General features: G+C 52.9%; 45 protein-coding genes and 1 pseudogene (1 of these 46 cut by a window edge). 20 read left to right on the plus strand and 26 right to left on the minus strand.

From position 1 onward, the window contains the following. Positions 1-160, minus strand: partial view of an AraC family transcriptional regulator gene (locus K3T83_RS13695; RefSeq protein WP_220203528.1) — the 5' end (the start) only. The gene continues 602 nt to the left of window position 1, outside the view; 160 of the gene's 762 nt are visible here — the first part of the coding sequence; it begins with the start codon at positions 158-160; its stop codon lies beyond the left edge, outside the window. Between the two features lie 297 nt (positions 161-457). On the opposite strand from K3T83_RS13695, the gene K3T83_RS13700 reads away from it, so the two are divergent. Then, positions 458-1,219 carry a hypothetical protein gene (locus tag K3T83_RS13700; protein WP_220203529.1) on the plus strand — a complete coding sequence of 254 codons (762 nt, stop codon included), beginning with the start codon at positions 458-460 and terminating at the stop codon, positions 1,217-1,219. A gap of 13 nt (positions 1,220-1,232) precedes the next feature. Beyond that, positions 1,233-1,496 carry a hypothetical protein gene (locus K3T83_RS13705; protein ID WP_220203530.1) on the plus strand — a complete coding sequence of 88 codons (264 nt, stop codon included), beginning with the start codon at positions 1,233-1,235 and terminating at the stop codon, positions 1,494-1,496. A 109-nt stretch (positions 1,497-1,605) separates the two neighbouring features. Here K3T83_RS13705 and K3T83_RS13710 read toward each other — a convergent pair whose 3' ends face one another. From K3T83_RS13710 to rph, 4 genes are all read right to left on the minus strand, one after another. Next, positions 1,606-2,484 (minus strand): alpha/beta fold hydrolase, encoded by an 879-nt coding sequence (locus tag K3T83_RS13710; RefSeq protein ID WP_220203531.1) that lies wholly within the window; start codon positions 2,482-2,484, stop codon positions 1,606-1,608. Positions 2,485-2,589: 105 nt separating this feature from the next. Next, positions 2,590-3,894 carry a phosphopyruvate hydratase gene (gene eno, locus K3T83_RS13715; RefSeq protein ID WP_220208222.1) on the minus strand — a complete coding sequence of 435 codons (1,305 nt, stop codon included), beginning with the start codon at positions 3,892-3,894 and terminating at the stop codon, positions 2,590-2,592. Between the two features lie 321 nt (positions 3,895-4,215). Continuing rightward, complete coding sequence (locus tag K3T83_RS13720) at positions 4,216-5,334, minus strand: hypothetical protein (protein ID WP_220203532.1); 1,119 nt, start codon at positions 5,332-5,334, stop codon at positions 4,216-4,218. 257 nt (positions 5,335-5,591) lie between these two features. Then, positions 5,592-6,302 (minus strand): ribonuclease PH, encoded by a 711-nt coding sequence (rph, locus tag K3T83_RS13725; RefSeq protein WP_308441682.1) that lies wholly within the window; start codon positions 6,300-6,302, stop codon positions 5,592-5,594. A 287-nt stretch (positions 6,303-6,589) separates the two neighbouring features. On the opposite strand from rph, the gene K3T83_RS13730 reads away from it, so the two are divergent. Beyond that, positions 6,590-8,158 carry an alpha,alpha-trehalose-phosphate synthase (UDP-forming) gene (locus K3T83_RS13730; RefSeq protein WP_220203533.1) on the plus strand — a complete coding sequence of 523 codons (1,569 nt, stop codon included), beginning with the start codon at positions 6,590-6,592 and terminating at the stop codon, positions 8,156-8,158. Between the two features lie 168 nt (positions 8,159-8,326). Here K3T83_RS13730 and K3T83_RS13735 read toward each other — a convergent pair whose 3' ends face one another. The 3 genes from K3T83_RS13735 to K3T83_RS13745 form a co-directional block, all read right to left on the minus strand. Then, positions 8,327-10,516, minus strand: a complete 2,190-nt coding sequence (locus tag K3T83_RS13735; RefSeq protein ID WP_220203534.1) for an amylo-alpha-1,6-glucosidase — start codon at positions 10,514-10,516, stop codon at positions 8,327-8,329. Positions 10,517-11,175: 659 nt separating this feature from the next. Then, on the minus strand, positions 11,176-12,165 hold the full coding sequence (locus tag K3T83_RS13740) for an aldo/keto reductase (protein ID WP_220203535.1): 990 nt from the start codon (positions 12,163-12,165) through the stop codon (positions 11,176-11,178). Between the two features lie 149 nt (positions 12,166-12,314). After that, entirely contained in the window at positions 12,315-13,850 is a 1,536-nt protein-coding gene (locus tag K3T83_RS13745) for an ABC transporter permease (protein WP_220203536.1), read from the minus strand. 185 nt (positions 13,851-14,035) lie between these two features. On the opposite strand from K3T83_RS13745, the gene K3T83_RS13750 reads away from it, so the two are divergent. The 5 genes from K3T83_RS13750 (at position 14,036) to K3T83_RS13770 (ending at position 18,558) form a co-directional block, all read left to right on the plus strand. Next, the gene (locus K3T83_RS13750; RefSeq protein WP_220203537.1) at positions 14,036-14,818 is read left to right on the plus strand and encodes a HipA family kinase; all 783 of its coding nucleotides are present in this window, start codon (positions 14,036-14,038) and stop codon (positions 14,816-14,818) included. Next, positions 14,796-15,221, plus strand: coding sequence for a DUF3037 domain-containing protein (locus K3T83_RS13755; RefSeq protein WP_220203538.1), 426 nt, complete (start codon positions 14,796-14,798; stop codon positions 15,219-15,221). Before K3T83_RS13750 ends, K3T83_RS13755 begins: the two co-directional genes overlap by 23 nt. Positions 15,222-15,432: 211 nt before the next feature. Further along, positions 15,433-16,104 (plus strand): response regulator transcription factor, encoded by a 672-nt coding sequence (locus tag K3T83_RS13760; RefSeq protein ID WP_220203539.1) that lies wholly within the window; start codon positions 15,433-15,435, stop codon positions 16,102-16,104. A gap of 1 nt (position 16,105) precedes the next feature. Next, positions 16,106-17,611, plus strand: coding sequence for a sensor histidine kinase (locus tag K3T83_RS13765; RefSeq protein WP_220203540.1), 1,506 nt, complete (start codon positions 16,106-16,108; stop codon positions 17,609-17,611). 293 nt (positions 17,612-17,904) lie between these two features. After that, entirely contained in the window at positions 17,905-18,558 is a 654-nt protein-coding gene (locus tag K3T83_RS13770) for a DUF5666 domain-containing protein (protein ID WP_220203541.1), read from the plus strand. A gap of 3 nt (positions 18,559-18,561) precedes the next feature. Here K3T83_RS13770 and K3T83_RS13775 read toward each other — a convergent pair whose 3' ends face one another. After that, the gene (locus K3T83_RS13775; RefSeq protein WP_220203542.1) at positions 18,562-19,554 is read right to left on the minus strand and encodes a sugar kinase; all 993 of its coding nucleotides are present in this window, start codon (positions 19,552-19,554) and stop codon (positions 18,562-18,564) included. Between the two features lie 340 nt (positions 19,555-19,894). On the opposite strand from K3T83_RS13775, the gene K3T83_RS13780 reads away from it, so the two are divergent. From K3T83_RS13780 to larA, 3 genes are all read left to right on the plus strand, one after another. Beyond that, complete coding sequence (locus K3T83_RS13780; RefSeq protein WP_220203543.1) at positions 19,895-20,524, plus strand: bifunctional 4-hydroxy-2-oxoglutarate aldolase/2-dehydro-3-deoxy-phosphogluconate aldolase; 630 nt, start codon at positions 19,895-19,897, stop codon at positions 20,522-20,524. Between the two features lie 123 nt (positions 20,525-20,647). Next, on the plus strand, positions 20,648-21,523 hold the full coding sequence (locus K3T83_RS13785) for an SMP-30/gluconolactonase/LRE family protein (RefSeq protein ID WP_220203544.1): 876 nt from the start codon (positions 20,648-20,650) through the stop codon (positions 21,521-21,523). 177 nt (positions 21,524-21,700) lie between these two features. Next, on the plus strand, positions 21,701-22,975 hold the full coding sequence (gene larA / locus K3T83_RS13790) for a nickel-dependent lactate racemase (RefSeq protein WP_220203545.1): 1,275 nt from the start codon (positions 21,701-21,703) through the stop codon (positions 22,973-22,975). 89 nt (positions 22,976-23,064) lie between these two features. Here larA and K3T83_RS13795 read toward each other — a convergent pair whose 3' ends face one another. The 6 genes from K3T83_RS13795 to K3T83_RS13820 form a co-directional block, all read right to left on the minus strand. Continuing rightward, a complete protein-coding gene (locus K3T83_RS13795) occupies positions 23,065-23,874 on the minus strand; it encodes a phosphate/phosphite/phosphonate ABC transporter substrate-binding protein (protein ID WP_220203546.1) in 810 nt (269 codons plus the stop codon). 16 nt (positions 23,875-23,890) lie between these two features. After that, positions 23,891-24,925: a homocysteine S-methyltransferase family protein gene (locus tag K3T83_RS13800; protein WP_220203547.1), complete on the minus strand. Its 1,035-nt coding sequence runs from the start codon at positions 24,923-24,925 to the stop codon at positions 23,891-23,893. Between the two features lie 44 nt (positions 24,926-24,969). Then, positions 24,970-26,121, minus strand: coding sequence for an FAD-dependent oxidoreductase (locus K3T83_RS13805; RefSeq protein WP_220203548.1), 1,152 nt, complete (start codon positions 26,119-26,121; stop codon positions 24,970-24,972). An 18-nt stretch (positions 26,122-26,139) separates the two neighbouring features. Continuing rightward, on the minus strand, positions 26,140-26,784 hold the full coding sequence (locus tag K3T83_RS13810; protein ID WP_220203549.1) for a hypothetical protein: 645 nt from the start codon (positions 26,782-26,784) through the stop codon (positions 26,140-26,142). Between the two features lie 693 nt (positions 26,785-27,477). Beyond that, the gene (locus K3T83_RS13815) at positions 27,478-30,138 is read right to left on the minus strand and encodes an AAA family ATPase (RefSeq protein WP_220203550.1); all 2,661 of its coding nucleotides are present in this window, start codon (positions 30,136-30,138) and stop codon (positions 27,478-27,480) included. Further along, on the minus strand, positions 30,138-31,238 hold the full coding sequence (locus K3T83_RS13820; RefSeq protein WP_220203551.1) for a helix-turn-helix domain-containing protein: 1,101 nt from the start codon (positions 31,236-31,238) through the stop codon (positions 30,138-30,140). The genes K3T83_RS13815 and K3T83_RS13820 overlap by 1 nt, the downstream gene beginning before the upstream one ends. Before the next feature lie 317 nt (positions 31,239-31,555). On the opposite strand from K3T83_RS13820, the gene K3T83_RS13825 reads away from it, so the two are divergent. Continuing rightward, the gene (locus K3T83_RS13825) at positions 31,556-32,206 is read left to right on the plus strand and encodes a hypothetical protein (RefSeq protein ID WP_220203552.1); all 651 of its coding nucleotides are present in this window, start codon (positions 31,556-31,558) and stop codon (positions 32,204-32,206) included. A 5-nt stretch (positions 32,207-32,211) separates the two neighbouring features. On the opposite strand, the gene K3T83_RS13830 is transcribed toward K3T83_RS13825, so the two are convergent. After that, positions 32,212-33,120: an ATP-grasp domain-containing protein gene (locus K3T83_RS13830; protein WP_220203553.1), complete on the minus strand. Its 909-nt coding sequence runs from the start codon at positions 33,118-33,120 to the stop codon at positions 32,212-32,214. Positions 33,121-33,198: 78 nt separating this feature from the next. Here K3T83_RS13830 and K3T83_RS13835 point away from each other — a divergent pair, with 78 nt between their 5' ends. Together K3T83_RS13835 and K3T83_RS13840 are read left to right on the plus strand one after the other, a co-directional pair. Beyond that, positions 33,199-33,864 (plus strand): phosphoribosylanthranilate isomerase, encoded by a 666-nt coding sequence (locus K3T83_RS13835; protein ID WP_220203554.1) that lies wholly within the window; start codon positions 33,199-33,201, stop codon positions 33,862-33,864. Positions 33,865-33,885: 21 nt separating this feature from the next. Next, the gene (locus K3T83_RS13840; protein WP_220203555.1) at positions 33,886-34,530 is read left to right on the plus strand and encodes a LysE family translocator; all 645 of its coding nucleotides are present in this window, start codon (positions 33,886-33,888) and stop codon (positions 34,528-34,530) included. A 70-nt stretch (positions 34,531-34,600) separates the two neighbouring features. Here the strand turns inward: K3T83_RS13840 and K3T83_RS13845 are convergent, their stop codons facing one another. Further along, the gene (locus tag K3T83_RS13845) at positions 34,601-36,319 is read right to left on the minus strand and encodes a peptide ABC transporter substrate-binding protein (RefSeq protein WP_220203556.1); all 1,719 of its coding nucleotides are present in this window, start codon (positions 36,317-36,319) and stop codon (positions 34,601-34,603) included. Positions 36,320-36,783: 464 nt separating this feature from the next. On the opposite strand from K3T83_RS13845, the gene K3T83_RS13850 reads away from it, so the two are divergent. Next, complete coding sequence (locus K3T83_RS13850) at positions 36,784-37,554, plus strand: enoyl-CoA hydratase-related protein (RefSeq protein ID WP_236064893.1); 771 nt, start codon at positions 36,784-36,786, stop codon at positions 37,552-37,554. A gap of 3 nt (positions 37,555-37,557) precedes the next feature. After that, complete coding sequence (gene pcaF, locus K3T83_RS13855) at positions 37,558-38,754, plus strand: 3-oxoadipyl-CoA thiolase (protein WP_220203558.1); 1,197 nt, start codon at positions 37,558-37,560, stop codon at positions 38,752-38,754. Positions 38,755-38,852: 98 nt separating this feature from the next. Here pcaF and K3T83_RS13860 read toward each other — a convergent pair whose 3' ends face one another. Continuing rightward, positions 38,853-39,488 carry a DUF6789 family protein gene (locus K3T83_RS13860; RefSeq protein ID WP_220203559.1) on the minus strand — a complete coding sequence of 212 codons (636 nt, stop codon included), beginning with the start codon at positions 39,486-39,488 and terminating at the stop codon, positions 38,853-38,855. 911 nt (positions 39,489-40,399) lie between these two features. Here K3T83_RS13860 and K3T83_RS13865 point away from each other — a divergent pair. After that, positions 40,400-41,029 (plus strand): FHA domain-containing protein, encoded by a 630-nt coding sequence (locus tag K3T83_RS13865; RefSeq protein ID WP_220203560.1) that lies wholly within the window; start codon positions 40,400-40,402, stop codon positions 41,027-41,029. Between the two features lie 63 nt (positions 41,030-41,092). Then, on the plus strand, positions 41,093-41,947 hold the full coding sequence (locus tag K3T83_RS13870; protein ID WP_220203561.1) for a DUF6585 family protein: 855 nt from the start codon (positions 41,093-41,095) through the stop codon (positions 41,945-41,947). Between the two features lie 178 nt (positions 41,948-42,125). On the opposite strand, the gene K3T83_RS13875 is transcribed toward K3T83_RS13870, so the two are convergent. The 7 genes and pseudogenes from K3T83_RS13875 to K3T83_RS13910 form a co-directional block, all read right to left on the minus strand. After that, positions 42,126-42,371 (minus strand): hypothetical protein, encoded by a 246-nt coding sequence (locus K3T83_RS13875; RefSeq protein ID WP_220203562.1) that lies wholly within the window; start codon positions 42,369-42,371, stop codon positions 42,126-42,128. A gap of 11 nt (positions 42,372-42,382) precedes the next feature. Further along, the gene (locus tag K3T83_RS13880) at positions 42,383-43,396 is read right to left on the minus strand and encodes a hypothetical protein (protein ID WP_220203563.1); all 1,014 of its coding nucleotides are present in this window, start codon (positions 43,394-43,396) and stop codon (positions 42,383-42,385) included. A gap of 17 nt (positions 43,397-43,413) precedes the next feature. Continuing rightward, positions 43,414-43,722, minus strand: a complete 309-nt coding sequence (locus K3T83_RS13885) for a hypothetical protein (RefSeq protein ID WP_220203564.1) — start codon at positions 43,720-43,722, stop codon at positions 43,414-43,416. A gap of 145 nt (positions 43,723-43,867) precedes the next feature. Further along, positions 43,868-46,579 carry a Pls/PosA family non-ribosomal peptide synthetase gene (locus tag K3T83_RS13890; protein WP_220203565.1) on the minus strand — a complete coding sequence of 904 codons (2,712 nt, stop codon included), beginning with the start codon at positions 46,577-46,579 and terminating at the stop codon, positions 43,868-43,870. 127 nt (positions 46,580-46,706) lie between these two features. Beyond that, positions 46,707-47,737, minus strand: a pseudogene (gene sbnA, locus K3T83_RS57885) (2,3-diaminopropionate biosynthesis protein SbnA). 550 nt (positions 47,738-48,287) lie between these two features. Beyond that, positions 48,288-51,950: an ATP-binding protein gene (locus K3T83_RS13905; RefSeq protein WP_220203568.1), complete on the minus strand. Its 3,663-nt coding sequence runs from the start codon at positions 51,948-51,950 to the stop codon at positions 48,288-48,290. A 600-nt stretch (positions 51,951-52,550) separates the two neighbouring features. Then, entirely contained in the window at positions 52,551-53,936 is a 1,386-nt protein-coding gene (locus K3T83_RS13910) for a cytochrome P450 (protein ID WP_220203569.1), read from the minus strand. Positions 53,937-54,132: 196 nt separating this feature from the next. On the opposite strand from K3T83_RS13910, the gene K3T83_RS13915 reads away from it, so the two are divergent. Both K3T83_RS13915 and K3T83_RS13920 read left to right on the plus strand, forming a co-directional pair. Beyond that, a complete protein-coding gene (locus tag K3T83_RS13915) occupies positions 54,133-55,203 on the plus strand; it encodes an alpha/beta hydrolase (RefSeq protein ID WP_220203570.1) in 1,071 nt (356 codons plus the stop codon). Between the two features lie 309 nt (positions 55,204-55,512). Continuing rightward, on the plus strand, positions 55,513-56,382 hold the full coding sequence (locus K3T83_RS13920) for a class I SAM-dependent methyltransferase (RefSeq protein WP_220203571.1): 870 nt from the start codon (positions 55,513-55,515) through the stop codon (positions 56,380-56,382). A gap of 307 nt (positions 56,383-56,689) precedes the next feature. On the opposite strand, the gene K3T83_RS13925 is transcribed toward K3T83_RS13920, so the two are convergent. Then, positions 56,690-57,517, minus strand: coding sequence for a peptidoglycan-binding domain-containing protein (locus K3T83_RS13925; RefSeq protein ID WP_220203572.1), 828 nt, complete (start codon positions 57,515-57,517; stop codon positions 56,690-56,692). Positions 57,518-57,671: the final 154 nt, after the last annotated feature.

Consider the following 57,671-nt stretch of genomic DNA (forward strand, 5'->3'; position numbering starts at 1 on the left):
CCAGCATTTCCCCTTTACTTACTCTCCAGTTCAGTTCGGAAACAACGGCCTCCACCTGCCCCTGCAACACACCCACCACCTCGATGCCTGGATGAACATGCGCAGCCGTAAGCCAATCCAGAGAAATATCGAGGATTTGTGGACCGGAGAGCAGTTTCATACTCCAGTTTCATACTCCAGCTTCATATCTTCACAGACCTTTTTCCAGGATACATATATCATCTTATGCAGGCGCTTCCCTACCCGTTAGATAGAGTATAACTGATTCCTTAGCAGACAGGCAGATAGACATCTCAAAATATTGATGCTTCTGCAAAAAGAAAAAAGTCCTACTCCAAACTTTCCACATTTCCAATCAGCGAAAAGAATAGATCAATGTATCAACACGATTCAACTTGACAGTTTAGATAGCTTGACCTATAATATTGGAACAAATTTTCAAATCAAGGAGTAGAAGATGAGCGACCAAAGCAACGGGCAAACGCAAGACACGCAGGCGACCCGTATCTTTAATCCCAACGAACATCTTGTACAATTGAAGAGCAAAGCAGGCTCTCAGGACTATCTGCCGGTGCAGTGGAGGCTCGTCTGGTTCCGGTCGGTCTGTCCGCAGGGCACGATTGATACAGAAGAAGTCGTCGTAGAGCTTGATCGTGAGGTAGAGGCTGAAGCATTTGTGTGGAACGCAGAGAAGCGGCGCAGCGAAAAAATCATCAAGCAGGCAAAGGGCTACGCTCGCTTCAGGGCTGTAGTCACCGACGGCAAAGGCGGCCGCGCAACTGCAACCGGCTCAGAAGCTGCGGTCGATTTTCCAGATTACATCGAAAAAGCTGAAACCAAGGCGGTAGGAAGGGCATTAGCGGCACTTGGTTACGGCACCCAGTTTGCGCCCGAATTTGGAGAAAACCACAGAATCGTTGATGCTCCGGTCGATTTTGGCCGTAACGGAACCAACAACGGGAACGGCAATGGTCATACGCCAGCTGCCTCCTATCGTTCAGAGGCTCCCTCTAACAATGGTGCGCGCCCCACTCCAGAGAACGAGGCTGAAACCAACGCCACCGAGCAGCAGATCTCCAGCATTCGTAAGCTCTGCACCCATCTGGGGAAGAGTGAGCCTGAGAATGTGACCTCGATCAGCTTCCTGGCCGCGAAGAAATTGATCCAACAACTAACAGCCGAGTATAAGGAGCAGAGACAGAACAGCAAGGCATCTTGAGAAAAGAGCTACCATGACTTCAACACAGCTTGAATACGCCGAGAAGCGTATGCAGCAAAAATGGCACGACCTGATCATGGCGGAACAGAAAGGAGCTTCAAAGCCAGTTCTTGAGCGCATGTATAACGCGTATATGCTGGCCGTCGAGGAATACAACCGCTGCTCCGCCGCAGCCTCCCTTGAGCAAGAGGAACAAACCGCCGCTATCTCATCCGAACGAGTGGCCTCGCCTGCTCGTTCGCTACATACGACGAAACGTAGGAGAAAAGCTTCGTAAGTGTTGAAACGTAGGATGCGCTTTTACAGAAGATGAAGTACTCACAAGATCCGCCATCGCTTATGCTGATCTCCTGTGAGTACTCATTTTTTTTCACATCAATGTTCTTTTATATCCCGTTCACAAAATCCACTACCGCACGAGCGACGGCATCTGGCGCATCGAAGAGGATCAGATGACCGGCGTTGGGAACCGTCACCAGCGCTGAACCGGGGATCTCGCGATGCAAACGTTCCGCATAATTGATCGGCATCTGCGCGTCTTTCTCGCCCCAAATAATCAATGTTGGCTTGCCCGCTACCTTCAAATCGCTGGAGACCGAGTTGGTATAATATGGGATCAGCAGACGAATATGCTGGAAGAGCACCTCTTTCCCCAACTCGCTATTCCAGGGTTCCACATACTGTTTGAGCGCATTGGCGAAGCCCCTTGTATTAACAACAGCGTTGGGCAGGGTTGCTTGCAGGTCGCGGATCAGGTCTTCAAGCGGCGTCTGCTTGGGAGCATCGAAATCCTGCCGCTTCTCCATCTCAGGCAGCGGCCAGTTGGCATCGAACGCGTGGAGGTAGGAGATTGTATTGACCAGGACCAGGGCGGCCACACGATCACGATACAGACGGGTGGCGAGGATTTGCGCCACACCTCCACCGAGACCATGTCCAACCAGAATGATGTTCGTCAAGTTAAGATCTCGTAACAGCAGAGACAGCACATCGGCATGTCCCCACACCGAGGTATCAGCGGGCCAGGGATGATCCGACTGGCCATAGCCGAGCATATCGATAGCGTAAACAGCACGTTTCAAGCCGCTCAGTTGCGGCATGACGGCTTCCCAGGCAAAAGCGCCCGCAGGAATATCGTGCAGCAACACGATAGCACCATCCGTGCCATATTCAGCCCCCTGGACAATATAACTGATATGATAATGCACAGCACGCCCCGTACGCCGCTCGCGTGCATCGGCAACCGAAGATGATTGATTAGCCATACGTCCTCTCTCTTACAGAGTTCATTGATCTGTAGAAGCCAAATCGCATCCATTGCAGATCGATCAGGTTCCTACAGATACGTCTTATGGATATTATAAGGCGGCTTATGCCTTCGCGTACAGAGCAGGGACGTTGTAGAAGGCGCTGAACCCGGCATAGCGAGCCGACTCATCGCCCAGTTCGTCTTCAATTACCAGCAAGCGATTGTATTTCGCCACGCGCTCACTACGAGCAGGAGCGCCGGTCTTGATCTGCCCGGCATTAGTTGCCACCACCAGATCAGCAATCGTCGTATCCTCGGTCTCGCCAGAGCGATGAGAGACGACCGCCGTAAACGCGGCGCGTTTCGCCATCTCGATGGCATCGAGCGTCTCAGAGAGCGATCCGATCTGATTGAGCTTAATCAAAATCGAGTTGGCGGAGCGCTCGGAGATACCGCGCTTGAGGCGTGCGGTATTGGTCACGAAGAGATCGTCGCCGACCAGTTGGACACGGCTGCCCAGGCGTTGGCGCAGCTGAGACCAGCCCTCCCAGTCGTCTTCGGCCAGACCATCCTCAATGGTGACAATCGGATATTCGCCGATCCACTTCTCGTAGAGATCAACCATCTCGGAAGAGGTCAGGGTGCGCCCTTCGCGGGCCAGCACATATTTGCCGTTCTCATAGAATTCAGTGGCGGCAGGGTCCATGCCCAGGAAAATATCAACGCCCGGTTTGTAGCCAGCCGCCTCGATAGCGGCCACAATGACCTCCAGCGCCTCACGGTTCGAGCCGAGAGAAGGGGCGAAACCGCCCTCGTCGCCAACATTGGTGTTGAGCTTTTTGCCATGCAGCACCTTTTTGAGACCCTGATAGACCTCAGCACCCATGCGCAATGCCTCGCGGAACGAGCTGGCACCCACCGGCAAGACCATATACTCCTGCATATCGGTCGAATTATCGGCGTGCTTGCCACCATTCAAAATATTCATCATAGGCACAGGCAGTGTGCGCGCGGAAACGCCACCCAGATAGCGATACAGCGGTTGGCCCTGCGCCTGTGCAGCCGCTTTTGCCACCGCGAGGGAAACGCCGAGAATTGCATTTGCGCCCAGTTTGGCTTTGTTCGGCGTGCCATCCAGCTCGATCATCACCTCGTCAAGCAACGCCTGATCGGTGGCATCGAGGCCAACGATTGCCTCACTAATCTGCTTGTTGACATTCTCAACAGCCTTGAGTACGCCCTTGCCACCGTAGCGACTCTTATCGCCATCACGCAACTCAACGGCTTCATGCGCACCGGTAGAAGCACCAGAGGGAACTGCTGCAACGCCGCTTGCCCCGCCCATCAAGAGAACTTCCACCTGGACGGTTGGATTACCGCGAGAGTCAAGAATTTCGTGTGCGGTAACTTCTTCAATTGTTGTCAAATCACTCGTGTTATATGGCATAGCCAATAATCCTCCACAAAGGCCATAGAACCTTCTATGTATCGAATGAGCCTGTTATGTGTAGTCTGGATAAGATTATTTTTCTCTATATCCTTGCGCGGCTATTGTACATCGTTAATAGGGATATCGGCAAGGTTCGGAAAACATAGTAATGGCCTGTGTAGATGGGCGAAGCACACATCATTACACAGGCCAGAGGAAAATAACAATTGCTTCTACAAGCGCAAGAGTTATCGCGACGACAGCCGCAAGGTCACAACGACAACCGCAAGGTCACAACGACAACCGCAAGGGTTGTCGCTACTTGTCGGTATCTGCATCAACAAAAATAGGTCGCCGAATGAGGGAATTACGCGAAGACGAGCCACTCATACTGTTGCCCATACCAGCATTGCGCAATAGTCCACTGCCACCGAAGCGGCGCGTCAATGGCTCGATCACCGGCTGCATGTCCGATTCGGTCCCGGACAACGACTCTCCACCCTGCAACAAATCCAGTCCGCGTCGCAACGTCATCATATCGCGCATAAAGCAGGCCACAGCTGAAGCGGCAGAGCCTTTTTCTTTGGAAGACTCGTAGCGGCGGGATGTTGCCTCACCCGCTGATTGCGCAGCCTGAGCCATAGGGTCGGAGGTTTTGGCTGCATATGCATCCTGAAAAATATCATCCCAATTGGCCCAGCGACCACGCAGAGGCTTCCACCCCAGCTGGCTATCGCTCACTGTACGCCATTTCTCTTCGGTAAACTGAATCCAGTCGTCCATCAGCCGAGCGTACGCGGCCAACTGCTGACGGAGACGCTCCTCCTCTTCGGAGGGACGGCGCGGGAAGCTTTGCGGCAAGCTATCAGTATTTTGTGGAGCACCGAAATCGCTCTGCCCCATATTCTGGTAGCCCATCGCCGGCTGACCACCCATGCCAGGGAAAAATCCAGCAGCACCGAAATTCGACATATCGGGTGCCATCTGTCCATTTGGCATTCCAAGCATGGGCAACTCTGTACCAGCAGGAAGCTCGCCGATCACCTGAATGCCACTGGCTCCGAGAACTGGACTCATCAAAGCGGTGCCATCCTGTAGCACAACGCTATCTGATAGGCCAGCCAGGCCACCGATAATAATTTCCTCATGGCCCACCGCATCCATAATACGCCACGCCAGACGCGGATGTTTGATCGCCCACCAGATGCGGCGTGAAATAAAGGTTGAAGCAAAGGTAAAGTTTACAACCAGCCATACCACGCCACGTACAGCAAGCCAGTTCACGAGCGCAATAATGACTATCCCGTACCAGGGATCACGTTGTCCCGCTTCTTCTATGAAAGTCAGTACGGCGGCTACGGTCAGGCTGGGGTCACGTAATGGATTGATAAAATCCAAAATGCGCCAGAGCCACCTTTTGCCAGTCTTCTCTTCCAAGCTTGCGCTCCTCTCAATTTCTGCCTCTGGTCTGACAGAATCTATCTCTAATTGCCTCTTGTCGTTCCTGACTAATCGCTTCTTAACAGGGGCCATTCTAGCATGCCCCCTACCTATCTGCAAATTTTAGCCTTCAGACAAGTAATTATGGGGGATGTCCACATCCCCTCTTCGTTATAATTTAACCGCATTTTTGCTCTTACGCAGTGATGTCGGTACTATGGTACCCCCTTTTTAAAGTCTTTGAGTTTTGAGTTTTAAAGATATTCTCTTTGTAAATTCAACAACTCGGTAATTCCCTGTTCAGAGAGAGCCAGCAAGTTGTCCATCGCCGAACGACTGAAGGTGCCGCCTTCTCCGGTTCCCTGCACCTCAATAAATTCATGCTTATCCGTCATCACCACGTTGAAATCAACCTCGGCCCGCGAATCTTCGGCATAACAGAGATCCAGCAACACCTCACCATCGACGATACCAGCACTGATAGCCGCAACCGCAGTATGGACCGGATGCACAGGGATAATCCCGCGCCGCACCAATAGAGAACAGGCGCGGTGTAGAGCAATATAGGCCCCGGTAATCGAAGCGGTACGAGTTCCTCCATCGGCCTGCAACACATCACAATCCAGCGTAATCGTGCGTGGCCCCAGCGCTTTTCGATCCACGGCCGCACGTAGCGAGCGACCAATCAAGCGCTGAATTTCCTGGGTGCGTCCACTGACGCGACCATCGCGCTCGCGAGAAGTACGGGTCTGTGTGGCGCGAGGCAACATCGTATATTCGGCAGTGACCCAGCCCTGCTCTTTCCCTTCCAGGAAAGATGGAACCTTCTCCTCGACGCTGGCAGCACAGAGGACGCGGGTTTTCCCTGCTTCGATCAGAACAGATCCTTCCGCAAAATCCAGCGCATCAACAGATAGGCGAACGGGTCGTAGCTGAGTCGAAACCCTTCCGTCAATTCGTATCATACTTGAAACCTTTCTCTCATCTAAATCATTGTACTTATAGAAAGAGAGTACACAACGTTTCCAGACTTCACTTTGCCAGGCTTCTGGCAATTCCACATAAATGTATGGTAACATTACTATGGTGCCTTGCGTAACGCCAACATTCATAATCTGGTGTCAGCAAACACCAGCAAGTTTCAGGTGTGCTTGAGAAAGTGTTGCAGTCTACCCTGCGAGACGAGAAGGACAGCAGGACGTTCCACGATCACAAGGCTTAACAGTAAGCACCTGTTAGAAAGGAAAAACACATGCCCACGCGGATGACGACGGAAGTTCATCCTCCGCAGTTGATGCATGCCTGTCGCCTCATCATCGCTTCCAATCGCGGCCCCGTTGAGTTCCAACTCACCCAAGACAACACGTTGAAGGCCCGGAGAGGCGCTGGTGGTATGGTGACAGCGCTGATCGAGGCTGGAAACCGCATGGAGGTCACGTGGGTGGCGATGGCGATGACCGAAGGAGACCGTATTGCTGCTAAACAGGCCCAATCGAACGGAGGATTGCTTCAATCGCCTATACGCGGTCAGAACATGCAATTGCGCTATGTTCCCATCTCTAAGACGGCCTATCGTAAATATTACGAGAAGATCAGCAATGAAGTACTCTGGTTCCTTCAGCATTACATGTACGATCCTATCCAGAACCAGAACTCAATTCGTCAATTGCAAGATGCCTGGAACAATGGCTATCGTCTAGCAAACCAGACGCTAGCAGACGCCATCAATGCTGAAATCGAAAGCTCGGACACCATGCCGGTAGTGATGTTACACGATTATCACCTCTACCTGGTATCGTCCATGATTCGCCAACGCCATCCATCCATCATCACCCAACAGTTCATTCACATTCCCTGGCCCGATATTCGTTGCTGGCATTTCCTACCTAGTCATATTGCACAAGACATCTACAGCGGACTGGTCGGCAATGATATCATCGGCTTCCAAACAGAGCGTGACGCCCGCAACTTCTTAGATGGCGCGCGTGCCCTATTAGATGGGGCCGTCGTCGATTTTGAAGAGGGAGCAGTGTGGTGGCAGGGCCATCGCACGCAGGCGCGCTCCTATCCGATCTCCATTTCAGTCAGCGAGGAGCGTAAGGTTGTTCGTAGTGTCGCCGCGAAACGTGCCGGCGAAAAAATTTTGCCCATGCTCAGGGAGCATACAATAATGCGTGTTGATCGTCTGGACCCCACAAAAAATATCCTGCGTGGTTTCCAGGCCTACAAATACATGCTAGAAGAACACCCGGAGCTACACGGTAAGACCTCTTTCCTGGCGTTTCTTGTGCCATCGCGCCAGGCATTGCCCATCTATCGCCGCACGACCTCGGAGGTAGAATCAATTATCGAAGAGATCAATTCACAGTTTGGCACTGAAGACTGGACGCCGATTCACGCATTTTTCGACAACGACCGAACGCGTGCGCTGGCCGCCATGCAGTACTACGATGTGTTGCTGGTGAATCCTATTATTGATGGTATGAATCTGGTCGCCAAAGAAGGGGCCATCGTCAATCAACGTAATGGAGTGCTTGTACTTTCGCGCACAGCCGGAGCGTATCAACAACTCGCCAAAGGGTCAATCCCCACATCACCCATCGACGTAATAGAGACCGCTCAGGCGTTATACAAAGCCATCACCCTCTCACCGGAAGAGCGACGCACGAAAGCTGTCCTGGCACGCCAAGCGGTCGAGCGTAGCGATCTCAATATGTGGTTAACACGTCAGATTCGTGATATTAACGAACTACTCGACATCGCCGTCAACACGCCTGCGCAGCCAAAAGAGGCTGGAAACGTTGTTGCACATGTAAGTTAAGAGAATCTCTCTCAATGCAGCAAGAGGTCATGAGCATGAAGCGTCTCACGTGCATTGCCTACAGGCATAAAACAGGAGAAGGGTATGCGACCGATCTCATTTTTGAGCCAGCCACATACCCTTCTTCTTCTAGAAAGGCGTGGGATTGCGCCTCATGGCGCAGGTTCATTACATTGTGGTATCCGATGAAAGGTGAACGTGTAGTGCAACCTCATTCTCGGCTTCAGTCACCACATTGGTCTGATCGCCTGTACGCACAAGTTTCACGTGCAATTGTTTCTCTCCGAGGCGTAAACCACGTATTTCCATCGACTGCAACCAATCTGGTAACGTCGGACGGTCCAGCGTTAAACGCTGGTGTTCGGCGTCCGGTTGGAAACCCAGCAGTGCATTCACCAGCATAAGAGGCGAACCTGCCGCCCATGCCTGCGGAGAACAGGCAACTGGATAGCGCGTTGGACCAAAGCCCGGTCGCTGTGGAAAACCACAATAGAGTTCCGGCAACCGCATCCCCTCAAAGAAAAGTCCAGCCTGATAGAGACTATGCAAGAGTACAGCCGTATCTTCTTTCGCGCCAAACTGAGCAAAGCCAGTTCCTATCAACGCGTTATCGTGCGGCCAGATCGAGCCATTGTGATAGCTCATGGGATTGTAGCGTGGAGCATTAGCAGAGAGAGTGCGAATACCCCAGCCGCCATACATATCCTTCTGCATCATCCGCGCAATCACTTTATGTGCATATTCATCAGGAACGATGCCCGTCCACAAACATTGTCCAGCATTTGAGGAGACGACATCACATGGCTCTTTATCTTTGTTGAGCGCCAGGTAGAACACATCCTCTTCTTCCCACCAGAAGCGCTGCAAGAACCGGGTACGCAGAGCATCGGCATGTTGCTCCCACTCTGCAATGACCTGGTGCTGGCCCATACGTCCGGCCAGGTAGCCCATCGCCCGGTAAGCGGCAAAAGCGTAACCTTGAACTTCGCAGAGCGCAATCGGCGAAGTTGCGAGCCGACCCTCGCTATCTGATACTGAATCCCAGGCATCCTTCCAGCCTTGATTCGCCAGTCCCGTCTCCGACGCCCTGTGATACTCGATAAAGCCGTCGCCATCTTTATCGCCGTATTCGATCAGCCAGCGCGCCGCCGCCTCTGCATGAGGCCACAATCGCTGTAGCAGCGTGAGATCGTTCGTCCAGCGGATATAGGCTTCGAGCAGGATCAAGAAGAGAGGCGTGGCATCAACTGTGCCGTAATACGGGATATAAGGTATTTCGCGGCAATTCGCCATCTCGCCGGTGCGCATCTCGTGCAGGATCTTGCCCGGCTCCTCATCGGTAAAATCATCGACCTTCGTCCCCTGATGCGCCGCAAGAAAGCTCAACGTTCCGCGCACCACTTCAGGCTGCCAGGGCAAGAACTGCAAGCAAGCAATCAACCCATCGCGGCCAAAGGGACAGCTAAACCAGGGGATACCGGCATAGGGATAATATCCATGCGGCGTCATGGTGCTGAGCATCAGCAGGTCGTTCATGCCGCGCGCAAGCAGGCGATTAAAAAGGTAATCGTCGCTGCGCAATGTCGGCTGTGGCAAATCTTTCCACGAGGGCAACGTAATATTGCTGACAAAGCGTTCGGCATTGATCTCGCTGACGTTGATCGCGACGCGCATCTCAACTGGTTGCGCCCTCTCCAGTTGCAATTGCCATTGCAGGCGGTTCGGCTGAATCTGATTGGGCGCGGTTCCCTCACACTGTACCTGCGTATGACGCTCTACACCGTCCACGCCCCGATATTGCAGGGTGAGCGAGGTATCGGTCATTGCAGGTGGTTGCCTGAGGCCATGTTTTTGCCGTGTCATGCCGCGCACTTCAAAGAGATCGCAGAAATCCGCATCTACTTTGAGTGCCAGTGTCAGCGGCACCATAAGAGCTGAAAAGTTGGTGACAGTGATAGTCTGAACCAGTTGTTCGTGTTGCAATTCCAGCAGGCGGCTCACATGAATCGCGCCCTGCTCTATAGTAAATCCATTTTGCAATGAGAAAGATGCATTTGTTAAATCGATCTGGCAGGCATCGCCCATATTCGTGACATGGTGCGAAAGCATGACCAGAGGTTTGCCTTCCAGGTAGAGATTACAGTTATGGAGGAAGCGTGTTCCATGCCAGAAGAGACCCATTTCACGTTTCGACGCAATAAGATCACCGCATGTATCTGCTACGAGGAAGGCATCGCCATATTTTAAGGTGATCTGCGGAGTACCGGGACGTTCTTTGTCCTCAAGCTGATCTAATGTGTCGTTCTGCTGATTCCCTGCTGTGGGCAGCAAAAGTACTTCTGATACGTGATCCGTCATGACAGTTACTTTCTATTCATACAGGTGAAAGAGATGAACGTCATTGCTATCTATGATGTAGTTTTGCGTAGAGAAAGTTCAGCAATACAATAATCTGTATTCAACTTTTCTCAGAGAAACCGTTTCTGGTCAGGCTGATCTATATGTATTCCAGATTGAGTCACTATTTCCTTTTGTACTATAGTATCAACGTATAGCATCTCAAAACCTTTGGTACAATAAGAGAAAACGACTCTCCAATATGGGGGAGTCGTAGAGACGATCAAGCTTCTAGAATACTGCCTGTTACCATGTCGAGCTTCTTATGTATACCATAACACACTCGTCTACAACATAGTAACATTTATAAGATAAATTGGATGTAAGCAATCAGCATCTCTACTGCGATGGAGGCAAAAATTGGCTGCGAAGAAACAGCACAATTGTCATAGTACTATTGGATTATATTTGCTAGCAGGCAGTGAAACAAAACAACCTGTATCAATCAGTTTCACTGCAAACCATCAAAGAGGCACGATTGGTGCATCCATCAAATCCTCCAGGCATGCCCGAATATGGCAGGGGCGACGGCTGGTCCTCGTCCAGCTTCAACACGCCGCGATGGTGACACTAGGGCGAGGACCAGCCGTCGCCCCTGCCATATTCGCCTTCGCCAATGATTACCAGCGATCCTGCACCAACGAGCGTATATTCTGATCGTAGATGTCCCGAATACGCTGCATGGTTTCCTCGCTCAAAGGAGGTAACTGGGCCGCTTTACTGTTCTCTTCGGCCTGTTGGAGCGTTTTCGCACCGGCGATCACGGTTGTCACTTCAGGAAACATCAAGATCCAGCGCAAGGCAAATTGAGCCATTGTCACACCAGCCGGGACGAGCGGACGCAATGCTTCAACAGCCTGTAAGCCAACCTCGTAATCCACGCCGGAGAATGTCTCACCTTGATCGAAGGCTTCGCCGTGTCGATTATAGTTACGATGATCAGTGGATGCAAATTGAGAATCCGGGCGAAATTTGCCGGTGAGCAGACCGCTTGCCAGCGGGACACGCACAATGATGCCGATTTGACGCTCACGGGCAGCTGTGAAAAACTGTTCCGCAGGTTTTAAACGGAACATATTAAAAATGATTTGCACGGTGCGCACATTGGGGTAGCGAATAGCCTTCAGCGCCTCCTCCACCTTTTCGACGCTGACTCCATAAGAACGCAACTTCCCCTGCTGCACCAGATCGTCAAGAATGCCAAACACGTCCGGCATATCATAGACTTCGGAGGGTGGGCAATGCAACTGCACCAGGTCCAGCGCCTCCGTTTGCAGATTGCGCAGGTTCATCTCTACAAAATTGGTGAGGTTTTGCCGATTATTGTAGCCAGCCGCAATGTGTGGATTGAGCTTGCGCCCGATCTTCGTTGCGACAAACAACGGCTCTCGACGCTCTTTACGAACTTGCGCGATCAATTGCTCAGAATGTCCATTACCATAGACATCGGCGGTATCGATAAAATTGACGCCCAGATCAATCGCTTTATGCAATGCTGCCAATGCAGTCTTATCGTCTGTCTGCCCCCAGGCGTCACCACCAATAGCCCAGGCTCCAAAGCCTATCTCTGACGCATTCCAGCCAGTCTTCCCCAGTGACCGATACTCCATATCACGCCCCCTTCTCCTGATTTCGTGAGATGATTTTTCCCGAATATTTTTACTATAACACAGATCGGAAAGAGAGTATTCCCCTTCCGACCCGAAAAGTTTCTCACTCGACGAGAGCGGCGTCAGAACTATTGAGCGACGACTGCCGCTTATGCCGTACGCAACGTAAGGATTGGATCGAGTTTTGACGCGCGCACCGCCGGGTACAAGCCAAAGGTCACGCCGATCACGGTTGAGACGCCAAACGCAACCACGACGGGCAGCGCCGACAGGATAAACGGCACACGGAGATCCAGAGTGAGCAAGAAGCCCGCCAGCAATCCGATGAAGATACCGACCATACCACCTGCAATGGTCAGCAGAAGCGCTTCCAGCAAAAACTGATTGCGAATATCACGCTCGCGCGCTCCAATCGCTTTACAGATACCAATCTCACGCAGCCGCTCGGTGACAGAAACCAGCATAATATTCATGATGCCAATGCCGCCAACGGTCAGCGAAATGGCTGCAATACCGATAAGCAAGGTGGTCAGCACAGACGAGTTTTGCTGAGCCGTTGAAATCAATTGATTGACGTTCAACACCTGGAAATCGTTGGCTGGATTGGACGAGGCAGTTCTGGTCGTACGCGACGAACTACTGCTTGAGCTTGAAGAGGTGTTGCCACCTGTCGGTCCACCTCCGGTTGCGCCACCAGAAGGCGGAGGACCGCCACCACCCTGAAAACCACCGCCACCGCTGCGATATGCGCCATTACCGCCACCCTGAAAAGAGGTCACAGGCCGGGAGGAAGTCAGGCCATTTTGCTGTCTCAACGAGGGGTCTGGTCCGGCGAGATGGTGGCGTGATCGGAGCAGCGATGTCACGGCCAGTTGCACTGCTGTCACGTTATCTGTCGTATCGACCTGAATCTGGATCTGATCAACGTAGGAGGAGGGACGCAAACGCTGCAAGGCGGCGCTAAAGGGAACATAGATTACATCATCGGCGTTAGCCGGCCCCTGCGATCCTTTTGTCTGGAGGACTCCAACGATGCGGAATAGCTGCGAATCAACGCGAATATTTTGTCCAATCGGGCTGACCGTAGGATCAGTGAAGAGGTTTTGTGCAGTTGTAGCACCGATTACAGCAACAGCCGCGTTGCTCTGCTCATCTCCATCAGTCAACCAGTTGCCTTGAGCAATTTGTAAATTCTGAATATATTGATAATCGGGATAGACGCCGCGCACAGACGTATTTGTGTTTTGATCTGAATAGATAACCTGCCCGGACGCATTTAAAATGGGACTCCAATAGACTATATGAGAAAGTTGTGATACTGCCTCGGCATCCTTCAACGTGAGTGTCTGGCTCGATCCAGCCGTACGCACTCCACGCGAAGATGTGGAACCGGGCGAGATGGTGAGGACATTGGTTCCCAGACTGGAAAAGCTCTGATTAACGCTTTCGGTCACGCCCTGCGTCAGCGTGACTACGGCAATAACGGCAGATACGCCGATAATCAAGCCGAGCATGGTGAGGAAAGATCGCAAGCGATTGGAGCGCAGTGCATCAAAAGCTGTGCCAAAAATAGCATAGAGCATGCCTCCCCCGCTTCTCGTAACATGCCGAGAGCGCAAGGCATCCTGTCTTACAAGAACACCCAATGCCTGCTTATCAAGAATTGTACTTACTTCGTTCTTCATCGAAGCCGTCTCCTTGTACACGTAGCGTGCGGATGGCAGCAAAAGTCATAGATACAAACAGTGTAACAAGGAAGTTTGAAAAAAGTCTCAAGAAAGATTGTAATATTTGTAAAGATCGCTGCTTGCAGGAATATGGTACACTGGGGGTACTTAATAGAGAGTCTTAGTTGGCCTAGAATAACGTTATGCTGAGAACGCTTACTGCAACCCGCTATGTTACGCCTCTACGAGAAGGAGGCTCCTTGCCCGCCATTGTAGAAGCTGACGATGACGGGCTTTATGTGCTGAAGTTTCGCGGGGCAGGCCAGGGACCGAGAGCGCTGATCGCCGAACTGGTGGCAGGAGAGATCGGTCGTGCGCTGGGGCTGCCGATACCAGAAATCGTCTTTATTGAGCTAGATGCAACTCTTGGACGGGCCGAGCCAGATTTTGAGATTCAAGCGTTGATTAAAGCCAGCGCCGGCCTCAATCTTGCGCTGGATTACTTGCCGGGCGCGCTGGCCTTTGATCAACGCGAGGCGCGCACGATTGATCCCCTCCTGGCGTCTTCGATCGTCTGGTTCGACGCCTTTACAACCAACGTGGATCGCACGCCGCGCAATACAAATATGCTCTGCTGGCATCAGCGACTCATGCTGATCGATCATGGCGCAGCACTCTACTTCCATCATACCCCGACCGATTATATGGAACGGAGCCGCACGCCATTTTCACCGATTAAGGATCACGTGCTACTCCCCTTCGCCAGCGCACTGAGCGAGGCTGACGCATTATTAAAAGATCAACTGACCAGGGCGCTCCTGCGCGATATCATGAGCATGGTTCCCGATTCCTGGCTCGAAAACCATGAACGTTTTCCCGATCACGAGACCAATCGCGCCGCGTATGTCGCTTACCTGCTGGATCGTCTGGCATATTCCCATCTCTTTGTAGAGGAGGCAGTGCATGCCCGCGCCAAGCTCCTATGATTATGCAGTGATTCGCCTGGTGCCAAGCGTAGAGCGCGGCGAATGCATCAACGTTGGGGTCATTCTCTATTGCCGCACACGCCGTTTCCTGGGGGTGCTCACCCAGCTGGACTCCCAACGCGTGTTAACGCTGGCTCCCGATATCGATCTGGATGCCATCCGCGAACATCTTGACACGCTGATGCTCATCAGTTCAGGCGACCCCGCCGTTGGCTCGCTCAGCCAGCTTTCACAACCGGAACGCTTCCATTGGTTGGTCTCTCCACGCAGCACCATTATACAAATTTCGCCGGTTCATTCAGGTCTCTGCACCGACCCGGAGGCCGCGTTACAACACTTGCTGAAAACAATGGTCCCTGTCACATCAGCGCAGGCCATATCATCCAGAAGCGAATATCGTTAACCAGATCTATGAGAGAAAGCTTGTTCCAAGCTACAACTTCAGCAATAGAACATGAATAGGCGCATTTGCTCTATTCTAAGTTGAAAGCAGAGCTGAAGAGCTGTACTTCTCTCATCAATTCCTCATTTCTGTTTGATACACTGAAAGTGAGAAATAACATTTTAACAACTGTGATCACAAACTCGTCGGGAAAGGTACAGCGGGAAAGGCGATGCGTATTCTCATAGCTGAAGATCATCCATCATTGGGACCAAACCTCAAACAAGGGCTGGAACGCTCACATTATGCAGTCGATCTTGTCGTGACTGGAGATGATGCTCTGTTGCTGGGTCGAACGGTGCCGTACGATCTGGTTATTCTAGATGTCATGTTGCCTGGGATCAGTGGCTTTGATGTTTGTCGGCAATTGCGTGATTATAAGCGCACCATGCCAATTCTCTTTTTAACTGCTCTCGGCGAAATAGAGGATCGGGTGACAGGTCTCGATCTGGGGGGCGATGATTATTTGACCAAGCCGTTTGCTTTTCGCGAATTCGAGGCGCGTGTCCGCGCGCTTCTCAGACGCGAACGTCCAGCAAAGACCACCGTTCTTCAGTTTATGGATATTACCCTGGACACCATCACGCACGAGGTCAAACGTGGCAATCGGTCTATTACGCTCTCCAGCAAAGAGTATGCGCTACTTGAGTTTTTGATGTATCATCCTCATCAGGTACTCAGCCGCACAATGATCGCGGAACACGTCTGGGATGTTGATGCCGAACATCTCTCCAACGTGATCGATGTCTACATTCGCTATTTACGCAACAAATTGTCTCCTGATGGAGAACCCGATGTTATTCATACTATTCGCGGATCAGGCTATCAATTAAAGGAGCCTTAAGATGAATATTATGAACTATATTCTGCTGAAGCGCTGGCAGCCCGGCATTCGCTTGCAATTGACGCTCTGCTATACATTTGTATTTGCGGCCCTGTTTCTCATCGCTGGTGTCTTTCTCTATACCAATCTGCAATCGTCCCTGGTTGCTAGCCTGGACACCGAGCTACATCTCCGCGCGCAACAAATTGCTGACGATATCGTAGAAGAAAATGGCACATTACAGCTCCGCGCCAGTACCAGCGAGCTGCCCGGCTTTGACCCCGAAGACGCCTATCAGGTCAATGAGCCTGCCGATGTCAATTTTGGAACACTGGTGCGCGTCCTCACCGCGCAAGGTCATACCTTTCGCGTCACTCCTACATTCCATGCACTCAACGTTCCACCGGAAAGCGTCTCACAACCCATGCACGACATGCCCTGGCAAGGGACGGTCACTACCAGTCACGGGCAAGAGGTACGGCTCTACAGCCGCGCTATGACCGATGAAAATCAAATTATCGCCATCATTCAAGTTGGTGTCTCTCTGACGCAATTACACACCACACTCCAGAATATTACGCTCGAACTATTGATGATCGCCCCATTTGTGCTGCTCCTGAGCGCCGTTGGTAGCTACTGGCTCTCTGCTCGTGCCTTTAAACCAATTGATCGGCTTTCGCGCACAGCCCAGCGTATCAAAGATGGCGATGTGAAGCAGCGAGTTCCCGTTCCCTATACTCATGACGAGGTGCAAAGGCTAGCAATGACGCTCAATGAGATGATCGATTCGCTTGATCGCTCGCTCACACGCCAGCGCCGCTTCGTCTCCGACGCCTCCCATGAGCTACGCACGCCGGTCGCCGCCATTCGCAGTATGACCGATATTGCTCTGCTTGAACCGATGGCGCAGGAAAAATATACGGCGGTGTTGCGCACTATCAATGCAGAGGCCGAGCGACTGGGACATCTGGTAAGCGATCTGCTGGCGCTGGCACGCACCGACGAAGGACAGACGCGGCTTGAAAAAGAAGAGGTACGGCTGGATGTGCTGATCGATGCCGTCGCCGCCAATGCCGAGCCATTAGCCAACGAGAAAAACATCACCCTGCATGTCCATGCTGACAAACCAGTCACGACCCTCGGTGACGAAGCGCGCCTCATTCAGATGACAATGAACCTGCTGGATAATGCCATTACCTATACCCCAAAGGGGGGCAATGTGACGCTCTCGGTACAGGAAGAGCATGGTCAGGCCAGATTGACGGTTCAAGATACCGGCGTTGGCATAGCCTCCAAGCATCTCCCGCATATCTTTGAACGTTTCTATCGTATAGATCCCGCGCACGCCCATACCGAACAAAACAATAGCGGCCTGGGCCTCTCGATTGTCGAATGGGTTGTGCGTGCTCACAACGGAACGATTACCGTTGACAGTCAACCCGGCAAAGGCTCGACCTTCACTGTCCTGCTACCACTGGCAGAGAAGAAGCAGATAACGGCATCTCTATCCGCCACTGCGACAAAATAAACCGGATGCCTGGTATACACAGTTAACGCACCCACAAACTTTTCCTGGGTGAGGCCGAATATGGCCGGGGAGATGGCTGGTCCTCGCCCCGGCCATATTCGGCCTCAATGCCCCTTTCATTTGCCAGATACCTCAATAAACTCTACGCTCTTAAAATATTGGTCAGAGAAAATTGTAGCCTCGCAACGTCTACCATTCTATAAAGCATAGTATGTTCCTTATAGTATGTAATTTTCTGTAATGCAAATCTTTCTATCGTACTATGTTTGAATAGATACGGAAGGAGCAACGGAATGCGCCTCACGTTTTTACGGCGCTACCGATGGCTGGTTGTTGGTATGGGTATGTTTCTGCTGCTGGTGCTGGTGAGCGCATGCGCAGGTGTGCCTATTACCACAACGACCACCAATACAGCATCAGGAGCGACAACTCCCACAGCAATATCCAGCACCACGCCCGGAGCTAATCAACAGACGGCAATCGCCATTCCAGGCAGCATTCAATTGACCGGGCCGGTCATGAGCGTGAACGCCTCCACGATCGTTGTGCAAATGCCTGATAGACCGCTGACCATGAGCACTCCCCCTCAAATGGATCGCTCGCACAATAAACATGGCTTACCTGCCGTTGGTCAACTGGTCAAGGTGGATACGAACTTTGCCAATGGTGCCTTTATTGCCACAAAGCTAGAGTCAACCGATGCCAAAGACGCACAGGACCAGAATATTGTCCAGTATCAGGGACAGGCACTCAGTCCGGTTGGGGCCGATAACATCTTGCACTTCGGCGTCGGAAACGCGACCTGGGATTTCCAGATCACTTCATCAACCGTGCTGGACAAGTTTGACAACAACGCCCAGAAAATCCAGGCTGGACAGAAGCTGAAAGTCAAAGTGCAGTTTAGCGGCTCGAATGGGACCGCGCTCAAAATAGAGACTGATAACTGAGGTCTAGCGGAACCGCGCACCATCTTTCCTGACGAGCAGCGCCCGAACCTCTTCAGGCGTCACGACGGCAATATCGCCCGCGATACAACGCTTGAGGGAGGCCAGGGCGTTACCGAAGCTCAGGGGCGTCACGCCATAGCGTTCATACACTTCTTGATAGAGCGGTCCATCGAGGCAGGCGTAGAGATAGCCAGCATCGAAGGCATCGCCCGACCCAAAACGGATGGTGCCTTCGGTTGGGAAAATAGGAGCTGTCGCATAGACTCCATTGCGCAACTCTGCCGATCCCTCGCTGCCCAGCGTCAACACCAGCGTTTTCCCTTCTCCGGCAAAGCGTTGGGACATTTGCCTCAAGATCTCTTCAGGTGTTCCCGTAATACCCCAGAGTTCGGCGGCATCGGCGCGGGCACAGAATAAAATACGTGCCTGCCGACATGCCTCCTCTGTGCCCTTTGCCGCCTCAGTGGGCGACCAGAGCTTGGCGCGATAATTCACATCGAACGAGAGCGGCACCTGGTGCTCTCGCGCACGAACCAGCAAACGCCGAAAGACCTCGCGCGCCCCCTCGCCAATGCCGGGGGTAATGCCGGTCAAATGCAGCATTTTCGCCATATCGACCAGATCATAATTGACAGCATCAGGATTGATCAGAGCGCAGGCAGAATTTGCACGATCATAATGTACCTGAAGGCCCAGCGGATTGACCGCCTCCTCCGCATAGAAAGTACCCAGTCTGGCAGAGTCTCCCGCCCACACAATATGCCGCGTATCCACGCCATGACCGCGCAGTTCGGTCTCTACATGCCTGCCAATCGGAGTGGAGGGCAGCGCCGACATCCAGGTGGCATCCAGGCCCAGACGAGCCAGACAGGATAATGTATTCGACTCAGTTCCTCCCACATAGACCTGCAAGACAGGTGTCGTTTCCAGCCGCACACCTCCCGGCGCAGTCAGACGCAGCATCGTCTCACCAAAACTCAGTACATCGATAGCCATACTATACCTCTTTCTTCTCAACCAGCTAGCTATTGCCGTATTGCTCACAGGGCTTTCCAGTTCTCCGCTCAAAGGGGTGCAGGGTCTCCCTGCCGGGGTCTGGGGTGTCCCCAGTTTCCTTCCCTCCTTCGCGCGCCGCCTGCGACGGCGCGCAAAAGAGAAGAAAAAAGGTTTTTGCGGGGACACCCCACACCCCGGCAGAGGGCTGCCGCCCTCTGCACTCCCGCTAGATGGGAGAATTGGAAAGCCCTGGTATTGCTCAGGCGATCATTGTTCCCATGATATAATTTGGGAGAGATGGGTAGCAAACATTTTCTAGACAGAGAGATTTGACATCAAGATGGCAAACAATATTGAACAGATATTACCTCCACGCAGTCCGATCGCGATTGCGCGCCTGGACGACCTGAGCGAGGCGATCGCGATCAGCCAGGCATTGTTAGAAGGCGGCATTACACGGCTGGAATTTACATTGACGAATGCAGATGCCAACAGTGTGATTACGGAGGTGCGACGCGAATTTGGCGACCGGCTCGTTGTGGGTGCTGGAACGGTTCTCGACGCGGAGCAGGCTCATGCTTCGATAGACGCAGGGGCGCAATTCCTGGTCACACCCGCCCTCCTGCCACATGTCATCACGGTTGCGCGAGAACGTCAGATCCCCATCGCCTGCGGAGCCTACACGCCCACCGAGATCCTCACCGCCTGGCGTCTGGGAGCGGATCTGATCAAGGTTTTTCCCGCCAGCTCGCTTGGTCCGAGCTACATCAAAGACGTACATGGGCCGCTCCCAGACATTCCGCTGGTTCCGACAGGTGGCGTCAACGTCAACAACTGCGCTGCATTTCTCGCCGCCGGAGCATACACAATCGCAATCGGAAGCCAGCTGGTCAGCAAAGAGATCGCTCGCAAGAAGGATTGGGCAGGCTTAACGGCCCTGGCTCGCCAGTATATCCAGGCTTGTTCCTGACATATATTTTCAGCACATCGTAGCGACAATCCCTTGCGGTTGTCGCTGTTGCTTGTTCAGCCCGCGACAACCGCAAGGGATTGTCGCTACATGGGAGAAGATCATTCCAAATGGAGGTTATGCATGAGCGACGTTGAACATGTATTGACGATTCATAATTCATTGGGTGAGGGGCCAGTCTGGAACGCCGATGAGCAGTTGTTATACTGGGTCGATATCAACAATGGCTGTTATTTTCGCCTCAATCCTCTAACAGGCACGCACGAAAGAATCGATGTTGGCGTGAAAATTGGCGTGCTGGCCCTGCGTGCCTCTGGTGGTCTCGTGATGGCGGTGCGCGATGGCTTCGCTTTCTGGAACACACAAGAGCAAAAGCTGAGCTACATCGCCAAACCCTGGGAAGGTCTACCTCATGTGCGCTTCAATGACGGGGCCGTTGATTGTGGTGGACGTTTCTGGGCGGGGACGATGAACGAAGACGAGACGGGCGAGATACTCGGAAGGCTCTGGCGACTCGATCCCGATGGCTCAGTTCACGAGATGGAAACCCTGATAGGCACCTCCAATGGCATCGGCTGGAGTCCCGATAACAGGACAATGTATTTCACAGATTCGCGCCTGCATATTATTTATGCCTACGACTTCGATGCTGCCACCGGCGCTATTGCCAGCCGCCGCACCTTTGTTCACACGCCCGATGAGGTAGCTGTTCCCGATGGTCTGACCGTCGATAGCGAGGGCTTTGTCTGGAGTGCTTATTGGGATGGTGCTAAAATTGTGCGCTATGATCCAGATGGTGGAGTTGAGCGCGTGATTGCAACTCCGGCACTGCGTACAACGGCCTGCACTTTTGGCGGTCCCAATCTGGACGAACTCTATATCACCTCTGCCTGGACCGGCCTGACCGAAGAGCAGAGGACACAATATCCGCTCTCCGGCGACCTGTTCCGCCTCAAAACGAACTTCAAGGGGCTACCGAAATATAAATTCGGCGGCTAACTGCTCTCCATATCTCTTTTGAGACACGAAACCGCTCAAATTGAGCGGTTTTTCCTTTTACAACATGAAGTGTTGACGTGTTGTTGTGCGTCGATGCGAAGAGTGGTATGCTTGAAGAATAGACGCATACTACAGCAAATATACTATCTCTTTGAGCAGACATTATGAGGGGTTGCTATGCATATCCAGATCCCATACGGCAGCACACAACGCAGCATCGATATTCCGAATAATGCAACAGTGATACGTACACGCGAGACGCCGGCGCTGACGAACGAAAAGGCCGCATTCCAGGCCGCACTACGCAAGCCAATTGCCAGCGCGCCCCTGAAAGCGCTGGTCACGCCACAGGATCGCGTCGCCATCATCATCTCCGACATTACCCGTCCCACGCCCAACGAGCGGATCGTGCCCTGGTTGCTGGCGGAGCTTGCCCATGTGCCACGCTCGCAGATCGTGATTCTCAACGGCACCGGCTCGCATCGTGCCAACACGCGAGAAGAGTTGATCTCCATGCTGGGCGAACAGGTGGTGGACACAGTTGAAATCGTCAATCACGATGCCTTCGCTCCCGAAACGCTGGTCTATCTGGGCGAGAGCGCAACGGGCGTGCCTGTCTGGATCAATCGCCGCTATGTCGAGGCCGACTTTCGCATCGTCACAGGCTTTATCGAGCCACACTTCTTCGCAGGTTATTCAGGAGGCGCGAAAGGAATTATTCCCGGCCTGGGCGGTATTCAAACGATCCAAAAACTGCATAACGCGGAACTGATCGGCCATCCCCTCGCGACCTGGGCAATCTTGAACAACAACCCCGTACAGCAGGGCATTCAGGCTGCGGTACGGCTTAGCCCGCCAGAGTTTATGGTCAACGTCACGCTCGATCAAAAACGCAATATCACAGGCGTCTACGCTGGCGATTATCTCAAGGCGCATTATGCTGGTTGTGAACAGGTGGCGCGCATGGCGACCCGGCCAGTCGATGACTTTTTTGATATCGTGATTACCAGCAACAACGGCTACCCGCTGGATCAAAACCTGTATCAGACGGTAAAGGGCATGACAGCAGCGGCCCAGATCGTTCGTCAGGGCGGCGCGATTGTGGCAGTGGCAGAATGTCGCGATGGCCTGCCCGATCACGGCAATTATAAATCGCTCTTGCAGATGCGCTCGACCCCTGCCGCTCTGCTGGAGATGATTCAGGAGCCAGGCTTCCTGGAGCATGACCAGTGGCAGGTCCAGAAGCAAGCGCTGGTGCAATTGCAGGCCGATGTCTATCTCCATTCCAGCCTGTCCGACGATGTGATACGCGCCGCTCAATTGATTCCGGCACCGGACCTGCAAGCGACCATCAATCAGTTGTTAACCACATACGGTCCCCAGGCACGCATTGCAGTGTTGCCTGAAGGACCGGTGACGGTCCCCTATGTAGCGGAAGGTAGCAAAGTGTAGGGCAGATCGCTACCACTCGACCGGCAAATGTTGCAGACCAAAAACGATATAACTTGGCTTCACATCAAGCGGGATGGCACTGGGAAACGTCAAACAAAAGGGAACGTCACAGCCTGCACAGTCGCAAGCATGTGGCGAATATCGTTGTAGTGTTCGTCAGCGACGGGAGCGAGACGGCGAATCAAACCCTGCTGCAAATCCTGGATGGCTGAGGGATCATGATGCATCTCTGCCAGGGCAGTACGCAAGCGATCTTTGAGTCCTGCGTCAAGCCGTTTCGCCACTACGACGGGCGGCATCGCGGATGGACCGAGCATCGCAACAACGCGCAATTGAGTTGCCAGCGCAGGATTTTGCTGTAGCACGACATCAAGCACATGCGAATCAATCGCAGTTGCATCTGCCTGTCCATCGCTAACCAGTTGAAGTGAGTTGAGATGTGAACCAGATTTGACGCGCCGACCGAAATAGCGCGGGGATTTGTGGCGTTCCAGCAAACTATAGCAGACAAGATTGCAGCCCGAATGCGATGCGGCCTCATTGTAAGTCCAGGTGCAGCCCTGCAAGTCGTCAAAAGAAGTGTAGGAACTATCACGGCGCACGATTACATCGGAGAAATAGATGGGCCGATCTTGATAGCGGTCGCCCAGTAGCACGGGAGCCGCCAGTAGCTCGACAGGGCAATTGGCCCATTGCCGCATACGCACATACAACAGCCCACAGAGAAAACCTGCGTCCGCCTGCCCATTTGCAAACTCATCCAGGGATTGGCCTGTGTGCAGCGTTGCAGGCAAACCCAACGTTTGCCCGGCGTAATGGGCAATCTGCTCATAGGTGCTGTGCAAAATGGGCGAGAGAAAATTGGCGAACCGTAGCGTCTCGACAGGCTGTTGCTGCATATGCACTTCCTATCCGTTAATCTTTCCAGTCGCTCAAGAATTGTTGATCTTTCTCATCTACCTGCGTCCCCAGCATGGGATGCAGTTCCATTGCAGGCGAATACTTGCTGGCGGGAACCGTGCGACCCAGCGCCTCGGCCATTGCTCGCACATAGTGAGGCGCACCACCACAGCAGATGCCGATGTAGTTGACGCCCAGCGCTTGCGCCCTACGAGCAAAATCGGCCATCTCAAAGCGGGTCAACAGGAACGGCTCCAGGCCGATGGGGAAGGAGCGCTGTCCGTTAAATTCCAGCGCCTCAAAGGTTGATGCCTGTTCAGTTGTGCGGTACGGGACGGGCTGCGCCGCGACATAGCAGGAGACCGATTTTCTTATCTGCTCGATGAGAGGCAGCATTGTTGCAGGGCCGCGATCACAGTTCAGGCCGACGATATCCGCGCCATGATCAGCCAGGATCTTACAGGCTTCCACATAATCGTACCCGTCGCGCGTCTGCGTTGGCTGCACTGTTGCCAGCGTGATCATCGCTGGCAATTTGAGTTCTTTGATGACCTCCAGGCCAATCAACGCCTCGCCAAGATAATCGTTGGTTTCGGCAATGACAAAATCGATCCCCTCTTCAACAGCCCAGGCGAGTTGCTCCTCATATTGTGCTCTCACAACCTTTGCCGTCTCCTTCGCATTATCAGGGTCATAAGCCCATGTATTGCAGATATTGCCAGCCACGAGTGCATCGCCCTCACGTGCAACCTCGTTGGCAAGCCGAACCGCCTGCCGATTCATCTTTTCGAGATCGTTCTCGCGGCCCACATCCTTGAGCTTCTCGCGATGAGCATAGTAGGTCAGCGCCACCATAACCTCGCAGCCAGCGCGCAAATATTCGCGATGCAGCTCCTTGACGGCATTGGGGAAATCCAGTACGACTTCGGGCACATAGGGACCGGCCTTAATATAGCCGCGCCGCTCCAACTCAAACACATAGCCCTCACCACCAACAACGACTCCATTTGCGAGGCGTTCCAGCACGCCTCTCGTTGTTCTTTGACTCATAGATGCTCCTCCTGTAGCTCTCGTGGTAGTAGATAATCAAAACGTTATGCAAAGCGTTGCGGGGAAAAGCGGCTGATATCGTAGACCGTACCGCCCTCTAAGGCCAGTTGCATCAAGGTCTGACCGATCCAGGGCGCGTATTTATAGCCGGTTCCGCGCCAGCCGACGCCGACATAGATATGCTCAAAGCCGGGTGCGTTGCCCAGAATAAAGTTATCGTCGGCCACCAGATCGTAGAAGCACTGATCGACATCCTGCACATCCACCGCCTGAGCATCGCGCAGCACGGGCATGCACTCTTCGACGAAGCTATGGACATCGTGAATGTGCGTCGAGACCACCTGAGCGTCGGGGGGATGATAAAAGCCGATTTTGACGCCCTGCGTCTTACCCTCGTAGATGGGATGCCCATAAATGCCCACATCCAGGTACGCGAAGACGGGCAGCGAGTCCGTCGTAAACTCGGCGCGGCGAGCGGCAGGTGGGAAGAAGTATTTGCACTGACTGGGACGATCAGGAATGAGGGGAAACTGCACAGAACAACCCTCGATCTGCTTTAATAGCTCGTTCGTGCCCAATCCCGCCACAATAATCACCTTCGCTGCCAGTAGTTCGCCGTTATTCGTCGTCACCACAACATGATCGTCCCGCTGCCGAATCTGCGAGACCTCAACCTGCTCCTGAATATCAACCTGCCGCTCGCGCAAAGCGGAGAGGAATGTGCGCGTCACCTCCGGCACATAGAGCATGCCAGCCTCAACATCCAGACGGCCAAGATCAACATCAAACTGTGGAAAGCGCTGCTGTAGCTCATCAAAAGAGAGCGCCTCGGCCTTCAGTTTCAAATCGGTCAAGATCTGGAAGCTTTGCACTGCATAAGTTTCGGACAGATTGGGCGTCACATTCGATTTGGCGATATTCAAGCAGCCACAATCGATTAAGAAAGGCTCGGTGGCGTGCTGCTGCAATTCCAGCCAGAGTCGACGCGCCTGATATGCGAGGCGAGCATAGAGCGGATCGAGGTAATCATTACGGATAGAGCGTGTGTAACTAAAAGAGGCCGCTTTTTTGTTCTCAACACCAATCGAGGCCTTCTCCAATATGGTGATCTTCTGAGTAAAGTGTGAGGCGTAGTAAGCGGTGGAGAGGCCCATCACCCCTCCACCAATAATGACAAGATCCTGTACTTTCTGCATTTCCACCACTTTCCTTTGTTAAACACAACACGATGAGTATACCTGCTCCTGTACGTGTGGGCGTTGCCCGTTGCCTGGAAAGGTATAGTACTTCGTACCACATAACGCCATTTTTCCACCAGCCAACCCTCCAGGCAGAGAGCCGCTATGTAGGCGTATCCACTCGTAATAGTGTGGAGATAGCTCATAGGCCGCGTGCCGATGCGCGCCAATAGTATGAAAGTGCGACTTAATCTCCAGGCTCTTCAAGATCACCAGGTTATACCAGCGCCCGGCACGCAATTCCAACGAAGAATAGCTCAACAATCCGGGAACATGAGTTAGTTCGGACAGCATGTCATAATCAGCAGCATCCAGGCGGTCTACAGTTTCTGGATCAGCGTTCTGTTGTCTGCCACTGACAAACCCGACAAAAGCCAGGTCGTGCTTTTGCAAGAGCAGCTGAGGTTGATAGAGAAGAATGCGATGGGTACGACGCTGGCGTTCATTGAGATAATAGCTCCAGGGCAACGAGGCATCTTCTAACTGGCCTGGGGCCTGTAACGTGACCCGCACCTGCTGGGCCATATATTTCAAAACGACAAGATCCTGTTTGCTTTTTTGGAGGGGCAAGACAACTTTTTGGTCCTCTGTACTCTGATAGGATGACTGATTCTGATTCACCGGTCGGCTCCTTTTATCTATGGTAAAGCAACCCACATGGGCATACGCATGTAAGTACAACTTAACGTTCTCTGTACGAGAATACGATAATGCGCGCAACTAAGAGGCGAGAACGCCCGCGCATAGAAAAAGTCGTGTGAAAACTTTACTCTGGATGCAGAGGATTAACAGTGATGCATACAGTGGCACATACAATGGGAGCAACCGGGAGCATGGGTGGAAGAGCAGAAGAGGGGGCGTTGGCAAGCTGGAAGAACAGCACTGGATGAGGCGTCAAAATACACAAATGAAGTTACAGTGTTCGCAGCGGTAACAGAGAGCCGCTGAAGGCGTGTCTTTTGCGACACCAAGCGCTCAGTTTGAGCGTCAAGACGACCGATGGCCCAACCACGTCTACTAGAGAGGCGAGCAACGTCGTCCGAAGAAAGATTGAGTGAAACGAGTTGCATCAGTATGTCTGCTCCTGCATAATAAGATATTCGGCATCCTTACCTTGCGCCATTGGTGAGTAACAGATGTTACTAATATTGTAGGGAGACAAGCGCAGTTTGTCAACGCCATGTCAACAGATGTAATCTAAATAATAGATAGAATACACATAGAACAACTGTCTCACTATGCCGTTCTTTGAGCGCAAAACCAGCTCATCTCAGGCGACAAGCCGGTCGAAGGATACAGCTTTTGTGATAATTTTCAGCTTACACTTTCCGAGTAGCGCTCGATCCATTCGGCAAAGATGGGCATCGAGATGTGATACTGCCCATCCTGAGTGCTGAGCAGGTCGCGCTTGAGCAATTTTTGCAAAGCACGCCGGGTAGCCGCTTCATCAAGCCCACCATCCTCTTGAATTTGCGCGAACATGCCATTGCCTGAAGCCTGTACGACTCGTATATAACGTCGCTGCTCCGCGTCGGTGCGATCCCACATATCGCGGAAATAGTCGCCCCACTTCTGGAACAGCTCTTCCACCGCGTTTGTCACATCAGCAAGCTCAGCTTGAATACGCGTGGTAGCGTTCAAGTTTGTGATAATGATAGAGCAAATGGCTTGCGTGAGAAAAGGATGACAGCGCGTCATCTGCATAATCTTGCTGACCACAGGCTCCGCAAAGACCTGCGTGCCCGGGAAATCCGCCAGCGGCTCCACAATCAGCTGCCGGGCCTCATCGGGATGCAAAAAGCTCACCCTCAACGTCTCGACATTGACAAAATAGCCAGCCCAGTTGCCACCCATATCGCTCACTATCTTCACTCCGCTAAAGAGCAAGGCCACGCGCGAGTGATTCTGGATGATGCTGCGAAACCAGTCCAGCAGCAAGGCCAGATCAAGATGCTGCTTGCCGCCCGCCTCTTCCAGCTTCTCAAACTCGTCGAAGGCCAGTAACAGCACATGATCCTCCCGCTCCAGGACGCGCTCGACTTCTTTCAACCAGCGCCCGAAGCGATGATAGACAACTGCCTCGTTATCGCGCAGATCCTCTTTCAGTTGCTCATAGGAGAGTTCTTTGATCAGCATCCCTCTGGTGATTAACAGCTCATAGATCCCCTCAGCGATGGCGGCCAGCAGCGCGGCGATACTGGAAGCGATGCCTGTACTTTGTAGATCGTAAAAGACTGGCAAATAGTGCGATCCCAACAGGTCGGGCAACTGCTTGAGAATGCTGCTCTTGCCCATCCGTCGCTCGCCGGTCAGAAAGAAGGTAGGACGCCGACTGCGGCGGAGCGCGTCGCTGAGTTGATGGGCCAGATCTTTCCTCCCAACAAAGAGCGGATCATGCCTCTCCAGCACCAGACCAGGAGTGTAGGGGTTTTCGATCTGCCCAGCGCGATCCGTCGAACGCTCCATATACTCCTGCTCGCGCAACGCCACAGTATTCCACGTATGCACCACCTCATCAAGCATGCGATTGAGGGCGGTCTCGCGAAACGTGTTGAGTGGATAGATCCTCTTCAAATTGGCCTTCATGCTCTCCAGCGCATCATAGCGAGCCTGCCACTTGAGGCGCGCGTAATAGCTGACGGCATCGCGGCTGGCATCCTCGATATGGCGAAAGACCCTCGCCACCAGCGGGTCCGCCTGCCGAATCTCCACTGGCAACAGGATTGAGAGCCTCTGATGCACATGGCTGATATCGCGCAGACTCTCTCGCATACTCAAATCGAACAGCGCGATTTCCAATGCTGCTGCTCGTGCCGCTCCGCTCTGCTGAGAGCGTTCATGCACGATGAAATCAATTTCTTCAAGGGCCACCTCAACATTCTGAGTGGCTGCGATGAGCAAAAGGGCGCGCACATAGGGCAGGGGCAGAAAGACCACTTCGTCACAATGCAGCGCACAATGTTTGAGATGATAAAAGACCAACGCTGGTTCTCGCTGACTGAGCAGGTATGATTTGATCAGCGAGAGGGCATCGAAGGGATAGAGAGGAAGGCGATAATAGCTGAAGAGATAGCCGCAGAAAAAAATAGCACTGGTCATCAGGCCATTGCTTTCACCGGAAGCCAGTGCGTCGTTGATGTGGTGTGATGTACCGATGGCAACAGCTCCCACCTGCAAACCCACCGACGCGCCCAACGCACCAGCCACCGCGATGCCTGCGCGAATGCTCATATCGATAGCCTCGCCCAGGCGGGGAGAACGCGTCCTGATAATCGCTCCCACCACAAAGATCAACATAATAGCCGACAGACCGCCGATCACGGCCCCGATAATCGCTCCGAGCAACCCTGGACCATGCAGACAATCCACCACCAGCCCGACCCAATAGCTGGGAAAGATCGAGATAGCGACCCCCATCACCATGCTGCCAACAGCCACAATCACCGATGCCAGCGCCGCTCCCCGCACGCCTCCGCGCTTGACCACCCAGCCGCTATTAAACGTCAAACCCAGGATCAGGCCCAGGATCAGGCCAATAATAGCGGCAATAACAAGATCGGGCATATCGTAGGTGACAATGCCTCCACCCAGGCTGAAGGCCAGCCCAAAGGCAATACCATACACCAGACCAAACATGCCGCCTAGAAATCCACCGGCCAGACAGCCCAGCACCGCCTGCCAGGTCGTCTCAAAAACAAACGGGAAGACATCGGACTGCCAGAACATCGACCATTGTATATGGAAGTCAGGATACCATGCCGGAACGGTTGCATAGAGGATAACTCGTATCAGAAGTGCCAGTGGATAGGTCCAGCTCAGCATAGGTAACACCAGGCGTAGCATCAGAAACATGCGTTGTGAGAATTGCTCAACCTCGATGTCCTGACGAAATCCCGCCGGTTGAAAAAAACAACGTAAGAGCCAGATAAGCGGCTCATAATACCAGTAGCGCCAGAATTGTTTCCATCGTTGCATTAAAATACTACTTCCTTGTAGATCTCCTCCAGGCGTTGCTCAAAGCGTTGCCAATATTTCGCACCGTCTCCACGCAGACCTCGCTCTTCCATCAACATCTTGCCGACCAGTTGCAGCCGTAAAGCTGGCCACTCCTGCTCGCTCTCTTCCCCATATTTCCACAGGCACTGGCATTCCTGCTCCGTAAAATTGGCCTGCTTGCTCTTCTCCTGAATGAAATCTGCCGCCTCTTCATAAGTAAACGGTTCTAAGGTCACCTGTTCAAAAATATTAAAGAAGCCGCTGGTTTCGACATCTTTGCCAACAACCAGGCTCAACGGCTGGCGACTGATCGTAATCAATACGAGGCCATAGCCGTGCGTCATCGCTCGCAGTCCACGAAAAAAGTCGAGCGTAAATTCTTTTCTATCACCCAGGCCTTCAAATTCATCGATACAGAGAACAGGAACCGTATTACTGGTTTTTAACTTTTTGAGGCCTTTTTCGAGCATTACCAGATCACTATTACCCGTAGCAGGTAAGGCCAGCACTTCCAGAACTTCGCCGACGAAGCCTTTCACCGTCTTACAGCTGGGCATTGTGGCATCAAGATAGCCAGTAAGGAAGCGAGAACCAAGTTCGTGTGGGGCAACCAGGCGCAAATAATCGACCAGCCAGGTCTTCCCAATGCGGCGCGGCCCCACGACCGAAGTTGAAGCTTTGCGGTAGGTACGATTGAGCAGGGTATCGCGCTCACGCTTCCTCCCATACAACTCGTCTGGCTCAGGCAGCGGCTCGTTAAAAAGAAAACAGGTTTCTGAGCGAGGCAAAGATGCACGCTTGCTTTGTGCTGGAGAGGCAGAAGCAGAGGGCGAGGAGGCAGAGCGAGGCGAGCCGATGCCCTCCTCGGGCAGTAACCCAAGCGCCTGAATACTCTGGTCATACAGAACACTAAGTTTCTTACGAAAATAACGGCTGGGGACAGTGACCCCACTTTCCCATCGGCTGATCGTTACACTTGTCGTGCCGATCTTCTCAGCCAATTCTTCCTGTGTCCATCCATGAATTTCTCGTGCGGTTCTCAATAAATGATTGGGAACCGCCTCGCGAGGTCTTTTCACTGCCTGGACCCCTTCCTAGAACGCGCTAATGCTTTTTAACAAAAGATGTTGGGAGAAAAATACCCGCGCTACACCAGATACAAGGGTTAAAGAGCATCACATTCACCACCATCTCGGCCTTCCCATGATAGGCAAGTGACAAGTAGTTGATAACAATGATATTCTACCATCTCATCCCTGACCTGTATACTGTACAATGTGGTCAAAGAGAGATTTTTAGACTGCAATTTGCAAAAAAGGCGAAAATAAGGCGGGCGGCTTTATAATTCCTAAAGCAGTAATTTCTAAGCTACAATTTCTGAGCTACAATTCATTCTATGAAAGAGGATTCAGCCACCAAACACTTTTTTATACCACATGCATTGTCTCGACAGGTTCCAGGAACGCGTATCATCTACATTACTCCCCTCCATATTCATCCCATCAGCGAAGAAGAAAAACGGACCCTCGCATGGATTACCACCCAGTTAGGGGAAAAAGCGTGGAAGAATGCAATCATCATTTTTATCCACGAGCGGAGAACGAGAAGAGTCTGGAACCTGGCTGCCATGCTGAAACGGCGCTCCGATATATTGCGCCTGGCTATTGCTGCCCACGTGGGCTGGGATATAGCCAGTAGCATCGTCACCATTATTGTCAATGCCCCGGAGAATCCTCTCACCGACAGCCAGCTCTGGCTCAAGCAATACTCACCCTTTGCCAGCACTTACCACCTGATTGAAAGCGGCACCAGGGAGATGATCCCGCTGACCGTCACTCCGTCACAACCACCCTGTCCTTCCGAACAAACGCAATCCACGCCTTTACTCCCACCCCATTACTTCATAACATTTATATATTTCTACTTATCTTGCGCCCTGATTGGTACTTTTGGTATGTTCATTACAGGCATATCGGGCTATCTCATAACGTTCATCCTCACCCTTTTGCTCTGGATGCTCCTCACCATTCTTCGCATGCTGCGATAAAGCTACTATGCATTACTTGATACTGTTGAGTATAAACGGCGATAGAACTCTACAACTTCGAGCTTTGCTGGCAAACCCGCAACCTGTCCGTCCCCTGGCTCGATAATCATCCATTGCCCATCATGACGACGAGCGATATCCAGCGTAAAAAAGCGGCTGTGTACCGATTGCGCTATTGAGCAGAACAATGGCAACGGCAGCGCATCATTGCCATAATCGCCCTCATCCCAATAGGGCGTGGCACTGATCAGTTGTCCTTCACAGAAGAACAGGCGGTATTCTTTGATGAGCGGCATTCCGCTCTTTGTATGGATCGTTAGCGGTTCAAACTCCACAAATTCGCGGAAGACCAGCCCCTCGTTCAACTCTTCGCCTTGCAACTCTAGAAAACGCTGTGTAATGCGCTCCACATCAACCCTATCCGATGCGCGAGGAATATAGCATGCCTCAAACCATTCATGCTTTCTGGACTTCACAAAATCTTTTAGCAGCACTGGCCTATCGCCAAAGGGCACCAGCAGGCACATGATTTCATCCAGATCAAGAGTTGAGGTCAGATTGAGCCAGGTCGAACGGGGAGTATGTGACTCGATGAGAGGGTAACACTCCGGCAAGTAGTGGCAATGACGATACGCGGCGAGATCATTGATCAGCACAACGCCCTTCTCGCTCAAAACATGATACAACCGCTCATACGCTTCCGGTCTGAGCATCCAGCCACGATAAATAGCGAGTTCTTGCTCTCCTGGCACAACCCGCCAAGTGGCTCGCAGTTCATCCTGCTGCTCGACCAGCGCCTCGTAACGTATCAGCGCAACGGTGAAACCGGCCTGTTCAGCAGCGGCAGCTTCGGCTGCGTAGGCTGAATCTGGTACGGATGGCTGAAAGGGATCAGCACAGAATATAATACGCATTGCTCCCCGACGCATTAAGAAGAATATAGATACTATATAATAACATCGTTACATACACACTCAGCAAAGGAGTTACGCATGGAGGCCATCACCCGGCCACGTATCAAAATCTGTTGCATCAGCAGCGTCCAGGAGGCACATCTAGCGATTCGGTACGGGGCCTCAGCTCTGGGGCTTGTTTCAGCTATGCCCAGCGGCCCTGGAATCATCACAGAAGAAGAGATCGCCCGCATCGCCGAGACCATCCCGCCAGCGATCGCCTCCTTTTTATTGACCAGCCAGCAGGATGTTGACAATATTATCACACAACAGCGGCGCTGCCGGGTCAATACGATACAACTGGTGGATAGCTTGCCGGAAGAGGGCTATCCGCGCTTACGCGAGGCGCTTCCTGGTATAGCGCTGGTGCAGGTGATCCATGTGCGCGGTCTCGAAGCGCTGGACGAGGCGCGGCGCATTGCTCCCTATGTCCATGCGCTGCTGCTGGACTCTGGCAATCCCACGCTCGCCGTCAAAGAACTGGGCGGGACCGGGCGTGTGCATGATTGGGAAGTCAGCCGGATCATACGCGAGGCAGTGGATGTTCCCGTCTTCCTGGCCGGTGGATTGAAAGCGCAGAATATACGAGAAGCAATTCAACGCGTGGGCGCGTTCGGCCTGGATCTATGCAGCGGCGTGCGTACCAATGGACGCCTTGACGAAAGCAAATTGGCGCAGTTTTTTCAGAATATGGATAGGCAATAAGTACAACGCAGGAGAGACATCATGTTGACGACCCAGCTTTTCACGTTTCTGGGCATTATTACGGTACTGACAATTACGCCAGGGGCGGATACCATGCTGGTGATTCGCAATGTAGTGGCGCGTGGACAGCGTGCAGGCTACTTGACGGCTCTGGGGATCTGTTCGGGCCTGTTCATCCACGCCACGCTCTCGGCGCTGGGGCTATCGGTTATTCTGGTGCGGTCGGCGGCCATCTTTGAAATCGTCAAGCTCGCGGGTGCCTGCTATCTGATTATCCTGGGAGCCTGGTCGCTCTGGCAGATGATCCGCTCACGCCATCATACAGAACCCGCTCCCACCCTCGCAATCCAAACCCCACAAGCAGTGGGTGGCTGGCGTTCCCTGCGCGAGGGACTGCTCACCAACGTTCTCAATCCAAAAGTCGCGATCTTCTATCTGGCCTTCCTGCCACAGTTTATCAATCCGGGCGATCCTATCCTGCTCAAGTCGCTGCTGCTGGCTGGCCTGCACTTTGTTCTGAGCATCCTCTGGCTCGCACTCATCTCAACGTTTCTGGGACGGTTGCGCGGCTTTATTGCTCGACCAGCGGTACAGCGTGGGATAGAAGCGGTGGCGGGAACGGTGCTGATCGCGTTTGGCATTCGTCTGGCAACGACACAACGCTAGATCAACAGATAGAAAGAGAGGGCCGCAATGCTCCTGTCACGGCCCTCTCGCTTGAATTGTCGGGATCGCTTTACTGAGTGATATACACTTGCGCCCATTCGTCAGGATCGAGGCTCTCATAAGGCGACAGGACAAATCCAGCGACTTTGGGATTAATCATGCGGTCGATATTTGGCTGATAAAGGGGAACCCAGGTGACATCGTTGACGGCCTTCTGCTCGGCGTCAAGGTAGATATCAAAACGCTGTTTCTGGTCAGTCAGTACATCGGCCTGCTCAAGCTGCTTCTGCACGGCCTGCTGTTCGGTGGCGGCAGAGGTATTATTCTGACCGTAATTGTAGCCGTTTTGCTCCACTCCTTTCGCCAGAAAGACGCTTAACCAGTCTTGCGGATCAGGATAATCCTGACCCCAGCCCGCGTACCACAATTGCATTCCTTTCGGGTTGTTCTTAGTGGCGTCTATCTGTTCGTTGAGCTTGCTCAGTTCAAGCACATTGATCTTGACGTTGACGCCCAACACATCCTTCCACTGCTGCACAATGAAGGCCGCAATATCATTAGTCTGCTTCTGGTTGCGATCATTATAGGTGATCGGGGGTAGATCGGCGATGCTCTTGTAGCCCTTCTCCTGCATGCCCTCAGCCAGCAGTTTCTTCGCCAGATCAGCATTACCGGTCAGGTTCGTTGTGCCATCTGGCCCCTTAATATTTTGATTATCGTAGCCCGTAAAGGCACCGGTTGGCACAAATCTGTTCACGGCATGGGCCGTCCCACGCAACACGCTCTTGTTCAACAACTCTTTATTGATCGCCAGAGCAAATGCCTGGCGAATCTTGATGTTATCGAACGGAGGCGTCAGGAAATTGAAGGTGATGTACCACGTTCGCAACTGCAAGACGAAGTGATAATCTTTGCGCGCCTTCGCCTCCTGAATGTTAATAGGGGGCACGCGCGAGTAATCGAACTGGCCGGAGAGATAGGATTTGTACTCGACGTCCAGATCACCGCCGATCAAGAACTGAAGTTTTTGCAGCTTTGGCTTCTCTCCAAAGTAGTTGGGGTCAGGCACCTCACTAATCCCGACCGTGTGGGAATATTTTTCCACCTTAAATGGGCCGCTTGTTCCTCCTTCATCCATATGATCGGTCCACTTGTTGCCATATTTCTCGATGAGCTTCCGGTTGACCACATAAGAAGCTGTATAGGTGAGGGCGGCGAGAAAGTAGCCGGTGGGTTGACCAAGAATGATCTTGACGGTCTTGGGATCAGGAGCAAGCAAGCTGGTGCCGATGAGCGTCTTCACCTTGCCGCTCTGGAGCTTGTCGTAATCCTTGATGGCGCTAAAATAAAACGAAACTTCGGATTTGTTCGCAGGGTCAAGCGTGCGGTTGATGCTATAGACGATATCATCTGCCGTGATCGGACTGCCGTCGCTAAACTTCAAGTTATCACGCAGCGGGAAGGTGTAAGTGAGACCATCAGACGAGACCTGATGAGAAGCTGCAAGGACATGAATGATCTCGCCCTTGCCGCTCAACTCGACCAGCCCGGTGAAGAGCGAGTTGATCACGAGAATGCTATTGGCATACTGGGCCAGCCCCGGGTCTAGCGTGATAAAATCCGCGTTGCCTATCGGCCAGCGAAATACTTGCTTATCGGCGGAGGCAGGTTGCGCCTGTCCAGTAGCCGACGAACCGCCCGGCGTTGACGCGGTGCCACAAGCCGCCAGCAACAGCAAAACGACGAGCGAGCAGGTGGGGATAATACTGGTAATAAGTCGATTACGCATAGAGTAGACGTTCCCTCGCTTTCTTTCCATGCAAAACACACAAATGCTCTTTCTTGACCGGAAATCAGGTCAAGAGTACGCAACAAATTACCTGGAGTTGAGACGCACACACAGTTTTTTGAGCGGATCGACCCTCCTTGCTTCTGCCCGCTGGCACGCGGACTTTTCACAGAGAAGCGCAGCATTTTGACGAGATCGACATCTATTATTATTACGTTATCGAAAGCCGCGATTCTCTCAAGAAATGCAACGCATGAACGAACAGTGGATCTTTTTACTAGTATGAACAAATGTCCGTAGCATAGAAAAGGTGAAAACGCGTAGATACCACCTGTCATTTTGGCGGCCTCTGTATGCTTTATCCATACGCGCCAGAATCGGAGCGGTACGCTTCAGAGTGATATACTATAGCAGATATTTTAGCCGAACAGAGACAATTAGTAGCAACGATGCGAAGGAGCGTTATGGCACAGTATATTCTTGTTGAACGTGATGAGCGTGTTGGTATTCTGACCATCAATCGACCAAAAGAATTGAATGCCCTGAATACCACGCTGATAGGCGAGCTGGCCACAGCGTTAGAGGAATTTGATCGCGACGAGGCGATTCGTTGTATTGTGCTGACGGGAGCGGGCGAGAAGGCGTTCGCGGCAGGTGCCGATATCAAAGAGATGTCAGGCAAATCTCCCATTGATATGTTACAGGGCGATTTCGAGCACTGGCTCCGCATCAAACGAATTCACACTCCCATCATCGCGGCGGTTGGCGGCTATGCGCTGGGCGGAGGCTGCGAACTGGCGATGTTATGCGATATGATCGTGGCGTCGGAAAATGCGCGCTTCGGTCAGCCCGAAATCTTGCTCGGCATTATTCCCGGCGCGGGTGGCACGCAACGGCTGGCACGCACGCTCGGCAAATATCGCACAATGGAGATGGTGCTGACAGGTACACAGATCAGTGCTCAAGAGATGGCAGCGCACGGATTGGTGAACCGCGTCGTTCCTAAAGGAGAACATCTCAGCGAGGCACTCAAGCTGGCAAAAATGGTCGCAGAACAGGCACCTATCGCGGCACGTCTGGCGAAAGAGGCTGTGTTAGCTGCATTTGAAACGCCGCTGGCAGAAGGGTTGGAGATCGAGCGGAAAAACTTCTTCCTGCTCTTTGCAACCGAAGATATGCGCGAAGGAATGCAAGCCTTTATAGAGAAACGCAAGGCAGAATTTCAAGGGAGATAAACGATGGAAGACGCCATTATCCTCTCAGCCGTACGCACTCCCATCGGACGCTATGGCGGCGTGTTGAAAGATGTCAGGCCCGACGATCTGGGTGCGCTGGTGATTGATGAGGCGGTACGACGAGCAAATATCGATCCTGGTAGCGTAGAAGATGTCATTCTCGGCTGTGCCAATCAAGCTGGCGAGGATAATCGCAACGTGGCCCGCATGTCTCTCTTGCTCGCTGGTCTGCCGATCAGCGTTGCCGGTCAGACGGTGAATCGGCTCTGCGGCTCTGGTCTGCAAGCCATCAACAGCGCGGCCCAGGCGATCCAGACAGGGGCAGGCGATACCTTTGTCGCTGGCGGCGTGGAGAGCATGACCCGCGCTCCCTTTGTGCTGGGCAAGAGCGATGCGGCGTTCGGTCGCAATATGAAGCTGGAAGATAGCACGCTGGGCTGGCGCTTCGTCAACCCAAAGCTGGCGGCAATGCACCATCCCTATAGCATGGGCGAGACGGCGGAGAACGTGGCCGAGCGCTATCACATCAGCCGTGCCGAGCAGGACGCCTATGCGTTGCGCAGCCATCAACGAGCCGTCACCGCTCAACAAGCGGGCCTGTTCGCACAGGAGATCATATCGGTTACTATCCCACAGAAGAAAGGCGCTGAGATAGTCGTCTCGCAAGACGAACATCCACGAGCAGATACATCATTGGAGAAGTTGGCGGCGTTAAAAGCTGTTTTTCGCAAAGATGGCAGCGTCACTGCTGGAAACGCTGCTGGCATCAATGATGGGGCGGCGGCGCTGGTCCTGATGGCGCGCAACAAGGCGGAAGAACTGGGTTTGCAGCCACGCGCTCGGATCGTTGCTACAGCGGTTGCTGGCGTTGATCCCGCCTATATGGGGCTTGGACCGATCCCAGCGACACGCAAGGTCTTGCAACGGGCGAGATTGAGTATTCAGGATATGGACCTGATCGAACTCAACGAAGCCTTCGCGGTTCAGGTCTTGCAGTGCGTACGCGATTTGGAAATCGACGAGGAGAAGCTCAACGTCAACGGTGGGGCTATCGCGCTGGGGCATCCGCTCGGCTGTAGCGGTGCACGCCTGATTGTCACTCTTCTGCACGAACTGGAACGGCGCGGCGGACGTTACGGACTGGCAACCATGTGTATCGGCGTCGGACAAGGAGTTGCCTGTATTATTGAGCGACTGTGAGCGGTTCGCGGAAAAGAATGAGGACGGAACTAACGGGCAGAGAAGGTCATGGTGCTTGCTGTCTTCCCCTCGTCTCACTGCGCTGGAGAGGCTGGTGGTCACAGAAGACGGCAGCAGGGTGCATAGACCCACCTCCTTCGACTGACGATCCCTAGAACCGTTCCATAGGTCAGGTGCCCCACCAGCGAAACACTCAGAAACTCGTTCAACGCCTGGATATGGAGCCAGCCAGGATAGATCCCGATCATGAACCCCTCCAGCCCTAAGGCCCAAAGGATGCCAAGCCACCACTGACGAGGGGCAAAGAGAATGGCATAGGCAACGGCGAAAAAGAGTCCGTTCGTGTAGTGATAGAGCAGACCAATCGCGGTAGCAATCCCCAGAGTCAGGGCCTGACCAGCTATGGCATATCCGAAAAGAGGAAAGATATCGAAAGGCCAGAAGGTATCGTGAAAGACGGTCACGATACACAACCGTGAAAGGTCGTAGAGCAGCGTTGCCAGCAAGCCCGCCATTGCTCCGGCCTTGATGCGCCTCTTGAGCTCTAATCGGGCTGCTGAGGTCAGACAGCGCCAGGTGAATAGGCCAATGGAGAAAATTAGGATGCTCGCTACCGCCAGAGCCAGCCCCAGAGAGAGCCGGGTTAAGACATGGACGACGAGCACTGCTCCACTCGCCAGCGGCAAGAAAGCAAAGAGGAGCCAGAGTTTTTTTGCGGTCGCCACTCTGTGCATGTATTTCCTCTTTCTATTGTAGAAATACTACAATCAGACGGCAATTATAATACCATAGGGAATGCAGAGCAAAAGGTCGTGAACTCAACAGAAAACATCGTCTCAGGGAAAAGAACCGACCCTTTGGAAACAGTCTGAGAAGCCTGTGTACAGTATTTCAGGACAGCCTCCCTTTTCATCCACGTAAAAAAGGTATAACGTCGAGTGTAGGGCGCCTCTCGCCTTTGATTTGCGTTTCTATTTCACCGAAAAAACCGATTGTAGCACTAAAAAAAGGAGGATGATCTATTATAAATCAAATAAAGCGTGGTTATCTAGCATCACACCATTTTTAATGGCATCATATAAAATGAATTTTGACAATATTTTAAATCGATCACGTCCTCTCTTATCCATTGATAATAAAGTACATTTAGTTCAAACGTGGTATAACGCAAGAGGCAGAGTGGGTTAGCGCATTTGCTTCACCCAGAAGGAGGCTACGATGTCCTCCATCCTTCCTGATACATTAGAGCCACAAGGACCGCCCAGGATTTGTAGCACTTGCGGTCAGGCGATTCGTACTCACGCGAGGTTCTGTTCACACTGTGAGCACCCCTTTTCCCTCCAGCCGACTCCCTCACTGGAAGTTATTTTTCCACAAAGAATGCAGTCGTGAGGCCGGTTAGAATCTTTGAAATAGCCTGATAAGAGATTTAATAACGACACCTGACGAGTTATGATTGGAGGTCGACATGGCTGCAAATTTTCCTTTTTGGCCCATTTTAAGTAGGGAAGCTCAAAATGCTTACCTTATTGCTGAAAGGATGCTACAAACAGGCGAATCTTTAGGCACAGCTTCTTGGAACCTCTTTGGACATTCTTGGGATGCACAACGGTTGGCAAGTGGTTTAGCCAAAGTTTCACAAGCAATGACAGAAACATCAAATGATATCGTCATCGACGAGGTGATTGTTTCTGGATTTCACTTACAAATCAAGCAAGACAGTGGTCAATGGGTAGTAATTCACCCTCACCCGTTGCAGCCACACCATAAAACGACGAATGGCATCCTCTACCAGGGAAAACACTATCCCGGCGACATGCTGTTTACGCGCACTCTGAGTAATGGGGACATGTTGCGCATTGGGAACGAACATGGCACGCTGGTCACGCTCACCTATTATGACGGCAGCGGCATCACACGCCTGCCTGTGCCTGATATTGCACCAATCCCGCTAGGTGCACCATTAATCACCCTCGGACTCGACACTGGCAATACTATTGTGCTGAATCACCCACAGGTGTCGAACTATCATGCACGCTATGAGTGCAATGGTCAAACTTACTCCCGTAAGATCAAAGTGGACCAGGACCACTATGAAACCTGGGACAAAGGGGCCAGCGTCAGTGTCTGCTATCTTCCTGATGAGCCACAGGTATCCAGGTTGACTCCATTGGAGTCAAACGTAGGGGTCAATGTTGGATGCGCAATCCTCTGTTTCCTCATCACCTTGTTCATTGTTCTCGAGATCATCTTTGGCTTCATTACGGCAGGGTAGATGGTGCACGTTTTGCCAGTTAAGGCTTATGGACTGAAAGACAGGTGAGAAGGAGTCTGACAAATGAGACAAGATCCAACACTGAAGCATCAACTACCGCGAGAGGCGTTCCAGGTAGCAAGAGCCTATAATCTCGGTCAGCCCCTCAAGATATACAGGCCACCTCTTCGCAACGTTCTCGTCCTGCTCATTCTCGGTCCTGGGATCGTGATCTATAGCATTTTCCTCTGCATCCAGGGAGTGAGCACCAATCCCTATTGGTGGGGAAGTCTTAACACGATCTGTGGGCTGCCGCTCATCTGCCTTACTGGTGTTTTCCTCGCGCTCTTTGGGCTCGCCATCCTGGGACAACGGCGCCTCGGGACGAATGAACGGTTCAACAAGCGAGCTTATGAGTATACTAAGGGATTTGCGATGCTCAAAGGCCGTGGCGAAGGCTATGTTACAGACGTGACCCGCTGGGATCAGGTTGAAGAGGTCTACCACGGCATCGAGTGCAGTGGCGAACAGCAGGATTGTCATCATACCTTTTGGGTGATTAGAAAGGACGGAACGAAGCAGGACATCAGTTATCCTAAGCTGTGGAAACGCATCGAAGAGGAATATACGCAACGTCATCTCCAAAGAGCCCTGGAAAGCTATCATGCAGGTCGCCCGGTCATCTTCGGGAAGCTCTCGGTCAGCGTGCATACAGTGGACCTGACTATCACTCCCTCTGATCAGAAGACGCTTGCCTGGAATGATATCGCTCGCGTGCATGTGAAGGACGATGCGCTGGTGATCAAAGGCCGGGAGGAAGCCGGTTCAGCCCAACTCAGTGTCCCGGTATCGCAGATCCCAAACACCTGCCTGCTGGAAAGGCTCTTGCATGAGGTTAGCGGAGGGTGTATTGAGTGTACAGGACTCCACCTGAAATGAAACTCCATTACTGGAAGGTCACATCTTCTACATAAGGATCGGGATGAACAAGCACGAGAGGAAGCGCCTTCTAAGGCCAAACCATGCCAATGAATAATCGCCCATTTTGATTGATGCCTCGTAGCCTATGGTTCTCTGCTTCATAATGCGGCCATGTAGGGCAAATTGATTTTTTTCGTCAATCATCAGAGCCAATGTTTTCAGCGAGTGAATGCAAGAATTCAACCCTCTCTTTAGCACGCGGATCATCCGCTTCTGCATGAGCCATGCCTTGAATGAATGTAATAAATGTGCTGCGCTCGCCTGGTGTTAAGCCTTTCAAAATCATAGAGAGTTGCTCTAATTGCTCTACAGCGGCATCTGGATCGACAATCTCATCATCGCTGATGCCTACAAAAACGGCCAACTCTACTATTGCTTGCATGAGAAATCGGTTCATTGTGATACCACCTTTACTTCTATATTTGTTATACCTAATTTCGCCAACATATTTCTGGCCTGCTCAGCTGCTGCTTCAGTAGGAACTTCCCAGCATCCCGTCATGTCGTTTTGATCTAGAGCTTGCGATTGTCTAAAAGCTTGTCTCCGTGCTTTAGGATAGCGTGTGACAGAAACCTTACGATCCACAAGTATATTACCATCTTGCCCATCAAACCTAACTTGCTTTATGTTTCCATTCGCATCCTTGTAATTGAGAGCAGGTGTTAGCGTCTCTCCTATAACAGGATCAACTGTTTTTCCTGGTGCACCATCATTGTAGGCCCGCGCTTCTTTTGACATGGTTGCCTTCTCTTTTACCCACTGCACCAGCCCTGCTACAAAGCCCGCTGCGCTCGACGCAAGCTTTGCACCACCCACCGCTACCTTACCAGCACTTACCACGCCTGTAGCCGCACTTACCATCTCTCTTCCGGCTGTACGACAGTCACCCTTGCTTGCTGCCTCCCATACCGCATTACCAGACTCCATGACCAGATACACAGGATTTACCTGGTTGATTGCATTAAGAAAACCCCATCCCCCTCCGCCTCCTTCATAATAGGCTTCATATATTGAACGAAGTTTCAATCCTGTAGCGACTGCAACAGATGCAGGAGCAGATAATGCTGCTAATGCCATTCCTCCTGCTATATGCGCTCCTCCTTCAGCCATTCCCTTTAGAAATTCAAGCTTTGACCAACAGGGCTCAGCCTCTTCTTTCGTCTCAGCCGGTGGCTTCGGAGTCTCTTCAGGGGTAATCCCTAGAAGGCGCAAAATTGGGCCAAGACCGAGCGCTCCACCGATAACGATGGCAATAGCAATCGCCGCCTTTACAGCAGCATCAATCGTGTAATAACAATCCTGGAGGCTGCCACAGTTATCGGCGTATGCCACTGGTGAGGTCAGTAGCCAAAGTACGACACCTGCGCAGAGACCAAGCAGGAGCTGGATGCTTATTCGTCGTCGCATGGCTCTTTCCCCTTCTCCTAGTTGGTCGGCTTTCTTCCTGGCGGGGTCTGTTGCCTGGTCTGTGGGAGAAGAAGTGCCATCATGACGACGGCTATTCCTGTCGTGAACAGATATGGCGCAAAAGTCGCACTCGGCGTATCAATGGACAGCGTTGTCTGGTCCCAAAGCGGGCTGATCGTGCCCCAGGCAAGGAGGGAGAGGGCAAAGAAGGCAACGAGCAGGCGTACCAGAACAGGAACACGAGCTACTAGTTGTGCCCAACTTGCCCAAAAACCAAAGCAGGGCAAGATCGTGCCTCGCATGATGAGCAGAAACCACAAGAACAAGAAGAAGATCAGCCCCTCTCTCGGATCTGGAGATCGTCACTGCGTACGAGGGCCACGCCCGTCTCCGGTGTGAGGGTCGAGCATGGGATAGTGGTGGACCCTCCAGCTCCAAGCACACGCTACCAGAACTCGCGATCAGTCTCTGTTATTTTTCCCATCGAATCTTCCCTTCTTTCAACGAGCGTCGTGCTACTCCTTGTTGCCGAACAGTGCGACAGGTATCATAGTGGTTGTTGCTGTCCTGACAGATCTGCATGGCAACTGCGTTGTCTTCGATCAGGTGGTGAGCATGGCCGTCGGAATGGGTATACTCTGGCGATGGCACATGGTGAGCGACTAACTGTGGGATGCTCGCCGCCTGGGAGTTTGCCAGCGCTCTGGCCGGATTCCCTCCCCACAATGAGTGCGGCGGGGTCTCCTCACCTTTCATGAGGAAGGAGTCGGCGGAGAGTATTGCTCCGTCGCCCATCGTCACGCCGTAGTGGACTAAGGCACCGACACCCAGGGTGCAACCTGCGCCGAGTGTCGTGCGGTCAGACTTGAAGATGCCATCCTCCATCGAGTGGCACTGGACCTTGCTTCCCGCATTGAGCGTGCAGTCGCCCCCAATGATGGTCAGCGTCCGCTCCGTCAGGGTGCAGCCGTCGTCGAAGACCCTATGGCCAATTCGCACACCGAGCAACCGCCAGACCACGTTCTTGAATGGAGTGCCGTTGAAGATGTTGAGATACATCTCAGGCACCTTCCAGAGACGCTCGTGCCACCAGTAGTAGGGATCATAAATGGAACAAAACTGCGGGCGCAGGGGGCGGAATCCCGTCGTAATCCGCTCGACCAGAATATAGTAGGCCGTGCTCACCACGAGGCTGAGCGACACGTCCGCAGCGACTCCCACCGGACCGAGCACATTGTTGAGATTGACAGCCACAAAAGCGAACAAGGTGAACAGGAGAATTTGCAGCCACTCGACGAACAGAACCACGCCCATCGTGCGGATATTGTAGCGGTTCTTGGCGGCAAGACGTTTGCGCCGCTCATCGCCCCTCCACAGATGATCGAAGCGGCTATCGCGCTCCACCGAGCGGGGAATCTCGAAAGAAGGCGAACCCAGCAGACCCACGCCCTCACGAATCTCACCGTCGAGCGGGATCATCGCCTTCGTTGCGATCAAGACGTTGTCGCCCGTGCGGGCACCCGCAGGAAAGGCGATAGTGTTTCCCAGGAAGTTATGTGCCCCGATCGACACTCGCGACACGCGAAAGGACGTGCTAGAGAAGTTGGCATTCATCATCGAGAGTCCGTCGCACACCATCGTACCCTGACCAACAGAACTCAGGAACGGGGTTTCATGTTGCAACTCCGAGCCGAAGTTCGCCCCGGTCTGCTCAGCATAGGAAAGGGTATATCCCAGGCCGCGCAGATAGTTGAGGATGTAGGAACTGTCACCGAAGAGCCGGTTGAGGAGCTTGATATTGGTCATGAGCGTGATCGCCCGGTGCAGTGCGTAATGGAAGCCATAGAGCGGATAGACCTTATCCGGCTTGATGAAGTAGCTCAGCAGGCGCGGCACGGTGAACACAAAGGCCAGTCTGAGGATGCCAATGCCGAAGAACACCACCAGGGAAAGAATCAGAGCATCGATATAGAACATCGGCCCGGTGATCCTCATCATGCCGGGTAGCAGCAGGCGGATCAGGGCTGGCACCAGGATGAACAGAGCGTATAACCCCATGATGACCAGAGGCATGAATACAAAGCATACCACAAGCAGCGTGACGAGTCCTTCAGTGAAGCGGCGCAGCGAGCCACACCTGGCTGGAGCAACTCGCAAATAGTCCAGCTGGGTGCGTTGTGCTGGAGAGCCGTGCCACCGTTGACCATCCGGGATCGTCTCGCCGCTTTGTAGAGCGGATGTATGGCCGAGTTGCGCTTCATTGCCCATCGACGTATTGATGTCGAGCACGGTCTTCTCGCCGACGTACACATCCCGGCCCACAGTAACCGGACCGAGCTGAATACGCCCGGCATGCGCCCGGTAGCAGAGGAAGGATGACTCTTTGCAGATGATTGTATTGGCCCCGATCGTGAGCAGGTCGGTGCAGACCGGAATAGTGCGGGAAAGGATCGTGACCCCTTTGCCGATGCGTGCACCGAGCGCCCGCAGGTACAGCACGTAGAGAGGGGTGCCGACAAAGAAGACCATCGGGTTGGCATGGACCAGCACCTTGACAATCCAGAAGCGTACGTAGGCCAGGCTCCAGACCGGAAATTCTCTGGCTTCCCACCGACCGATAAGGACCCACTTGGCCGTGATTGAGAAGCCGCAGATGCCAGCGAAGAGTGCGCCAGCGAAGAGAGCCGATCGCAGATAAAGATCGATCCACCCGGAGTTGGCAGAGATCCAGTTATAACCCCAGCTGATGACCAGCCCAACAAGGAAGGAATAACCCAGGAAGATCAGCAGTTGCAGCGTGCCACACAGAACGTATTGCCGCGTGCTGGACGGGGTGCTCACCTCAGCCGAGGCTGGGACCGACGAGGCAACAAGGCCAGGTCTGGCCTCGTCGCGCGACGAGGCCAGGAGGCGGATCGTGGGATGCTGGTAAACGTCCTTGATCGAGACCGAAGGAAGGTCTCCCCGCTTGCGGACCCGAGCACAGAACTGGGCCATCACCAACGAGTTGGCTCCCAGATCGTCGAAGAAGTGGCTGTCGAGCGAAATGCGCTCGACGTGTACAACAGAAGCTAGTACTTCAGCAAAGTTCCGCTCGATGTCGCTCGTTGGCTCGGCATATCTCCCTTGAGCGACTACAGATTCGGGCAGATCGGCTGTTAAACGCTCGATAGATTGTTCCATGACATAAGTTCCTTCGAAATAGAAGTTGATAATTCGCGACATTGAATGAAGGGAAACATCGGCTCCTTCACAAGATGGTTGGCGAAGCAGTCCTGACGGCTGGACGCCTGCTCGATTTTTCGTAAGGTCATCTGGCAAATAACATGGTTGGTTGTTGATGTGGCTGCTTGTCTGACGACCAGGAGCTAACGTTCAGTTCGTCGACCTCAAACGTATCTTCACCGTACACATCTTTTAGCCAATTGGATTGGTATATAGTGGTGAGGTAGCGCTCGCCGAGGTCTGGTGCGATGGCCACCGCAGTGAGTTCGTGGCGCTCGTCATGCTGAGCCAACCAATCCATCGCGCCACTGACCACCGTACCGGTGGAACCACCGAACAGAAAGCCGCTTCTGGCCAGCCTCCGGCAGGCACGGATGGTATCGACCTCCTCAACCATGACCACCCCATCCACATAGGACTCATCGAGCAGCGGCGGATGAACGCCCATACCCAGGCCAGGAATCATCCGGCGGCCCGGCGGCCCCCGAAGGTTACCGAGCCGACATTGTCTATTGCAATGATCTGCACGGGCCAGTGTCGCTGTCGGAAGTAGCGCGCACACCCCATCAGGGTTCCAGTGGTGCCGGCCCCGACGAAGAGTACATCCAGGTTCGGGAATTGGTGAGCGATCGCTGGTGCGGTGCTGTGGTAGTGCGCCTTCCAATTGTGCGGATTGGTGTATTGGTTGAGCCACACGTAGCGCTCGTCGGAGGCGCACAGTTGCTGCACATAGGCCAGCCGTGCTCCAAGGAATCCGCCCCCCTCATCTGGCTCAGTGATGATGTGTACCTGGCTTCCTAAGGCTTCCATCAGCAATTTGGTTGACAGGTTGCAGCGCAGGTCCGTCACGCACAGGAATTGGTAGCCCTTGCTCGCCGCTATCACACTGAGCGCCACGCCCAGATTTCCCGATGAGGACTCGACCAGAATTGATTTTGGCTTGAGGACTCCATCCCGCTCGGCTGCCTCTACCATCTCGATTGCCGCCTTGAGCTTGATCGAGCCAGCGAAATTGAAACCCTCACACTTGAGGAACAGCGCGCGCCCGAAGATCGACCGAAGGTCGATGTAGAGATCTTCCTCGTTAAAAGCTTGAGGAAAGGATATAATTGACATAATGACCTCCTCACGTACAACAGACCGGTAGTGTACTCATTTACGTCAATGCAACTCGTGGAGAAGCCGTCCCTGCTGTACATGTTGAACCTGGGCACCAGAGGTCACAGCGAACGGACGTGCAGTGATCGGTTTGGATATTGCACGCTCATTTGTGGCGGGGTGAGTGGTGCTCATTTGACAGTTACCTCATGTATGCCGGAGAGCAATGGCGAGTCCACCTGCACATAGGTGAAGCTCCCTTCCTCCTTTCCATTTTTTGATGGATGAGTTAAGAATAGGGCTATAGAGGGTATATAGCGAATGTTGAAGGTACTCCTCTTTCTGGCCCTAGTATAGAGAGGAAGTGCAATGAAAGCGCAACCCATAGTGTAATAAGTAGTGATCCAAACGCTAAGCCAGGAAGGAAGCAGAGAATAACCGACAGAGCGATGGATAGAGGAATACCAACTTCGACAACTGATACTGCACATCAACTCGTTTTATCAGCTTTTACTGATTTCTTTAATCTCGTTGGTTAAAACACGAGCGTTCAGCAGAGTCTGGTTGGTCATCTGGGAGGCAGCAGGCAGGCATTGAGTTGGGATTGCTGCAGCACGGGGTAAATCTGGAACCCAGCGAGATAGCGCGCACGCAGCGTCTCATCCTTGATACCCTCGGCCAGTCCTTCAATGATCTTGGCTGCCTCCCCAATGGCTAGCCGCGCTTGCTTTTGATCTCCTCTTGCTTGATACACCCTTGCCAACCTCGCCAGGATCTGCCAGCGCTCCGCCGGCAAGCCGAGGTTCGCGGCCAACTGCTCGGCCTCGCGCAGGTATCCGCTGGCCTGCAAGTCGTGCCCATGCCACTCTGCTAAGGCTGCCAAAGAGCGCAGATAGGGAAGGCGGAAACGCTGACTGGAACCAAGGCATTCACCCAAGCGCTGCACTTCTTCCCGCACCTGGCGCTCCTCTCCAGTGTGCAGTAACGCCTCCGTTTCAGCATGCGAGGAGAAATCCCAAACGATCAATGACACGTTAGCGCGCTTGCGCAGGCTGATGGCCTGCAACGCATGGCGGGAGGCCGTTTCCCACTCTCCAGTCAGAGCATAATGCAGGCACAGCCGCGAGAGTGCGAGCACACGCCAGGGTTCCCTTCCTCCCCTCTCGGCTGTACCTACTGCCTCTTGGAGGGCAGCCCGCGCCTCTTCCCACTGCTGTAATGATTGATAGACACTACCCAGGGCAGTGAGAAAGGACGGGAAGAAATCCGTCAGCGGAAGGAGCCGCGCCAGTGCAACGGCATGTTGCATGAGACCGAGTACCGTTTCATACTCCCCTGTCTCCAGCAATACATACGCCAGGCGGCTCATACTATAGACTTGTGCCCAAGGGTTCTTGCTCTCCCGAGAGAGCGCCAGCGCCCTACAGCTACTTGCCATACTCTCCTGCATCTGCCCAGTATGTAATCGTGCCATACCCAAACCCATGCAGCACAAGGCTTCCGAGGCACGATTGGTCAAAGGTTGGGTGAGAGGAGGGCCAAGGGCAAAGTAGGGAAGCGAGAGTTTACGCACAGCAAGCGGTTCGTGGTCAAGTGCAGCATAGAGCACATAGGCCTTTTCCAGAAGAGGTATCGCTTCCTCGAACTCTCCTCCAAGAAGGCGGATCACGCCTAGTAAGGAGAGACTTCTGGCTTGCAGTTCCTGATCTGCTATCTCACGTGCCAGGGCCACAGCCTGCTTGCTATGAGGCAAAGCCTGCTTTGGATTTGCCCAGAGGATGCCGCTGATCTGGGCCCAGTTCCACGCTGTTTCCGCCTGAGTTCGTTGATCGTGGCGACTCTGAGCCTGTTGCCAGGCTTGCTCAAGCAGCGCTTGCACCTCTGATCTATCCCTGGTCTGCTGGACGGCCAGGACCGCCAAGCGATTGAGGGTCATGCTCACCAGAGCTGAGAGTTTGTGTTCTTGTGCATAAGCCAGCAGTTCTTCAGAGACCTGCTGGGCGGATGTCCAGGCGTTCTGGAAGGCATAAGCTCGCTCCAGGCAAACGTAAAGGGGTTCGATCTGCGAGGGAGAAAGCTCACTCTGTAGAGACTGGTGGGTTTTGAGCAAGACTCGTGCCTGTTCGTAATGTCCGATGGCCTCCTCGACGGCAAAGACGGCCCGCGCCTCATCGCCCGCCTGCACACTATAGTGATAGGCCAGGGAAGCCTCCCCAGCCGCGAGCGCATGATAAGCCAGTTCAGCAACTCGTACACCCTCAGACTCAAGCATCGTTAGGGCGCGCCGGTGCAAGACGGCTCGTCTTGCAGCTCCCAGTTCAGTGTAGACCACGTCGCGCATCAGCTCATGGGTGATGCGATAGCTGGCCGGTCGCCCTGACTCAGCTGGCTCTTCGCGCAGGATTCCACTCCTGACAGCTTCCTCCAGAGCCTCCACACCTGTCTGCAGTTCCAGATCAGCTAGTTGCCATAAGCTGTAAGCGCTTGTTGAATGGCCCAGCACGGCACTGACCTGCACCAGGGAGCGTGCTGGCGAGGGCAACTTCGCTAGCCGCGTCTGGATCAACGCTCGTACTGAGGGAGGGACTAGTTCGCGCTCGCACCTCCACCGAGCCAGGGCAGCCACCAATTCCCTTGTCGGAAAAAGCCGACTGACTCCATCGGTCGTCAGCTGCGGGATCAGCCATTGCCGATCCCGTAAGAGCTTGAGCGTCTCCAGTACGTACAGCGGCTGCCCATCGGTGCGTGCAAACAGGAAGTCACTCAGCACGGCCAATGGCCTCTCCCAAGTAGACGAGGCAAAGGCTCCGAAGGACTGTTCCAGGTCGTGATCCCCCTCTGCCACAAGAGCCTCCAGGAGTTGCAAGGTCTCTGTCTGACTCAGCAGCGGCAAAGAAACTTGGGTAAGCGGCAGGTCGCGATCCAGATCCGAGAGCTGAGCGGCCAATTCCGGGGTGAGTTCCACCCCTTCACTGCGCACCGTACATAGCAATAGCACCCGACTACCATGCTCTCTCCAGGCATGTCCCAGGTAACGCACCAGATTGAGGGAGGCACTATCTGCCCAATGCAAATCTTCCAATAGCAGCACCAGCGGCGCACGCCGCGCCAGAGCTGCCAGTAGGCGTACGACCGCTTCAAAGAGCCGCAGCTTGTCTGAAAACTCATCGTGAGTAGGGATCGACAGATCGGGATAGCGCACCTGTAGTTCAGGCAGGATGCGAGCAAGCTCGGCCAGCCACAAATCTTCCAGTAAATCTTCAGGGGCGTTTTCCGCCTCCAGGCGTGGTCGCAGAGCTTCAACCAACGGCTGATAGGGCAAGCGACCTCCCAGCTCGAAGGCATGCCCAGAGAGAATATCCGCCCCCTGTGCCCTGGCCCAGGCGACAAACTCATTGGCCAGCCGCGTTTTGCCGATGCCAGCCTCCCCCAGCAACAGCACCGCCTGAGGTTGTCCAGCCTGTGCCAACTGGTAATGTTCCACGAGATCACGGAAGGCTGCAGCCCGTCCCACCAGCGGTACTACCAACTCGCCGGGAGGTTGAAACACTGTAGAGGTGGAAGAATGGATCGCAACATGGCCGCCGCTGGCCTGGGTCGCACGAATGCCCTCGGCCAGGGCTTCAGTCTTTGCATCCGGGTTCATGTGCAACGCCTCGGCCAGCCGATTCTGCAAGGTAACATAGACCTGCAAGGCGGAACTCGCATCGCCTTGTGTCACATACACGCGCATAAGGCGTCGAGAGGCCTCCTCCGACAGCGAATCCAGGCTCAGCCAACGGGTGAGGGTAAGGCGGGCCTGCTCCATCTCACCCGTTGCCTCCTGCCAGGCCGAGAGCCGCTCACAGAGCGTGAGCAGCCGCACTTGCCACTTCTCCTGCTGCTGCTGGTGCCATTCATCAAAGCAGGTTTCCTCACGCAGCCAGAAGCCATCAAGGAAAGGGCCGCGCACGAGGGAAATGGCGTTCTGAAGTTGTGCGACCAGAGCATCGTATTCTGTCTCTGATGGGATCGCAGAGGACATCTGAGCCTGTTTAAAGGCCAATTGCACCTTATCCAGGTCTAGTTCCAGAGGAGCCTGTGGGTTCAGACCGAGCAAATCGTGTTCAACAAGGAGATGACTGTGTGAGGCTGGAGTGCAGGCAGGCTCATCGAGCAGGTGGCGCAGCAAGGTCAGGACATTGCGTAGGGCGGAACGTGCCTCATGGGCAGCACTATCGGGCCACAACAAGGTAGCCAGCTTGCTGCGCGGATGTAAGCCCCCTCGACAGCGAGATAGAAAAGCAAGGCCTGGGCCTTGCGCAAGGAAAAGGTCAGGCGATTACTATCATGAAAGATTTCTGGCGGGCCGAGTACGGCCAGACGTAAGAGACCCATGGCAGTCCTCTTGTGTATAGGACACCCTGGCTCCTTCCAGAAGCGTTCCTCGAAACGAGGCAAAGCCTCTGTGAGTGATGGTCGTCCAGTTCAGCCCACCCCGTTCTCGGGTCGGCAAGGACAAGAAGTAGGTCACACCGTACGACACCTCCCTCTGACGAGAGAGTATCATAGCAATCGGTAGCTGGTCAAGCTCAGCCCGCAAGGCAGATGCGGCTGTCTGTGAACAGAGGAAACATCCGCACGGAGGCATATCCTATTATTCATTGCGCTGCGCGTTACATATTCGTTGCTCCTGTTTCTCACACTTAGGAGAGAGGAATAAGATCCACCTCTCCAGTATCAAAGCGTGTTCCTCAAAGAAATATGTGATCTATGTGGAAGTTGGACAGGGCATAGTAACCGTAGTGCAACGGTTGTAATTGAGCAAACCGCTTCGGCATACATTCCCTGCTTATCGGCGCTGTCTGAGCATTGGCAATCCCTGTCGCGCTCCCAGAGTGATGAACGGCTCAATCTCTGGTCGATATCCAGGTGCAAGAAGAAGACGATAGCGTTGAGCGATCGTTGCCACTAGTAAAGTCATCTCCATCATAGCAAAGTGCTGCCCAATGCAACGATGAGGCCCATTCCCAAATGGAATCCACGTGTCGGCTTCTCTGGCTTGTTGATACAAGGAGGTAGGAAGATTGATCCGTTCCGGGTCAAATCGCTCTGGCTGCACCCAAAAATCTGGGTGCCGATGAAGCAAGTAGGGACTCCAGATGAGGATGGTATTTTTCGGCACTGTATAGCCCCCAAGTTCGTCTGCTTCTCTGGCCTTGCGCATTTCCAACCAGCCTGACGGATAGAGCCGCAAGGTCTCTTCAAGAATTAATCGGAGATATGGAAGTCGGAGCAGGTCAGCTCCTGTTGGCAGTCGGCCAGCAAGGACATCATCCAGTTCCTTATGCAAACGTTCCTCAACCTGAGGATGTTGTGCCAGCAAACACCAAAACCAGGTTAAAACGGTGGCAGTGGTTTCATAACCAGCCGCAAGCAAAGTCAGCGCTTCATCATGCACCTGCTGTTGATTCATGGGTTCTCCTGTCTCCTCATCTTTCGCCTGCAATAACAACGAGAGAAGATCCTTCCTCTCCTCATGCGTTTGGCGTTGATGTGCAATCATCTCATAGATCACGCTATCCATGAAACGCTTTGCTCGCCAGAAGCGTTTATGGCGGGGCGTCGGGAAGCGGAGTGGAGGAAAAGGAAATCGGAGATAGCTAAGGAAGAATTCGTTCACCTCAATTAATGCCTGGTTAAAGGGATCGAGGTGCTGACTGAAGTCGCTCCCAAAGAGGGTACGACTGGCAATTCGCAGCGTTAAGCGTTGCATCTCATGGAGGAGAGGAAGCGGTCTACTCCCTTCACCATCCACGTCCCAGCACTGGAGCATCCCGACCGTTTCTGTGGTCATGATAGTATCAAATGCCGCGATGTAGCTTTTGTGAAAAGCTGGTTGAAGAAGCCGTCGTTGTCGAAGCCAGGATGCTGGCTCCAAATTAGTGACCAGCCCATTGCCGAGCCAGGGACGCAGCATGCGAAAGAAAAGCACATCTTTATCATACTTGTGACTGTTCGTTTGTAACACCCTCTTCACATCTTCTGGACGATTGAGAAGATAGGCAGGCCAGAGAGCAAGTTGGAAGCGAACCGTATCTCCATAGGTTTGGATGAGCGTGTTGAGGAAAAAGAGTAGATCGTGTTGGACCGCAAAGTTACTTTTCCACGGTTGAAAGGCAGACGGCCCGGGTGGAAGCTTGCACCGGTAAGGACTGGGCGTTGATGAAAATGGCATCGGACAATTTTCCTTTCGTGCTACTCATCAGAAGGTGCATCAATTGAGAGTATATCATATACACCCTCTCTCTCTGTTCCTATCATCCTCCATTGTTTTCATTAATAAGTAAACTAAATAAATATGCTTGCTTGTTTTCTCGTAAAGTATAATACTAAATAGGAATATATATATTAACAACTAAGGAGAACGAACCGTGAAGCGGCTTCTGCCATTTTTTAGTGCATTTTTTCTGTATCTGTTTCTACTTCCCCTTTCTTCCACTTACACATATGCAGACAGCACGACCAGTTGTACTCAGTCTTTTGTTCCTGTTACCCTTTCAAGCCTCGACCCAACGATCTACCATGTTGCCACCTGGCTCTGTTCTCAAGGGCCGATCGAGGGAAAGACTGTTCAGGTTCTGGTTCATGGATCAACCTACGACCATACGTATTGGGACTTTCCCTCTCTTACAGAAACCAACTCCTATGTCAGACGGATCACCAGCGCTGGATATGCGGTCCTTAGCCTTGACAGGATCGGCACAGGGTTGAGCGACCATCCTCCAGCTCTCCAGGTGACACTCCTCTCGAATGCCTATGTGCTTCATCAAATCATCCAGCAGTTGCGCAATGGAAGTTTTCAAGGAGAAAGTTTTTCCAAGATTATCCTTGTAGGCCATTCATTTGGCTCAACAATCGCTATTACAGAAGCTTCTTCTTATGGGGATGCTGATGGAATAATTATCACAGGAGTTATGCATACGGTGAATGCAACAGGGGCCGCTGCGGTGATTGCGTCTTTCTATCCAGTGAACCTCGATCCAAAATTTGCACAGAGCAATCTTCCTTCTGGATATTTAACGACAAAACCAGAAACACGGAGTACAAGCTTTTATAATACAGCAGATACAAATACTTCTATCATCGCAGAAGATGAACAATTAAAACAAACGATCACAAATGGAGAGCTTGCAACGGTTTTCGTGGGCTTGAGTCCAACAAGCACTTTACTGATACAAGTGCCAGTCCTTGTAGCGGTTGGAGAAAAGGATATTACCGTTTGTGGCCTCGCGCTTTCATGTGCAACGAACGCGGCAATTGTTGCCAGGGAATCCACATTCTACTCACCGCATGCATGTCTGGAAGGTTACGCGCTCTCTTCCTCTGGTCATTCTATAAACCTTCACAACAATACGTCTCGATGGCTGCAAGCCGCAATCGATTGGGCAAATCGCAGAATAGGAAGCTCATCTACCAATCCTCCCACACAACTATGCCAATAGATGTCAAAAGGAATTGCCTGCGTTCTTGAACGACTATAATGGGCTACCTGTTTGAGGGAGAGGAACACAGACGACGAGCTGACGCTTGCCATCTTCCCTCCTCCCTTATTCTTCTCAAAAGCGCCATAAAAATCAAGGCTGAGTGACATTGAGCCTGCTTACCAGGATTTGATCTCTGACAGAATAAAATAGAGAAGCTTCTGTGGTACAATGAGTGGCATCATCCTTCCTGCGAGCTTCCCCTCTGTGCGGCGCTCGAAAGATCAATCCATTTGAGGAGGCTATCAAACGAACAAGGAGGCGCTTTTGATGTCCATACTCCCCGATGATTCACATCTCTCATCAAGTTATCAAGTAGATGCCGAAAATGCAGCAGAAATGGCTCGCCTGACCCGGCAATCCTACATGCTCACCGAGCATCTTGGCCTCTTCCCCGCCTCGCTGGACCTGTCTAAGAAGCGTGCATTTCTTGATATCGGATGTGGTCCTGGAGAATGGGCCTTCGCTGTTGCAGAGCAGTTTCCAACCAGTACTGTCACTGGTATCGATATCAGTTCGCTCATGATTCGCTATGCGCGCTTCTCTGCCGAAATTCATCAACGCTCAAATACGCAGTTTGAGGTGATGGATGCGCGTCAGCCACTCGCCTTTCCCGATGCCTCTTTCGATGTCATCAATGCTCGCTTCATTACCGGTTTCCAGTCCACAACAACCTGGCCCGTACTGCTAAATGAGTGCTTCCGGCTTTTGCGTCCGGGCGGGATCATCTGCTCGACCGAATTTGAAGATCTGGGTATCAGCACCAGCCCCTCTCTTACCCAGTACAATCATTTACTTATTCAAGCAGCACGGGCAGCGGGACAATGCTTTACACTGCAAGGAGATCACTATGGCATCACCGCTGTTCAAGAGCAACTCCTTCGCGACGCACGGTTTGAAGAGATCAAACAGGATGCCCATGCCCTCAATTTCTCTGCCGGTATGCCAGCTCATAACACCATGTATGACAATTTCAACACGTTCTTGAAGCTTCTCCAACCTTTTCTGGTGCGCAGCGGCTTCATCACTCAGCAAGAGCTTGATCGTCTGTATGAACAGACCGTTGAGGAGATGCAGTCCAACACATTTTGTGCCATCGCCTATTTCCAGCGTGTTTGGGGCGAGAAGCCTGGAAGCTGAGCGCGCTATCACGGTTTGTGCTTGCAAAGCATATTCCTCAAAGAAACCTGTGATCTATGCGGAAAGAGGAAAAGAGATGGCAAAACAGATGCATCACTGAACGGCTTCGATTGGCTGCTGGGGTGAGCATTGCTTCCTCGCTGGTAGTGGTTTGCGCCAGAAGGCAAGGCCGTTGTATCCCTCAACGGCATGTCAGAGAGGTAATTTTTTCTCTGACATGCCAGGAACATCTTAGAGAGAGTCTCTCCGATATCCCCTCCATCTGCCAGGTCACATCCTTGCATCACGCAGCAGGATGCAAGAACGTTCAGGCAACGTTCGGGTTGTCAAGGTAGTTCGACTCATAGCAGGTGTCTGAGAACGCGTCATCGACACACACCCGAAGCCGCACTCCATTGATGGCAGTTGGGGCCGCTGTATTATGGAGCGCCTGAGTGTGAGTATAACTCAGACTTGCCCAGGTCTGAGCGCTGGCCTGACACCCTCCGCTGTTCGACTTACGAAGCGTGCCCGGGTCCACGTTAGTGTTCGTTGTCGTATTGGAGATCGTGTAGTAGATTCTGAGCTGCACATAAACCGGATGAGCATCACAGGCTGTGTCTTGCACTGTCATTTTCACGTTAGTCAACTGGTTGGTTCCTGTGAATGTCAGATCCGCACTTCCTTTAGCTTTAGTCCCACTGGCTTCCAGATGTAGCACAGCTGGGGCTGGTGCCGTTGTTGTGGTGGTGCCTGAAGTGCCTGTGGAAGCGGCCGGCTCACATCCACCAAGAGCATCCCAGGTATGGGCACCGACGATTCCATCAATTTTCAATCCCGTGTGCTTCTGCTGATAGGCTTCCACGGCTTGAAGAGTATGGCCTCCAAAATCGCCATCTATTCCATCATGATTGGAACCAGTTGTTCCCAGGAGGCTACCTTCCCCATCAGCTTTTAACTTGGTCTGCAATATGGTAACCTGTCCATTTGTGGCGGCGTCCTTCGATCCCCTCTTGAGGACATTGCAGGTGGTTGCCTCTGCTCCCATAGAGCGCGTTGTCGCAGCAAACGTTGCCTGCGAGAGTAGGAAGATGAGGCCGAGCGCACACAGGGAAGGGATGCCCACGGTTCTGACCAGAACCCGATTGACTCTCATGCTATTCCTCCATTTAGATATATACATATACTTTCTCTCGTGCCAATGCTCCTGTTTCGGAAACAAGGGACAGAGGGAAACCGCTCCCCCTGCATTGCTCTCCGATCCTCTCGTTCTCCAGAGGCATGGTTCTTGTTGCACGAAGCATCTCAAA

Source organism: Reticulibacter mediterranei, from assembly GCF_016587455.1.

What these genes read in the sequence shown, in the direction of transcription:
- K3T83_RS13700 (WP_220203529.1), top strand. Translation starts at nt 458, where the DNA reads ATGAGCGACCAAAGCAACGGGCAAACGCAAGACACGCAGGCGACCCGT.
- K3T83_RS13830 (WP_220203553.1), bottom strand. Translation starts at nt 33,120, where the DNA reads ATGCGTATTATATTCTGTGCTGATCCCTTTCAGCCATCCGTACCAGAT.
- K3T83_RS13760 (WP_220203539.1), top strand. Translation starts at nt 15,433, where the DNA reads ATGCGTATTCTCATAGCTGAAGATCATCCATCATTGGGACCAAACCTC.
- K3T83_RS13870 (WP_220203561.1), top strand. Translation starts at nt 41,093, where the DNA reads ATGAGACAAGATCCAACACTGAAGCATCAACTACCGCGAGAGGCGTTC.
- K3T83_RS13825 (WP_220203552.1), top strand. Translation starts at nt 31,556, where the DNA reads ATGAAAGAGGATTCAGCCACCAAACACTTTTTTATACCACATGCATTG.
- K3T83_RS13835 (WP_220203554.1), top strand. Translation starts at nt 33,199, where the DNA reads ATGGAGGCCATCACCCGGCCACGTATCAAAATCTGTTGCATCAGCAGC.
- K3T83_RS13890 (WP_220203565.1), bottom strand. Translation starts at nt 46,579, where the DNA reads ATGGAACAATCTATCGAGCGTTTAACAGCCGATCTGCCCGAATCTGTA.
- K3T83_RS13785 (WP_220203544.1), top strand. Translation starts at nt 20,648, where the DNA reads ATGAGCGACGTTGAACATGTATTGACGATTCATAATTCATTGGGTGAG.
- K3T83_RS13910 (WP_220203569.1), bottom strand. Translation starts at nt 53,936, where the DNA reads ATGCCATTTTCATCAACGCCCAGTCCTTACCGGTGCAAGCTTCCACCC.
- K3T83_RS13710 (WP_220203531.1), bottom strand. Translation starts at nt 2,484, where the DNA reads ATGGCTAATCAATCATCTTCGGTTGCCGATGCACGCGAGCGGCGTACG.
- larA (WP_220203545.1), top strand. Translation starts at nt 21,701, where the DNA reads ATGCATATCCAGATCCCATACGGCAGCACACAACGCAGCATCGATATT.
- K3T83_RS13780 (WP_220203543.1), top strand. Translation starts at nt 19,895, where the DNA reads ATGGCAAACAATATTGAACAGATATTACCTCCACGCAGTCCGATCGCG.
- pcaF (WP_220203558.1), top strand. Translation starts at nt 37,558, where the DNA reads ATGGAAGACGCCATTATCCTCTCAGCCGTACGCACTCCCATCGGACGC.
- K3T83_RS13770 (WP_220203541.1), top strand. Translation starts at nt 17,905, where the DNA reads ATGCGCCTCACGTTTTTACGGCGCTACCGATGGCTGGTTGTTGGTATG.
- K3T83_RS13850 (WP_236064893.1), top strand. Translation starts at nt 36,784, where the DNA reads ATGGCACAGTATATTCTTGTTGAACGTGATGAGCGTGTTGGTATTCTG.
- K3T83_RS13735 (WP_220203534.1), bottom strand. Translation starts at nt 10,516, where the DNA reads ATGACGGATCACGTATCAGAAGTACTTTTGCTGCCCACAGCAGGGAAT.
- K3T83_RS13875 (WP_220203562.1), bottom strand. Translation starts at nt 42,371, where the DNA reads ATGCAAGCAATAGTAGAGTTGGCCGTTTTTGTAGGCATCAGCGATGAT.
- K3T83_RS13800 (WP_220203547.1), bottom strand. Translation starts at nt 24,925, where the DNA reads ATGAGTCAAAGAACAACGAGAGGCGTGCTGGAACGCCTCGCAAATGGA.
- K3T83_RS13860 (WP_220203559.1), bottom strand. Translation starts at nt 39,488, where the DNA reads ATGCACAGAGTGGCGACCGCAAAAAAACTCTGGCTCCTCTTTGCTTTC.
- K3T83_RS13880 (WP_220203563.1), bottom strand. Translation starts at nt 43,396, where the DNA reads ATGCGACGACGAATAAGCATCCAGCTCCTGCTTGGTCTCTGCGCAGGT.
- K3T83_RS13755 (WP_220203538.1), top strand. Translation starts at nt 14,796, where the DNA reads ATGCCCGCGCCAAGCTCCTATGATTATGCAGTGATTCGCCTGGTGCCA.
- K3T83_RS13705 (WP_220203530.1), top strand. Translation starts at nt 1,233, where the DNA reads ATGACTTCAACACAGCTTGAATACGCCGAGAAGCGTATGCAGCAAAAA.
- K3T83_RS13920 (WP_220203571.1), top strand. Translation starts at nt 55,513, where the DNA reads ATGTCCATACTCCCCGATGATTCACATCTCTCATCAAGTTATCAAGTA.
- K3T83_RS13740 (WP_220203535.1), bottom strand. Translation starts at nt 12,165, where the DNA reads ATGGAGTATCGGTCACTGGGGAAGACTGGCTGGAATGCGTCAGAGATA.
- K3T83_RS13765 (WP_220203540.1), top strand. Translation starts at nt 16,106, where the DNA reads ATGAATATTATGAACTATATTCTGCTGAAGCGCTGGCAGCCCGGCATT.
- K3T83_RS13845 (WP_220203556.1), bottom strand. Translation starts at nt 36,319, where the DNA reads ATGCGTAATCGACTTATTACCAGTATTATCCCCACCTGCTCGCTCGTC.
- K3T83_RS13805 (WP_220203548.1), bottom strand. Translation starts at nt 26,121, where the DNA reads ATGCAGAAAGTACAGGATCTTGTCATTATTGGTGGAGGGGTGATGGGC.
- rph (WP_308441682.1), bottom strand. Translation starts at nt 6,302, where the DNA reads ATGATACGAATTGACGGAAGGGTTTCGACTCAGCTACGACCCGTTCGC.
- K3T83_RS13775 (WP_220203542.1), bottom strand. Translation starts at nt 19,554, where the DNA reads ATGGCTATCGATGTACTGAGTTTTGGTGAGACGATGCTGCGTCTGACT.
- K3T83_RS13815 (WP_220203550.1), bottom strand. Translation starts at nt 30,138, where the DNA reads ATGCAACGATGGAAACAATTCTGGCGCTACTGGTATTATGAGCCGCTT.
- K3T83_RS13925 (WP_220203572.1), bottom strand. Translation starts at nt 57,517, where the DNA reads ATGAGAGTCAATCGGGTTCTGGTCAGAACCGTGGGCATCCCTTCCCTG.
- K3T83_RS13865 (WP_220203560.1), top strand. Translation starts at nt 40,400, where the DNA reads ATGACAGAAACATCAAATGATATCGTCATCGACGAGGTGATTGTTTCT.
- K3T83_RS13750 (WP_220203537.1), top strand. Translation starts at nt 14,036, where the DNA reads ATGCTGAGAACGCTTACTGCAACCCGCTATGTTACGCCTCTACGAGAA.
- K3T83_RS13795 (WP_220203546.1), bottom strand. Translation starts at nt 23,874, where the DNA reads ATGCAGCAACAGCCTGTCGAGACGCTACGGTTCGCCAATTTTCTCTCG.
- K3T83_RS13745 (WP_220203536.1), bottom strand. Translation starts at nt 13,850, where the DNA reads ATGAAGAACGAAGTAAGTACAATTCTTGATAAGCAGGCATTGGGTGTT.
- K3T83_RS13730 (WP_220203533.1), top strand. Translation starts at nt 6,590, where the DNA reads ATGCCCACGCGGATGACGACGGAAGTTCATCCTCCGCAGTTGATGCAT.
- K3T83_RS13840 (WP_220203555.1), top strand. Translation starts at nt 33,886, where the DNA reads ATGTTGACGACCCAGCTTTTCACGTTTCTGGGCATTATTACGGTACTG.